Annotated in this window: 53 protein-coding genes; 28 read left to right on the top strand and 25 right to left on the bottom strand. The window is 65.0% G+C overall.

All coding sequences use genetic code 11. The features are described from left to right. Nucleotides 1–35: 35 nt before the first annotated feature. Nucleotides 36–1325 carry a nitrate regulatory protein gene (locus tag DOM56_RS07715; protein WP_110708245.1) on the top strand — a complete coding sequence of 430 codons (1290 nt, stop codon included), beginning with the start codon at nt 36–38 and terminating at the stop codon, nt 1323–1325. Nucleotides 1326–1502: 177 nt separating this feature from the next. Here the strand turns inward: DOM56_RS07715 and DOM56_RS07710 are convergent, their stop codons facing one another. From DOM56_RS07710 to cobA, 3 genes are all read right to left on the bottom strand, one after another. Next, complete coding sequence (locus tag DOM56_RS07710; RefSeq protein ID WP_110708244.1) at nt 1503–1973, bottom strand: GNAT family N-acetyltransferase; 471 nt, start codon at nt 1971–1973, stop codon at nt 1503–1505. 87 nt (nt 1974–2060) lie between these two features. Then, nucleotides 2061–2402 (bottom strand): zinc ribbon domain-containing protein YjdM, encoded by a 342-nt coding sequence (locus DOM56_RS07705; protein ID WP_110708243.1) that lies wholly within the window; start codon nt 2400–2402, stop codon nt 2061–2063. Nucleotides 2403–2463: 61 nt separating this feature from the next. Beyond that, complete coding sequence (cobA, locus tag DOM56_RS07700; RefSeq protein WP_232822245.1) at nt 2464–3258, bottom strand: uroporphyrinogen-III C-methyltransferase; 795 nt, start codon at nt 3256–3258, stop codon at nt 2464–2466. 915 nt (nt 3259–4173) lie between these two features. Between cobA and nirB the strand changes: the two genes are divergently transcribed. From nirB to cynS, 4 genes are all read left to right on the top strand, one after another. After that, the gene (gene nirB, locus DOM56_RS07695; protein WP_110708241.1) at nt 4174–6783 is read left to right on the top strand and encodes a nitrite reductase large subunit NirB; all 2610 of its coding nucleotides are present in this window, start codon (nt 4174–4176) and stop codon (nt 6781–6783) included. Continuing rightward, nucleotides 6780–7229, top strand: coding sequence for a nitrite reductase (NAD(P)H) small subunit family protein (locus tag DOM56_RS07690; protein ID WP_110708240.1), 450 nt, complete (start codon nt 6780–6782; stop codon nt 7227–7229). The genes nirB and DOM56_RS07690 overlap by 4 nt, the downstream gene beginning before the upstream one ends. 106 nt (nt 7230–7335) lie before the next feature. Then, nucleotides 7336–8148 carry a formate/nitrite transporter family protein gene (locus tag DOM56_RS07685; RefSeq protein ID WP_110708239.1) on the top strand — a complete coding sequence of 271 codons (813 nt, stop codon included), beginning with the start codon at nt 7336–7338 and terminating at the stop codon, nt 8146–8148. Between the two features lie 100 nt (nt 8149–8248). Further along, a complete protein-coding gene (cynS, locus tag DOM56_RS07680; RefSeq protein ID WP_110708238.1) occupies nt 8249–8689 on the top strand; it encodes a cyanase in 441 nt (146 codons plus the stop codon). 176 nt (nt 8690–8865) lie between these two features. On the opposite strand, the gene DOM56_RS07675 is transcribed toward cynS, so the two are convergent. Beyond that, entirely contained in the window at nt 8866–9663 is a 798-nt protein-coding gene (locus DOM56_RS07675) for a potassium channel family protein (protein WP_198655719.1), read from the bottom strand. A gap of 169 nt (nt 9664–9832) precedes the next feature. Further along, nucleotides 9833–10546, bottom strand: a complete 714-nt coding sequence (locus DOM56_RS07670; protein WP_110708236.1) for a DUF3581 family protein — start codon at nt 10544–10546, stop codon at nt 9833–9835. A gap of 148 nt (nt 10547–10694) precedes the next feature. Between DOM56_RS07670 and DOM56_RS07665 the strand changes: the two genes are divergently transcribed. Together DOM56_RS07665 and DOM56_RS07660 are read left to right on the top strand one after the other, a co-directional pair. Further along, a complete protein-coding gene (locus tag DOM56_RS07665; protein WP_110708235.1) occupies nt 10695–11210 on the top strand; it encodes a YchJ family protein in 516 nt (171 codons plus the stop codon). Nucleotides 11211–11367: 157 nt separating this feature from the next. Next, nucleotides 11368–12630 (top strand): mechanosensitive ion channel family protein, encoded by a 1263-nt coding sequence (locus DOM56_RS07660; protein WP_110708234.1) that lies wholly within the window; start codon nt 11368–11370, stop codon nt 12628–12630. 27 nt (nt 12631–12657) lie between these two features. Here DOM56_RS07660 and DOM56_RS07655 read toward each other — a convergent pair whose 3' ends face one another. Further along, nucleotides 12658–14109, bottom strand: coding sequence for a PLP-dependent aminotransferase family protein (locus DOM56_RS07655; protein WP_110708639.1), 1452 nt, complete (start codon nt 14107–14109; stop codon nt 12658–12660). A 142-nt stretch (nt 14110–14251) separates the two neighbouring features. Here DOM56_RS07655 and DOM56_RS07650 point away from each other — a divergent pair, with 142 nt between their 5' ends. The 7 genes from DOM56_RS07650 (at nt 14252) to DOM56_RS07620 (ending at nt 19078) form a co-directional block, all read left to right on the top strand. Beyond that, nucleotides 14252–14698, top strand: coding sequence for a GNAT family N-acetyltransferase (locus DOM56_RS07650; protein WP_110708233.1), 447 nt, complete (start codon nt 14252–14254; stop codon nt 14696–14698). A gap of 17 nt (nt 14699–14715) precedes the next feature. Then, nucleotides 14716–15165 carry a rhodanese-like domain-containing protein gene (locus tag DOM56_RS07645; RefSeq protein ID WP_110708232.1) on the top strand — a complete coding sequence of 150 codons (450 nt, stop codon included), beginning with the start codon at nt 14716–14718 and terminating at the stop codon, nt 15163–15165. Nucleotides 15166–15173: 8 nt separating this feature from the next. Further along, nucleotides 15174–15923 carry a GNAT family protein gene (locus DOM56_RS07640; RefSeq protein WP_110708231.1) on the top strand — a complete coding sequence of 250 codons (750 nt, stop codon included), beginning with the start codon at nt 15174–15176 and terminating at the stop codon, nt 15921–15923. Between the two features lie 3 nt (nt 15924–15926). Continuing rightward, a complete protein-coding gene (locus tag DOM56_RS07635; RefSeq protein WP_110708230.1) occupies nt 15927–16574 on the top strand; it encodes an FMN-binding negative transcriptional regulator in 648 nt (215 codons plus the stop codon). A gap of 13 nt (nt 16575–16587) precedes the next feature. Further along, nucleotides 16588–17070: an OsmC family protein gene (locus DOM56_RS07630; protein WP_110708229.1), complete on the top strand. Its 483-nt coding sequence runs from the start codon at nt 16588–16590 to the stop codon at nt 17068–17070. Next, a complete protein-coding gene (locus tag DOM56_RS07625; RefSeq protein WP_110708228.1) occupies nt 17067–17993 on the top strand; it encodes an ornithine cyclodeaminase in 927 nt (308 codons plus the stop codon). The genes DOM56_RS07630 and DOM56_RS07625 overlap by 4 nt, the downstream gene beginning before the upstream one ends. Before the next feature lie 137 nt (nt 17994–18130). Then, entirely contained in the window at nt 18131–19078 is a 948-nt protein-coding gene (locus tag DOM56_RS07620; RefSeq protein WP_110708227.1) for a rhodanese-related sulfurtransferase, read from the top strand. 76 nt (nt 19079–19154) lie between these two features. Here the strand turns inward: DOM56_RS07620 and DOM56_RS07615 are convergent, their stop codons facing one another. Beyond that, complete coding sequence (locus DOM56_RS07615) at nt 19155–19772, bottom strand: YrbL family protein (protein ID WP_157958182.1); 618 nt, start codon at nt 19770–19772, stop codon at nt 19155–19157. 69 nt (nt 19773–19841) lie between these two features. Beyond that, nucleotides 19842–22802, bottom strand: coding sequence for a bifunctional [glutamate--ammonia ligase]-adenylyl-L-tyrosine phosphorylase/[glutamate--ammonia-ligase] adenylyltransferase (glnE, locus tag DOM56_RS07610; protein WP_110708638.1), 2961 nt, complete (start codon nt 22800–22802; stop codon nt 19842–19844). 299 nt (nt 22803–23101) lie between these two features. On the opposite strand from glnE, the gene DOM56_RS07605 reads away from it, so the two are divergent. From DOM56_RS07605 to DOM56_RS07595, 3 genes are all read left to right on the top strand, one after another. Next, nucleotides 23102–24082: a tripartite tricarboxylate transporter substrate binding protein gene (locus tag DOM56_RS07605; RefSeq protein ID WP_110708225.1), complete on the top strand. Its 981-nt coding sequence runs from the start codon at nt 23102–23104 to the stop codon at nt 24080–24082. Nucleotides 24083–24157: 75 nt separating this feature from the next. After that, a complete protein-coding gene (locus DOM56_RS07600; RefSeq protein WP_157958181.1) occupies nt 24158–24718 on the top strand; it encodes a tripartite tricarboxylate transporter TctB family protein in 561 nt (186 codons plus the stop codon). 2 nt (nt 24719–24720) lie between these two features. Continuing rightward, nucleotides 24721–26247 (top strand): tripartite tricarboxylate transporter permease, encoded by a 1527-nt coding sequence (locus DOM56_RS07595; RefSeq protein ID WP_110708223.1) that lies wholly within the window; start codon nt 24721–24723, stop codon nt 26245–26247. Between the two features lie 141 nt (nt 26248–26388). On the opposite strand, the gene DOM56_RS07590 is transcribed toward DOM56_RS07595, so the two are convergent. After that, the gene (locus DOM56_RS07590) at nt 26389–27699 is read right to left on the bottom strand and encodes a carbohydrate porin (protein ID WP_110708222.1); all 1311 of its coding nucleotides are present in this window, start codon (nt 27697–27699) and stop codon (nt 26389–26391) included. Nucleotides 27700–27939: 240 nt separating this feature from the next. Between DOM56_RS07590 and DOM56_RS07585 the strand changes: the two genes are divergently transcribed. Together DOM56_RS07585 and DOM56_RS07580 are read left to right on the top strand one after the other, a co-directional pair. Further along, complete coding sequence (locus tag DOM56_RS07585) at nt 27940–28935, top strand: helix-turn-helix domain-containing protein (RefSeq protein ID WP_110708221.1); 996 nt, start codon at nt 27940–27942, stop codon at nt 28933–28935. Beyond that, nucleotides 28932–30131, top strand: coding sequence for an MFS transporter (locus DOM56_RS07580; RefSeq protein WP_232822222.1), 1200 nt, complete (start codon nt 28932–28934; stop codon nt 30129–30131). The genes DOM56_RS07585 and DOM56_RS07580 overlap by 4 nt, the downstream gene beginning before the upstream one ends. Nucleotides 30132–30320: 189 nt before the next feature. On the opposite strand, the gene DOM56_RS07575 is transcribed toward DOM56_RS07580, so the two are convergent. Together DOM56_RS07575 and DOM56_RS07570 are read right to left on the bottom strand one after the other, a co-directional pair. Beyond that, nucleotides 30321–31787, bottom strand: a complete 1467-nt coding sequence (locus DOM56_RS07575; RefSeq protein WP_110708220.1) for a sodium:solute symporter family protein — start codon at nt 31785–31787, stop codon at nt 30321–30323. Next, on the bottom strand, nt 31784–32023 hold the full coding sequence (locus DOM56_RS07570) for a hypothetical protein (RefSeq protein WP_110708219.1): 240 nt from the start codon (nt 32021–32023) through the stop codon (nt 31784–31786). Before DOM56_RS07570 ends, DOM56_RS07575 begins: the two co-directional genes overlap by 4 nt. A gap of 164 nt (nt 32024–32187) precedes the next feature. Between DOM56_RS07570 and nadC the strand changes: the two genes are divergently transcribed. The 4 genes from nadC to DOM56_RS07550 all read left to right on the top strand — a co-directional run bounded on the left by nadC (nt 32188) and on the right by DOM56_RS07550 (nt 36170). Then, entirely contained in the window at nt 32188–33117 is a 930-nt protein-coding gene (gene nadC, locus DOM56_RS07565) for a carboxylating nicotinate-nucleotide diphosphorylase (RefSeq protein ID WP_198655718.1), read from the top strand. 4 nt (nt 33118–33121) lie between these two features. Then, entirely contained in the window at nt 33122–34276 is a 1155-nt protein-coding gene (locus DOM56_RS07560) for an SIR2 family protein (protein WP_157958180.1), read from the top strand. A gap of 321 nt (nt 34277–34597) precedes the next feature. Next, entirely contained in the window at nt 34598–35569 is a 972-nt protein-coding gene (locus DOM56_RS07555; protein WP_110708217.1) for an XdhC family protein, read from the top strand. Further along, nucleotides 35559–36170, top strand: coding sequence for a nucleotidyltransferase family protein (locus DOM56_RS07550; RefSeq protein ID WP_110708216.1), 612 nt, complete (start codon nt 35559–35561; stop codon nt 36168–36170). The genes DOM56_RS07555 and DOM56_RS07550 overlap by 11 nt, the downstream gene beginning before the upstream one ends. Before the next feature lie 13 nt (nt 36171–36183). Here DOM56_RS07550 and DOM56_RS07545 read toward each other — a convergent pair whose 3' ends face one another. After that, nucleotides 36184–36555: a diacylglycerol kinase gene (locus DOM56_RS07545; RefSeq protein WP_110598641.1), complete on the bottom strand. Its 372-nt coding sequence runs from the start codon at nt 36553–36555 to the stop codon at nt 36184–36186. A 237-nt stretch (nt 36556–36792) separates the two neighbouring features. Between DOM56_RS07545 and pip the strand changes: the two genes are divergently transcribed. Continuing rightward, nucleotides 36793–37749: a prolyl aminopeptidase gene (gene pip, locus DOM56_RS07540; protein WP_110708215.1), complete on the top strand. Its 957-nt coding sequence runs from the start codon at nt 36793–36795 to the stop codon at nt 37747–37749. A 79-nt stretch (nt 37750–37828) separates the two neighbouring features. On the opposite strand, the gene DOM56_RS07535 is transcribed toward pip, so the two are convergent. From DOM56_RS07535 to DOM56_RS07500, 8 genes are all read right to left on the bottom strand, one after another. Continuing rightward, nucleotides 37829–38281 carry a hypothetical protein gene (locus tag DOM56_RS07535; protein WP_110598643.1) on the bottom strand — a complete coding sequence of 151 codons (453 nt, stop codon included), beginning with the start codon at nt 38279–38281 and terminating at the stop codon, nt 37829–37831. A 239-nt stretch (nt 38282–38520) separates the two neighbouring features. Then, nucleotides 38521–39717, bottom strand: coding sequence for a M20 family metallopeptidase (locus tag DOM56_RS07530; RefSeq protein WP_110708214.1), 1197 nt, complete (start codon nt 39715–39717; stop codon nt 38521–38523). Continuing rightward, nucleotides 39705–41123 (bottom strand): M20 family metallopeptidase, encoded by a 1419-nt coding sequence (locus DOM56_RS07525; RefSeq protein WP_110708213.1) that lies wholly within the window; start codon nt 41121–41123, stop codon nt 39705–39707. The genes DOM56_RS07530 and DOM56_RS07525 overlap by 13 nt, the downstream gene beginning before the upstream one ends. Before the next feature lie 60 nt (nt 41124–41183). Further along, on the bottom strand, nt 41184–42227 hold the full coding sequence (locus DOM56_RS07520; RefSeq protein ID WP_110708212.1) for an oligopeptide/dipeptide ABC transporter ATP-binding protein: 1044 nt from the start codon (nt 42225–42227) through the stop codon (nt 41184–41186). Beyond that, entirely contained in the window at nt 42224–43225 is a 1002-nt protein-coding gene (locus DOM56_RS07515) for an ABC transporter ATP-binding protein (RefSeq protein WP_198655717.1), read from the bottom strand. The genes DOM56_RS07520 and DOM56_RS07515 overlap by 4 nt, the downstream gene beginning before the upstream one ends. After that, the gene (locus DOM56_RS07510) at nt 43225–44160 is read right to left on the bottom strand and encodes an ABC transporter permease (RefSeq protein WP_110708210.1); all 936 of its coding nucleotides are present in this window, start codon (nt 44158–44160) and stop codon (nt 43225–43227) included. The genes DOM56_RS07515 and DOM56_RS07510 overlap by 1 nt, the downstream gene beginning before the upstream one ends. 10 nt (nt 44161–44170) lie before the next feature. Further along, entirely contained in the window at nt 44171–45088 is a 918-nt protein-coding gene (locus tag DOM56_RS07505; RefSeq protein WP_110708209.1) for an ABC transporter permease, read from the bottom strand. 76 nt (nt 45089–45164) lie between these two features. Next, the gene (locus DOM56_RS07500) at nt 45165–46685 is read right to left on the bottom strand and encodes an ABC transporter substrate-binding protein (RefSeq protein ID WP_110708208.1); all 1521 of its coding nucleotides are present in this window, start codon (nt 46683–46685) and stop codon (nt 45165–45167) included. 252 nt (nt 46686–46937) lie between these two features. Between DOM56_RS07500 and DOM56_RS07495 the strand changes: the two genes are divergently transcribed. Then, nucleotides 46938–47858 (top strand): LysR family transcriptional regulator, encoded by a 921-nt coding sequence (locus DOM56_RS07495; RefSeq protein WP_232822221.1) that lies wholly within the window; start codon nt 46938–46940, stop codon nt 47856–47858. A gap of 6 nt (nt 47859–47864) precedes the next feature. Here the strand turns inward: DOM56_RS07495 and DOM56_RS20035 are convergent, their stop codons facing one another. The 4 genes from DOM56_RS20035 to DOM56_RS07475 form a co-directional block, all read right to left on the bottom strand. Further along, a complete protein-coding gene (locus DOM56_RS20035; protein ID WP_110598652.1) occupies nt 47865–48071 on the bottom strand; it encodes an SEC-C metal-binding domain-containing protein in 207 nt (68 codons plus the stop codon). 89 nt (nt 48072–48160) lie between these two features. Beyond that, on the bottom strand, nt 48161–48451 hold the full coding sequence (locus tag DOM56_RS07485) for a cupin domain-containing protein (protein WP_110708207.1): 291 nt from the start codon (nt 48449–48451) through the stop codon (nt 48161–48163). Nucleotides 48452–48518: 67 nt separating this feature from the next. Continuing rightward, nucleotides 48519–49670, bottom strand: coding sequence for a glycerophosphodiester phosphodiesterase (locus DOM56_RS07480; RefSeq protein WP_198655716.1), 1152 nt, complete (start codon nt 49668–49670; stop codon nt 48519–48521). Nucleotides 49671–49881: 211 nt separating this feature from the next. Next, the gene (locus DOM56_RS07475) at nt 49882–50559 is read right to left on the bottom strand and encodes a FadR/GntR family transcriptional regulator (RefSeq protein ID WP_110708206.1); all 678 of its coding nucleotides are present in this window, start codon (nt 50557–50559) and stop codon (nt 49882–49884) included. A gap of 155 nt (nt 50560–50714) precedes the next feature. Between DOM56_RS07475 and DOM56_RS07470 the strand changes: the two genes are divergently transcribed. Together DOM56_RS07470 and nhaC are read left to right on the top strand one after the other, a co-directional pair. Then, nucleotides 50715–51878 (top strand): aminotransferase class I/II-fold pyridoxal phosphate-dependent enzyme, encoded by a 1164-nt coding sequence (locus tag DOM56_RS07470; RefSeq protein ID WP_110708205.1) that lies wholly within the window; start codon nt 50715–50717, stop codon nt 51876–51878. A 28-nt stretch (nt 51879–51906) separates the two neighbouring features. Then, the gene (gene nhaC / locus DOM56_RS07465) at nt 51907–53385 is read left to right on the top strand and encodes a Na+/H+ antiporter NhaC (protein ID WP_110708204.1); all 1479 of its coding nucleotides are present in this window, start codon (nt 51907–51909) and stop codon (nt 53383–53385) included. Nucleotides 53386–53430: 45 nt separating this feature from the next. Here the strand turns inward: nhaC and DOM56_RS07460 are convergent, their stop codons facing one another. Then, nucleotides 53431–53805, bottom strand: a complete 375-nt coding sequence (locus tag DOM56_RS07460; RefSeq protein WP_110708203.1) for a VOC family protein — start codon at nt 53803–53805, stop codon at nt 53431–53433. 375 nt (nt 53806–54180) lie between these two features. On the opposite strand from DOM56_RS07460, the gene DOM56_RS07455 reads away from it, so the two are divergent. After that, a complete protein-coding gene (locus DOM56_RS07455; protein WP_110708202.1) occupies nt 54181–55638 on the top strand; it encodes a DEAD/DEAH box helicase in 1458 nt (485 codons plus the stop codon). Nucleotides 55639–55683: the final 45 nt, after the last annotated feature.

Below are 55683 nucleotides of genomic sequence, written 5' to 3'. Positions count from 1 at the left end.
GATAACAATAATCCGATAGTAGGGCTCCGTGACCCATGAACGCGATCGACCGACTGTTGCGCGCGGCCAAGATTTCCGAGATCGAGCAGCTAACTGGCCTGGCGGAAACCGCCGCCGTCGTCGGCGATATCACTCGTTTCGTCCATGCCCTGCAACGTGAGCGAGGCGCCTCCAGCATCTATCTCGGTTCAGGTGGCCTGCGCTTCACCAGGCAGCGGCACCAGCGCATCGCCGACAGCCTTCAGGCCGAGACCACGCTGCGCCAGCGCCTGGAGGAGTGGGCGACACCGAACGAGGCAGACCGAATCTCGCACCGCCTCGCCGGTGCCCGCCTGCTGACTCGGGTCGCGGCGGTCTGGCAGGGACTCGACGCCCTCCCCGGCATCCGTCTCGATATCGACGCGCAACGCCTGACCGCGGACGACGCCGTGCGGCTGTTCAATCGGCTGATCAGCAATCTGCTGTCGGTCATCTTCGAAGCCGCGAACACGGCCAGTGACGCCGAAATCACCCGTGTGCTGGTCTGCCTGTTTCACTTCATTCAGGGCAAGGAGCTGGCCGGACAGGAGCGCGCCTGCGGCGCCTTCGGCTTCACCTCGGGCGCCTTCGACGAAGCTCACCGCCAAACGATGCGGCAACTGATCGATGCCCAGCACCGCTGCTTCGAGACCTTCGCCGAGTTTGCCAGCGCCGACCTGATCTCTTGCTGGCGCCATGAGCTGGACCAGCCGATCCATGCCGCCATCGTTCGGCTGCGTGAACTGGCGACACTGGATGCGCCACTCCCCGACGACCACGACGACCCGGGCGAGCAGTGGTATGCCATCGCCACTCAACGCATCGACGCCATGAAGCGGATCGAGGATCGGCTGGTGGAAGAGCTTCAGCATAGCTGCCGCGAGCGCATCGCCCAGACCGAGCGCGATCTCGAAAATGCCTCGGGTCTACAGGATGCGCTGAACGGTGAGCGGTGGGTAGCCCCGGTGAACCTGCTGATGTCAGCGCCGGAGGCGGATCAGGCATCGAGCCTCGGCGCACTGACCGCCAATGCGATGGATTCACGCTTCAGCCGCTCGCTGATCGAGCTGGTACAGCTGCAGAACGCCAGGCTCCAGCAGATCAGCGACGAGCTCGAAAGCACCCGCAGGACCCTGCGCGACCGCAAGCGGATCGATCGTGCCAAGGGCCTGCTGATGACCCATCAGCAGCTGTCCGAAGACGAGGCTTACCGGCTGTTGCGCAAGACCGCCATGGATCAGAGCAAGCCACTGATCGAGGTGGCGCAGAACGTGATCGACCTGGTCGAGATGCTCTCCTCGAAGTAGGTCTGACCCCAGGCGAGCCTGAACCAGGACTTCGAATCACCCGCCAGACGTTGTCGGTGCAGTGGGCGGGGGCGTTGCACCGGCCTGAGGCTCCGTCCGCTCGCGCTCCCCTCGTCGTGCATCATGGGATCGAGTTTATGTTGTTAAATCTCGTCGATAACGGCGATTCTGGTCTTTTCAGAGGTCCTGGTACATCAACGTGACGCGCTCGCCACGATAAATCACGGATTCGAAGGGCACCCAGCCCAGACGCGCGTAAAACGCCACCTGGTCGGGTGTGTAGAGATAAAGTCGCCGACAATCCGCTTCCCGGGCCTCGGTTTCCACCGTCGCCACCAATGCCGAGGCGATACCGCGGCCGCGCCAAGCCGGCAGGACGAAAACGGAGGCGAGCCAAGGCCCCATGAGGGACCGACTGCTCATGTCGCTGACGGTCAGGCTCGCGGTAGCTATCGGCTCGCCATCGTTCATGGCCACGAATACCGAAGGTACGCCTCTGGCACCGCAATCCTCGCGAGTGTCGTCCCGCCATTCGTCGAACATCGTGTGCGGGTGGAGTCCGCCCCAGGCGTCGAAGGTCCAACGCGAGACCGTTTCGATGCCAAGCGTGTCAACGCGGTCCAACCGAGAGATCTTCCAGTCCATCATGGCCCCACCCGTGATGCTGAATCCCAAGTCGATCGACGGCTAGAGAAGCCCGATAGGTCCAACGCCCGAGCTGGCGTCGATTCGATGTCAGGCCTTCTTGACGAACTCGGACTTGAGTTTCATGGCGCCAATCCCATCGATCTTGCAGTCGATATCGTGATCGCCATCGACCAGGCGAATGCTCTTGACCTTGGTGCCCACTTTCACGACCTGCGAAGATCCCTTGATCTTCAGGTCCTTGATCACGGTCACGCTGTCGCCGTCGGCAAGCGGGGAGCCGTGCGCGTCAGTGACTGTCCGCTCATCCTTCTCACCATCGGCAGTCGCAACGCTGGACCATTCATGGGCGCACTCGGGACAGATGAATAGCAGGTTGTCGGCATAGGTATATTCCGACCCGCACTGCGGGCAGGCTGGCAGTTGGCTCACGTGTAGCCCCTCGACATCTGGAAAGTGGCGAAGTCTACGCCGCCGACCCGAGGCTGCCCAGTCAAAGGTTCTCATCGATCGGGATCGACGCACCGGTGGTGGCCTGGGCCATGGCGACGATGCTGCCGACCACGACCAGGCAAGGCGAGGGCAACGGGTTGGCGGCGTGCCTCCGGGGCATGTCCGCCAGCGTACCGATGAGCGCCTGCTGCTCGGGTAGCGAAGCATTGGCGACCAGCATCACAGGCCACTCGGCCGGAAGGCCGGCACCGGTCAGGCCCTCGCAGATCATCTCGAGGCGGTCGAGCCCCATGTAGAAGACCAGTGTCTCATCTCGGTGGGCAAGCGTCGTCCAGTCGGGCATCGTCTCGTCGCTGCACTGTCGGGCGGTAATGAAACGCAAGCGCTGGGCGTGGGCACGATCGGTCAGCGGCAGCCCCAGGGCCGCCGCCGCGCCGGAAGCGGCGGTGATGCCGGGCACGATCTCGCTGTCGATACCGGCCTCGGCGAGCGCGGCAAGCTCTTCGCCCATGCGCCCGAAGATCCCCGGATCGCCGCCTTTGAGTCGCACCACACGTTTGCCCGCGGCGGCGAGCCTCACCATCAGATCGCCGATTTCCGCCTGCGGCACGCTGTGATCGCCCTTCGCCTTGCCGACGTAGTAGCGTTCGCACCCTTTCGGTAACAAGGCGAGGATCTCGGCGCCGACCAGGCGATCATAGACTACCGCTTGTGCTGACTCGATGCGCCGCAGCGCACGGACGGTCAGCAGATCAGCCGAGCCCGGGCCCGCCCCCACCAGCGAGACCCGGCAGGTACGCTGCCCAACTGCACCAATACGGCCCTTGGGGTCCATGGCGGCGAAGAGCCACTGCTGGGCCGTTTGCCGCATGCGTGCCATCCAACCGGTCGATCCAGGCGCCCATTCGCGCCTGGATCGATGAGTGGGATGATGAATCGGGATACGACTCGGATGACAGGCTGGCATCGGCAGACTCCTCTTCCAACGGCAATTTCCAATCGGGTTGACGCGAATCGTGTAACCGAGCGCGGCAGAGCGCTACGCCTGTCACCTGAAGAGAGGCCGCGCTCGAACGCAAAGAGGCCCGACTCACCGCCATGGGTGAGTCAGGCCTCTTTGCCTGCCGTCGGCCCAGAGAGGACCGACACTTCAACTGTCTCTTCCGCAGCCGATGACACGGTTCGTGCCTCGCTCCTGCACTCCGGCCCGACACCCTCTTTGGCATCCGACCACCGCCTTGTCGGCGTTTCGATTCATCCATCATTGGGCAATTTCAGGGCCAACAATCGTCTTTACCTTTCCAGACAGTCACCTGTCTCCCCCGTCCAGCCCCATTCCCCATCCGCGTCACCGCGGTGTGGCGTCGCGGCGGGAGTTCCTGGTGCAGAAGTCGCTCGACTTGCACCATCGATGTTCATCCGCGCGGGAGACCGGCGCGCATCGCAGCCGACAGCATTGACTCAACACCTTGAAATCCATCGCAGGAATCGCCGACTGGCATGCCATTCGCTTGACGGACTACAGGCAGTGACCAACGACGGTCATCGCCAGCCGCGCGCCGGATCGATGTTGCGCGACGGCCGCAGGTCCGGACGGGTGGGTTCCGGGTATGCCGTTAGACCGAATATAGAATTCAGGCAAAGGCGCCTGATGCCGCGAAGCCAACGCTTCGTGTCATCAGGCGCCTTTTTGCGTTGTATGGCTCGCCACCACCTTGCCATTCAAGCCCAACGAACGAGAGGAGGCTGGATGAACACTCCCGCTGTCTATGCCGACACCCCGACCGCGCCCCAAGCCAAGGCCCCCCTGCCCCGCCTGATCGTGATCGGCAACGGCATGGTCGGTCACCACTTGCTGGAACGGCTGATCGAGCAGGACGCCCATCGCCGGTTCGCGGTAACCGTTTTCGGCGAGGAGCGTCGCCGAGCCTATGATCGTGTACACCTTTCCGAGTACTTCGGTGGCCGCGACGCAGATTCGCTCTCGCTGAGCGAGGCCGACTATTGCGATCTCAACGGTATCGAGCTGCATCTCGACGAAGCCGTCACCGCGATCGACCGAAAGGCGAAGTGCGTCACCACCACCCGCGGCGAATATGCCTACGATCAGTTGGTGCTGGCCACCGGCTCCTTCCCCTTCGTGCCGCCGATTCCCACTCCGGAAGAGGCCGAGGAGAGCCATGCGGCGCTGGTCTATCGCACCCTCGACGATCTCGACCGCATTCGCGATGCCGCCGAATCGCTCTCGGCACGGGAAACTCGACGCGGCGTCGTCGTCGGCGGCGGTCTGCTTGGCCTGGAGGCGGCCAATGCGCTCAGATCACTGGGGCTCGAAACCCATATCGTCGAATTCGCGCCCCAACTGATGCCGGTACAACTGGATACCGAAGGCGGGGAAGCGTTGCGGCAGCAGATAGAAGCGCTGGGCGTGAACGTCCACCTGGAGCGCGCCACGACTGAAATCATCGCGGGCGAAGCCCACCGCTACCGCATGAATTTCGCCGACGGCGAGTGGCTCGAGACCGACATGATCGTCTTTTCCGCCGGCATTCGCCCCCAGGACCGGCTGGCACGGGAGTGCGGGCTCGAGATCGGCGAGCGCGGCGGCATCGCCATCGACGATACCTGCCATACCTCCGATCCGGATATCTTCGCCATCGGCGAGTGTGCACTCTGGAACGACCGGACCTTCGGCCTGGTCGCGCCGGGCTACACCATGGCACGCACCGTCGCCGGCTGCTTGACCGGCACCTGCGAACCGTTCAGCGGCGCCGACATGTCGACCAAGCTCAAGCTGCTCGGCGTCGACGTGGGCTCGATCGGCGATGCCCACGCCGCCACCGAAGACGCCGTGAGTTACCGCTTCATCGACGAGGCCCGCCATGGCTATCGCCGCCTGGTCGTCTCCGCCGACGGCAGGCGCGCAATCGGCGCCGTGCTGGTGGGCGACAACAGCCACTACGACACCCTGCTGCAGTACGTGCAGAACGGCATCGGGCTGTCCGCCGATCCCGCCAGCCTGATCCTGCCCCAGGGCGAAGGCGCCCCACTGCTGGGTGCCGACGCGCTGCCGGAGACCGCGACGATCTGCTCGTGCCACAACGTCTCCAAGAGCGCGATCTGCCAGACGGTCGAGGGCGGTTGCAGCGATCTCGGCACACTCAAGGCAGAGACCAAAGCGAGCACCGGCTGCGGCGGCTGCACCGCCCTGCTCAAGCAGGTCTTCGAGCATGAACTCGAGCGCCGCGGCATCGAGGTCGACCGCAGCCTGTGCGAGCACTTCGCCTATACCCGCCAGGAACTCTACGGGATCATTCGCGTCGAGGGCCTTCGCAGTTTCGAAGCACTGCTTGCCCGCCACGGCAAGGGCCAGCTCGGTTGCGATATCTGCAAGCCGGCGGTGGCCTCGATTCTCGCCTCGTGCTGGAACGAGTCGATCACCAGCCCCTCGCTGGTGCCGCTGCAGGACACCAACGACACCTTCATGGCCAATATGCAGAAGAACGGCACCTACTCCGTGGTGCCGCGCATTCCCGGTGGCGAGATCACCCCGGACAAGCTGATCGCCATCGGCGCCGTGGCCAAGAAGTACGACCTGTACACCAAGATCACCGGCGGCCAGCGCATCGATCTGTTCGGCGCTCAGTTGCATGAACTGCCGAAGATCTGGAGCGAGCTGATCGACGCCGGATTCGAGACCGGCCACGCCTACGGCAAGTCCACGCGGACGGTGAAATCCTGCGTCGGCAACACCTGGTGTCGCTATGGCGTCCAGGACAGCGTGGCCATGGCGCTGACCATCGAGAATCGCTACAAGGGGCTGCGCTCGCCGCACAAGCTCAAGTTCGCCGTCTCCGGCTGCACGCGAGAATGCGCGGAAGCCCAGAGCAAGGATGTCGGCGTGATCGCCACCGAGCACGGCTGGAATCTCTTCGTCTGCGGTAATGGCGGCATGCGCCCGCGCCATGCGGAGCTGTTCGCCACCGATCTCGACGACGATACGCTGCTGAAGACCATCGACCGCTTTCTGATGTTCTACATCCGCACCGCCGACCGCCTGCAGCGCACCTCGGTGTGGCGGGAAAACCTCGACGGTGGCCTCGACTACCTCAAGCAGGTGATTCTCAAGGACAGTCTTGGCCTGGGCGGCGAACTGGAGGCGCAGATGCAGCACGTGGTCGACCAGTACGAGTGCGAGTGGGCCAATGCGCTCAAGGATCCGGAGAAGCTCAAGCGCTTCCGCACCTTCGTCAACGACAAACGCAGCGACCCGGACATCATCGCCGTTTCCGAGCGGAACCAGCCGCGACCGGCGCGTCCTGAAGAGATCGCCAGACTGGCCGTGGAGGTGACGTCATGAGCGGCACCGCCATCGCACCTGGGATCGAAGCCGGGGTCCGCCTCTGCTCGCGGCAAGACCTTGTCGCCAACTCCGGCATCGTCGCCTGGCACCAGGGCCACCAGATAGCGATCTTCCTACTGGCTCACCCGCCCGGGAGCGCGGGGCAAGTGCCACCCGAGTCGCCCGAAGTCGCGGGAGCGCCTTTCGCCTCGCCGATCACTTCCGATGGGCTCTATGCGCTCGACAATCGGGATCCGTTCTCTGGCACCAACGTGATCGGCCGCGGCATCGTCGGCGACCTGGGGGGCGAGCTGGTGGTGGCCTCGCCGATCTACAAGCAGCATTTTCGGCTGCGAGATGGCCAGTGCCTGGAGGCCCCCGACCAGCGCCTGCGCTGCTGGCCGGTCGCCCTCGAGGGCGATGACGTGGTGCTGCTGCCAGAGGAGACCTTCGGCCGGACCTGACCCGGTCTGGCCGGAGAGGCCGCCGAACCACGACAACCCCGATCGATTCCTGTCCTGACAGACGAGCAATAACGCTTCATACACAATCACAATCGAGGAAAGCGTCATGTCCTATCTACTCCCTGCCGAATTCACCACCAAGATGGTCGATGCCGGTGAATCCAAGATATTCATGTCCACCCGTGACACGATAATTCGCGCCTACATGGCCGGGGCTATCCTGGCGCTGGCGGCGGCGTTTGCCATCACCATCACCGTGCAGACCGGCCAGCCACTGGTGGGCGCGATCCTGTTCCCGGTTGGGTTCGTGATGCTCTATCTGATGGGCTTCGACCTACTGACCGGCGTGTTCATGCTGACGCCACTGGCCCTGCTGGACCGACGTCAAGGCGTGACGCTCAATCGCGTGCTGCGCAACTGGGGCTGGGTGTTTCTTGGCAATCTGGGCGGGGCGCTGACCGTTGCCTTCATGATGGCGTTCATCTTCACCTACGGCTTCTCCATTGGCCCGGGCGTCGTGGGGGATAAGATCGCCGGGATCGGCGAATCGCGCACGCTGGGCTACGCCGAGTACGGCGTCGCCGGCTGGGCGACCATCTTCATCCGCGGCATGCTCTGCAACTGGATGGTCTCGATGGGCGTGGTCGGAGCGATGGTCTCGACCTCCGTCAGCGGCAAGGTGATCGCGATGTGGATGCCGATCATGCTGTTCTTCTACATGGGCTTCGAGCACTCGATCGTCAACATGTTCCTGTTCCCCTCCGCGATGATCATGGGCGGCGGCTTCTCGGTCATGGACTACCTGTGGTGGAACGAGATACCGACCGTGCTAGGCAATCTGGCCGGCGGGCTCGCCTTCACCGGACTCACGCTCTACGCCACCCACGTCAAGACTGGACCCAAACGGGACCTGGCCTGAGCACGGCTTGACGTCAGCCGCGACGCGAACGGGATCCGATCGATACATGCCAGGGCATCCGCGGGATGCCCTATCGACAACAAGATGGAGAGACTGACCCATGGACAAGCTGGAAATGCACCACACGCTGATGGCCGCCAAGGCGCGCAAGGGATTGAGCTGGGAGTCGCTGGGCGAGATGACCGGTCACTCGCCGGTCTGGATCGCTTCGGCCTGCTACGGCATGAACAGCGCCCCGCCAGAAACCGCGCGCGAGATCGCCGATGCGCTGGAACTCGGCGATGACGTGGCGAGAGCTCTGGAAGCCTTCCCCACCAAGACGTGGGACGGCGCCATTCCGCAGGACCCACTGATCTACCGGCTCTACGAAATCGTCGGCGTCTACGGTCCCACACTCAAGGATGTCATTCAGGAGAAGTTTGGCGACGGCATCATGAGTGCCATCGACTTCGAGATGGAAGTCGAACGGGAGGAGAACCCCAAGGGCGACCGGGTCGTGGTTACCATGAACGGCAAGTTCCTGCCTTACAAGAGCTGGTAATCGCGGGCTTTCGGTAGCGCCGGGACAAAAAAAACCCGCGCAAGAGGGGGGATGCGCGGGCGAGGCGGGGTGTTACTAGGAGACGCGACTCGAACGACTGCTGCAAAGCATCTGCATTCGATGAAAAGATATTAGCACCCTTATATTTTTCTGGCAATGGACTCTCCCAATCGAGCTCATCGATCCGCGCTATCGCCGCGCCCATGGCGCTCGGCCAGTTCCTGGCGATGATCGCGCAGTTCCTGTCGCAGCGAATCGATCTCCTCCCGAAGCTCGCTCACCTGCTCGATCATATGGCGCATCATCCGCCGGTTTGCCTGATGCTGGCGTGACTCGGATTCGCCCTGGTCCTCGACGAACAGCGAACTGACGTACGCGGCGAAACTGCCGAACAGGCCGACGCCGCAGACCATCAGCATCACGGCAACCACGCGTCCCATCGTCGTGACCGGGTAGTAATCGCCGTAGCCCACCGTGGTGACGGTCACCACCGCCCACCAAAGCGCCTCTTCGGCGGTATTGATCGGACTGTGGGGGTCCGGGGATTCCACCATCAGCACCGTCATCGCGCCGAAAATCACCAGCAGCACGGTGGCGGTCGCGGCCGAGGCCAGCACGCCCTGGGCGCGATTGCGGAATAGCAGTTGCCAGATCAGCTCCAGCGATCGCACCGCACGCAGCACGCGGATGACCTGAACGACTCGCACCAGGCGCGCCGCCTGGAGCCAGCCCGCGGGGATGCACGCCAGCAGATCCAGCCACCCCCACCGCATGTAGCGCCATTTGCTGGGCGCCCGGTAGAACCGCTGGCAGAAATCGACGAAGAAGAAGAAGCAGACAAGGTAATCCAGATAACCGAAGAGCCGGCTGACCTCGGGGGGCAAATCAAGGAATATGTCGGCCAGCATGGCGCCAAGGACATAGAAAGAGAGCGCCAGGATAAAAAACTGAAACGGCGTAACGTGTTCTTTCACGACGAGTCCCATTCACGTGAACGGCCCACGCCGACAGCCACCGGGCCGCGGCGGGATCAAAGTGAATGACATTATCGGCGGTTCGGCCGGTAAAACGCGAATCGCCCGGTTCGGTGTGACATCGATCGCCATCTGGAGGCGGCGTTGGCGCGCAGCTCGAATCCCGGTGTCAGGCCGAGCAGGGGTTGGCGGCTTTCAATTGAGCGAAGTTGGTCACGAAGGTGTCCATCTTTTCCGCGTCGTAATCCTGCAGACCGCTGATCACGAGCTTCTTGGAACCGATACCCACGTCGTGGCCATTGCAACTCATGCGAAACTCGAGATGCGCCTCTCCACGCTTGCCTTTCACATCCAGATTGGCACCGGCGAAGTCGAGATCCAGATCGCAGGGGTCGTGATTCTCGAGCGAGAACCCCATGCTGTCGTAGATCACCAGCGGCCGACGGGGATTGAACATCACGCCCTTCTCCTCGAGCAGCGGCTTGAGGTAGTGCGGGAAGTTGCGGCCCGAGAAGGCGACGTAGCGACGGGTGAAAGTCTCCACCGTGGAGGGGTCGCGGATCGTCCAGCCGCTGCGCTTGACGCTCAGATACCGCTTGCCGTTCTCATCCACGACACTGACGGTGCCCGATTCATCCTCGAGGAAGCTCAGTGCCACGCGATCTCCCACCATCCCGCAAAAGTAGAAGGTCATGTGCTGGGACAATCCGTAGCGGGACAGGACCAGCGCGAACAGCAGATCGCCGGGGACGCAGAAACGGCGCGCACAGGGGTCGTGAATCGGGTTGTAATCACCCGCGATCTGTCGCGCGAACCGACTGGCCTGCTCCGCCGTGATACAGATACGGTTCGCGTCGGTAGAATGGAACTCGTCGAGAAACATAGGTGGTCGACCCACATGTCGAGTGACTTGGCGTTGGTTCTGGCTTGACGATGGTTCTGACAATCGGCGCCGCTCTTGTACCACAACTTCGCCCAAAGCGCAGCGCACCATTAACATTCAGAGACAAATGATAGCGTAGTTTACCCAAATGAATGTTCCAACCACAGTCACCGAAGCACCAGACGCCCTACCCTGTCCCTGCGGCAGTGGCTGGTCATACGATCGCTGCTGCGGGATCTACCATCGCCTGGAGCAAGCCGCTCCGACGCCGGAGGCTCTCATGCGCTCCCGCTATACGGCTTTTGCGCTGGGCGGGCTGGGCGGTTATCTGATCAGAACCTGGGACCCCGGCGCGCTCGACCCGACCCTGACGAGCGCCTCGCTCGACCAGCGAGACCAGCAATGGCTGGGGCTCGAGATCGTCGCTGCCCGCAACGCCGGTGCGAGGGCCACCGTCGAATTCAAGGCCCGCTTCCGTCCCTGGCATGCCGTTTCCGTCGAATTAGACCAGACCCTTCACGAGCGCTCCCGCTTCCGCCGTCATCGCGGCAATTGGCTCTATGTCGATGGCATCATCGACCCACCGCCCGGCGACAGCCCGTCGCGCAACGCCCCCTGTCCGTGTGGTAGCGGCAAGAAAGCCAAACGCTGCTGCCTGCAGTGACACCGATCCCGTGGTCAACTCGGTACGCGAGTGGACCACACCCCGGCGCCCCGCTACGCTTTTCTCCATTCGATGCACCGCCCGCGACTTCCCGGCGTGCCCATCCATCCCTTCGCAGCGCCATGCCGCCGCGAGTTGCGAACAAGAAAGCAGGTGAATGGAAATTTCCGATAGCGCCACCCATCTCTTCAGTCAATCGCAGGAAGCGCTCGGCCAGTGGCTGCACATCCCTGGCTGGATCGTGCTGCCGGCGCTGATTCTTCTTGCCGCTGTCATCATCGATCTCGTGCTCTACTTCACGCTCAACCGGATGGAGCGTCGCCTGCGCGACTCGCCCCGCCGCTGGGACGATCCCATTCTCCACGGCCTGCGCCTGCCTCTGCGCTGGTGGGTCTGGATCACGGCCTTGATGGTCGGCCTGAGCATCGTCGGTGCGCACTTCCAGATCGAGCGACTGACGACCGTGTTCTCGCGTCTCGGCGCCTTGATCACGCTCCTGCTCGTCGGCTGGGGCGGCATTCGCCTGTTCCGGCGGCTGGAACAGCGGCTGGTGTTCCCTCCGGTCAACTGCCACGCCAAGCCCGTCGACCCGACCTCGGCATCGGCGCTGACAAAGATCGTCGGTGCCGTCCTGATCGTCACGCTGCTGCTGATCGGACTGCAGATCCTGGGCGTATCGATGTCGAGCATCCTCGCGATGGGCGGGTTCGGCGGTCTGGTCATCGGTTTCGCCGCACGGGATGTCATCGCCAATTTCTTCGGCGGCATGGTGGTCCACCTGGACAAGCCCTTCGTGGTCGGCGACTGGATCCGCTCGCCCGAGCGCCAGATCGAGGGCATCGTCGAGGATATCGGCTGGCGCCTTACCACCGTGCGGACCTTCGCCGGTCCGCCGCTTTATGTCCCCAATGCCTGGTTCAGCCAGATTTCGGTCGAGACCCCGACACGGATGGTCAGCCGCCGCCTGTGGGAGACCATCGGCATCCGCTATCAGGATATCGGCAAGATCGAGAACATCACCCACGATATTCGCGACCTGCTACAGCAGCACGAAGAGATCAATCAGGACGAGCTGATCACGGTCAATTTCGTCACCTACGGTCAGTACTCGCTGGACATCATGATCTACGCCTTCACCCGCGAGACGGATTGGCAGCGATTCCACGAGATCAAGCAGGGCATCCTGCTCAAGATTCGTGACATCATCGACCAGCACGACGCCTGCCTGGCCCTGCCGACATCTCGGCTCTATCTTCCCGAAGGCCTGGATCGCGAGGATGGTGAGCGAGGGGGAAACCAGATCGATCGTGAGCGAGAATCGGGTGACGACGACGGCGCTTCCCGCTCCTCCGGCGGTAGACATCGGCCATCCAGGGCCCCGGGGCCCGCCGACGACTCCGAAGGAGAGGGCGACGCCTGAGCCAGGGTCCGGCGAAGGTGTCGCGGGCTAGGACTCGTCAAGCGACGCCAGCGCGCACCAGGTATCGCTCAGCCAGCGGCCAGCCGAAGCGATCTCGATGTCGGTGGCGCCGGCATAACCCAGTACCAGGCCTGGCCGAGCGGGAGAGCGCAGGAAATAGCGTGATAGCGGCGACAGTAGAATTCCCGCCTGCTCCGCCCGGGCGACCAGTTCGGCCTCCAGCGCCGGGCTCTCCAGCTCGGCGACCAGATGCATGCCTGCCGTTCCCGCCGACAGCCTGAGGCCCTTCGCCACAGCCGGAGCCAATGCCTGGCGCAGGGCAGCTTGGCGTTGCCGATAGAGTTCCCGCATCCGCGAGACGTGGCGCGCGAAATGCCCTTCGGTAATGAATGCCGCCAGCGCGGCCTGGGCCACGTACTGACCCTCGCGGTGGAGTCGTGCATTGGCCCGTCGGAACGGCTCGACCAGCAGGTCCGGCAGCACCAGATAACCCAATCGCAGTCCGGGATACATCACCTTGCTGAAGGTGCCCACATAGATGACCGGCGCGTCGTCGACGAGCCCCTGTAGCGAGGCGATCGGCGCGCTGGCATAGCGGAACTCGCTATCGTAGTCGTCCTCGATGATCCAGGCGCCGTGACGCTGGGCTGCTTCGATCAGCGCCGTGCGTCGCTTGAGACTCATCGTCACGCCGCTGGGATACTGGTGCGAGGGCGTCACGTAGATCAGTCGAGGCGTCGCCACCGACGATGGCAGGGCCGCGATCGCCATGCCCTCTTCATCCACCGGGACCGACACGATATCGAGTCCGGCGGCGAGGAAGCAGGCGTGCGCACCGCCGTAGCCGGGCTCCTCCATCCAGACCGTCTCCCCCGTATCGGCAAGCAACCGGGCGATCAGCTCGAAGCCCTGCTGGGCACCCTGAGTCACCAGAATCTGATCGGGCCGACAGCGTACCGATCGCGACAGCCGCAGATAGTCGCAGAGCGCCTCGCGAAGTGCCGACACGCCTCCCCGATGCTGATAGTCGTGCCACTCCAGCGGCGCCCGCTGCTGGTGACGACGCAGCAGCCGCTGCCAGCGCTCACGCGGGAACCGGTCGAGTGCCGGCACCCCCGGTGCGAAGGCGGTGTGACGCTCGCTCAGCAGGCCGCTGATATCGAGAATGCGCTGGCCTCGGGCGGAGAGTGTCGCCGATACGGCCGTCCGCTCCGGCACCGGACGCCTCCCCGCCACCGCCGCCGCGCCCCACTCGGCGACGAAGACACCCGCACCGGGCCGAGTCTCGAGGAAGCCCTCGGCGGTCAATCGATCGACCGCCCCCAGCACGGTATTACGGCCCAGGCCGAGCTCGCGCGCCAGTTGCCGCGACGACGGCAGCGCGCTACCCGGCCTGAGCTCTCCCTGCTGGATCCAATCTCTCAGCGACTGGTACAGGCGCTGGGTCAGGGTCAACGAAGAGGGCGTGGCGAGGCGCATCGTCAACGCTTCGACGATCCACGGGCGATGCACATTGGGCTGTGTCACTGGTCCCCTCGCTATTGCAACAACTGGCTCTTATCGAAGGACCAGCATGACGCCAGACTACTGCCAAGTCACGCCAATCCTGCTGGAGCCCCCCATGACCGACATCCGCATCGCCACCCACGAAGAGATCGACACCATCGCGCCGCTGGTCGATGGCTACCGCCAGTTCTACCGGCAGCCCAGCGATCTCGAGGGCGCCCGGGCCTTTCTTGCCGAACGCGACCGGCGCGGAGACGCTCACCTGCTGGTGGCCTACGACGCCGGCGATACGGCCGTCGGCTTCGCCCAGCTGTTCCCGATACCTTCGACCACCACCCTCGGCTCGCGCTGGATTCTCAACGACCTCTTCGTCGTCCCCGAGGCTCGTTGCCGCGGCATCGGCAGCGCCCTGCTGCAGGCCGCCAGGGAGCTGGCATCCGAGCACGGCATTGCCCAGTTGATGCTGCGCACCCAGGTCGAGAACGCCGCCGCCCAGTCCCGCTACCGCGCGCTCGGCTGGCAACGCGACGATGCCTTCCACACATTTCTGTTGACTGTCTGAACCGCCGGGAGCTCTCAATGACCACGACCTCACTCGTACTCGATGTGCCGCCGGCTCGCCCCGAGCAGAGCGCTTCCGCCATGCGCGACAAGCTCAGGTTTCACACCGATGCCTGGGATCTGGCGATGGATCTCGCCAACGGCATCGAGGAGATCATCGTCATCGATACCCGGCGTCACGATCACTACCTTGCCGGTCATATCCCTGGCGCGATCAGCCTCCCCCATGTCGAGATGACGGCAGAGCGATTGGCATCGCTGGACCGTTCGCGCATCTACATCAGCTATTGCGACGGCATCGGTTGCAACGGCTCCACCTGGGGCGCCTTCAAACTCGCCAGCGCGGGGCTGAAGGTCAAGGAGCTACTCGGCGGGCTGGACTTCTGGAAGCGCGACGGTCATCCGGTTGCCACTGGCCCCAGTGCCGGCAGCCTGCGAGACCATACCCTCACCTCCTGCGGCTGCTGAGACAGATCATGAAACCGACCACCAATGCATACGGCCAGCCCGTGGGCAGCGATATCCCGGACTGGCGCGAGCCACCTTTTCCGGGCCCGACCGTCCTTGAAGGACGCTTCTGTCGTCTGGAGCCGCTCGATCCAGGTCGGCATGCGCCATCGCTATGGCAAGCGTGGCAGATGCCCGACCCCGACATCGCCAACGATCGCGAGGCCAAGGCACGCTGGACCTACCTGGGCGGCCGTGCCTTCGACGATCAGGCGGGGTGCGAGCGCTGGCTGGAGATGATGAGTCGCGACAGCGATCCGGTCTGCTACGCCATCATCGATCCGGCCGAGGATCGCGCCGTGGGCATGGCTACCTACCTGCGCATCGTCCCGGCCGACGGCGCGCTCGAGATCGGTCATCTCAACTTCTCGCCGCGCATGGCACGGACGCCAATCTCCAGCGAAGCGTTGATGTTGCTGATTCGACACGCCTTCGAGCTCGGCTACCGTCGCGTGGAGTGGAAATGCGACGCCCTCAATGCCCCTTCCCGTCGCGCGGCCGAGCGGCTGGGCTTCCGTCTCGAGGGCATCTTCCGCCAGCACCGGGTGGTCAATGGACGCAATCGCGACACCGCCTGGTTCTCGATCGTCGATGAGGAGTGGCCGGCCATCCGCGAGAGCCATCGCCGCTGGCTCTCGCCGGACAACTTCGATGCCGAGGGGCGCCAGCGCCAGTCGCTGGCCGAAGTGACGGCGACCCTATCTTCCGACGGAGGCTGAATCGTGTACCAGCCGAATTCGTTTCGCCTCGACGATACCGCAGCAATGGAGAGAGCCATCGACCAGGCCCCGTTCGCGACCCTGATCACGCCGGGGCGCGACGGCGACTTCGAGGCCGATCACCTGCCGCTGCTGCTCGAGGCGGCCGGCAGCGAGTCGACGCCTCGTCGACTGCGCGGCCATATCTCGCGTGCCAACCCGCTGGCCGACGCACCGGGCGCCAAGGTCTCCACCCTCCCCGCCCTGGCCATCTTCCATGGTCCGCAGGCCTACGTATCGCCAAGCTGGTATCCGGCCAAGCGCGAGCACGGCAGGGTCGTCCCGACCTGGAACTATCAGGTCGTGCACGTTCGCGGTCGCCTGCGCCTGATCGACGACCCATCCTGGCTACGTGAACTGACGGGCGTGCTGACCCGCCGCTTCGAACGTGGTCGACCCGTTCCCTGGTCGATCGACGATGCGCCGGATGACTACATTGCGGGGATGTGTCGTGCCATCATCGGTGTCGAGCTGACCGTCGAGCGCATGGAGGGCAAGCGCAAGGCGAGCCAGCACAAGCCGAGAGAGGAGCGCGAGGCGATCTTCCAGGGCCTTCGCGGCGAGTACGGGCACACTGTCGCCGACGCCACGATTCTCAGCGGGATCGACTAGAAAGGAGAGTGCCATGTCCCACTACACGGCCACCATACGCTGGCGCCGCCAGCCGACGGAGGGATTCACCGACGGTCGCTATAGCCGGGGGCACGAATGGCACTTCGACGGTGGTGTCACCGTTGCCGCCTCTGCTTCCCCCCACATCGTCCCGCTCCCCTACTCGGTCGAGGCCAACGTCGACCCCGAGGAAGCCTTCGTCGCGGCGCTCTCCAGCTGCCATATGCTGGTGTTTCTCGGTATCGTTGCCAAACGACGCTTCGTCGTCGAGCGCTACGAGGACAGTGCCGTCGGCGTGCTGGAGCAGAATGACGCCGGCCAGTTGGCGATGACGCGGGTCACGCTGCGCCCGGCGGTGACGTTCTCCGGCGAGCGCCGGCCGACGCCTGAACAGCTCGAGACGATGCACCACCAGGCCCATCGGGGCTGCTTCATCGCCAACTCGGTCAAGACCGCCGTCGTCACCGAGATCGTCGAACCCCGAGAGACCCCATGACCCGACTGATCACCTATACCGAAGCCCGCGACCAGCTCTCCTGGACCGGCGCCGTGGAAGCCCTGCGCCAGGGCCATCTCGCAGCCCGGTCGGAGATCGACGACACTTTCCTGGGGCCTGCCGACAAGACCTTGCTCAATCGCTCCTGTTTCATCCCCGGTATCGGCTATGGCGCCAAGGCGGTCACCGTCTTCGACGGCAATGCCGCCCGGGGCCTGGATACCGTCCAGGGCGCCATGCTCTATTTCGCCCCGGATGATGGCCGGTTGCAGGCGATCATCGAGAGCCGGCTGGTCACCGAGATCAAGACGGCCAGCGACTCCGTGCTGGGTGCGCTACTACTGGCCCGCCGGGATAGCCGCCATCTGCTCGTCTGCGGTGCCGGCAAGGTCGCGGCCAGCCTGATCGAGGCGTACACCGCTCTGTTCCCCGGCCTCGAGCGCATCAGCCTGTGGAACCGGACTCACGACAAGGCGCGAGCACTCGCCGGCGCCTGTGAAGCTCGCGGCCTGAACGTGACCGCGGTGAGCGACCTGGAAGCGGCGGCAAGGTCGGCGGATATCATCGCCAGCGCCACCATGGCGCGAACCCCGTTCCTCCGGGGCGAGTGGATCGCGCCGGGCACGCACGTCGACCTGATCGGCGCGTTCAAGGCTGACATGCGGGAAGCGGACGATACGCTGCTGCAGAAAGCGCGGCTGTTCGTGGACAGCCGTGAAACCACGCTCGGCCACATCGGCGAGCTGAAGATCCCCCTCGCCGCCGGTGTCATCGCCGAGGAGGACGTCCTTGGCGACTTCTACGATCTGCTCAGCGGACGTGGGGGCCGACAGAACGAGGCCGATATCACCCTGTTCAAGAATGGTGGCGGCGCCCACCTCGACCTGATGATCGCCCGCTGTATCGCCGACACCACCCGGTAGCCGCGCCCTCCTCTGCGACGGTCGGTCACTGGACGCCAACGCTCAGCGGCGTAAAATGCGCGGCGATCATCGGCGCCACCGTGGCGCCACCCCAACCCGGTCCGCCCTTTGCGAGGGCGACTACCAGGAGTCGAAGCATGTCATCAAACGATCCCGCGATCGTGGTCGCGGCGTTGTATCAGTTCGTCACTCTCGACGACTTCGAAGCCCTGCGCGAGCCGCTGCTCGCCGAAATGCAGCATCTCGATGTCAAGGGCACGCTGCTGCTTGCCAACGAGGGCATCAACGGTACCGTTTCCGGCACCCGCGATAGCATCGACGCGCTGCTCGGCTGGCTCAAGCGCGACGCGCGTTTTGCCGAGCTGGGCCACAAGGAATCCTACTGCGACGCCCACCCGTTCTATCGCACCAAGGTCAAGCTCAAGCGCGAGATCGTGACCATGGGCGTACCGGACGTCGACCCGAACCGCCGCGTCGGGACCTATGTCGAGCCGGAAGACTGGAACGCGCTGATCGACGACCCCGAGGTGCTGGTCATCGATACCCGCAACGACTACGAAGTGGCCATCGGCAGCTTCGAGGGCGCGGTCGACCCCAGGACCAAGTCCTTTCGAGAATTCCCGGCATACGTGAAACAGCACTACGATCCCAGCCGCCACAAGAAGGTGGCGATGTTCTGCACCGGCGGTATCCGCTGCGAGAAGGCGTCGAGCTTCATGCTCAACGAGGGCTTCGAGGAAGTCTTCCACCTCAAGGGGGGCATCCTGAGCTATCTGGAGCGGGTGCCGGAGACACAGAGTCGCTGGCGCGGCGACTGTTTCGTGTTCGATAACCGGGTCACCGTCCGCCACGACCTGAGCGAGGGCGAGTTCGAGCAGTGTCATGCCTGTCGCATGCCGATCTCCACCGCGGATCAGTCATCGGACAAGTACACGCCGGGGATCAGTTGCCCCCACTGCTGGGATTCGCTGCCGGAAAAGACGCGCGCCAGCGCCCGCGAGCGGCAGAAGCAGATCGAACTGGCCCGAGCCCGCAACCAGCCGCATCCGATCGGCCGCAACCCGCGCGAAACGTCGAACGCTTGACGCTGGATGCAAAACGGCCTCCCGATCGATTCGGGAGGCCGTCATTCGAACCCCGATGGTATCGCCGGGGCCCGGCTCAATGCGCGCTGCGCACCAGCTCCTTCCTGTCCGGTTCGGGCAGCAGGCCGTAGCCACTCAACTTGGCAAAGAAACGTCGCATGCGCCGATCGACTTTCTGACGCGCGAACCAGGGCCAGACGTTGGCCAGCGGCATGAAGTCCGGATTGGAGACGCCGTCGATCAGCCACAGCCGCCGAGAACCGTCGGCTAGGCGCTGGCAGACGATGTTGCGGTCGTTGATGTCGGACGGCACGATCCAGTTGTCGCGAAGATAGTGATACAGCCCCTGCAGTTCGTCGGCGAACGCATGGGTGGCGAACCAGGCCGTATCGCCCCGATCGCGGCACTGTCGAATGGTGGAGGAGATCTGGCCATCGGCATCGGTCACCAGCTCAAACACCAGCCCGGGACCCTGATCCGTCTCCACCGATCCGAAATATTCCGGGACATGGCGCCAGTCGTCGAGGCCTCGCGCCTTCAGAATGTCGAAATAGGTCCGCTCACGCTCGTTCTGGTGACTTCCGCGCTCGGGGAACCGAGGCACCTTGATACAGCGCTCGGGCCGTTCCGGATGCCGATAGATCGCCCGGTCGTTGCCGTGGGCAATTTCGTTGAGATGGGAAAGTCGGTGCAAGGTGGGGCCACTCCGAGCCGTAACACAGGCGTCATGACCCGTTAATATTACATTAATCAAACGGCGTTTTCATTGATCTTTCGTCTCATCGTCGGACTCCGGGCGCATCCAGCGATCCCACAGCCGGGAGACAGTAGCGCGATGATCGGCAAAGGCCTCCCCCGCCACCAGGCTTCGCTTCTTGGCCAGTGCCGCCCGATGACTGGCGTCGCGGTAGGCCAGGTAGGCCGCCTGCAGATCGCGGGCATCCTGTTCGGGTAACCTGCCGCTCTGGGCCAGCGCATCCATCAGCCGCATGTTGTCGGTCACGTCGAGCAGGGCCGGCGTCGTTGCCGACAGGGCCAGAACGGCATATTGGTTCATGAACTCGATGTCCACCAGGCCACCGGCATCCTGCTTGAGGTGGAACTGCCCCGCCTCTCTCGCCTGGGCGCCGCTACCCAGATGCTCGCGCATCTTGTGCCGCATCCCGACCACTTCACGCCGCAACTCTGCGCAGTCGCGCTCTCGCCCCAGCACTTCCCGCCGGACGGCCTCGAAACGCTCGCCCAGGGCCTCGTCACCGGCCACCGCTCGCGCGCGGACCAGCGCCTGATGCTCCCAGATCCAGGCCTCCTTGCGCTGATATTCGGCGAACGCGTCCAGCGACGAGACCAGCAACCCGGCGTTGCCCGAGGGACGCAGGCGCATGTCGACCTCGTAGAGCGTGCCGCTGGGCGTGGTGACGGTTAGCAGATGGATGATCCGCTGGCCCAGGCGGGTGAAGAAGACCAGGTTGTCGATCGACTTGGCGCCGTCGGTAACGCCCCGCGGCGCGGCGTCGTAGAGGAACACCAGATCGAGGTCGGAGCCATATCCCAACTCGATGCCACCCAGCTTGCCGTAACCGACGATCAGGAAGCTCGCCTGACTCGACGACTCCCTGGCGCTGGGTTGGCCGTAGCGTGCCGCCAGCGAGCGCCACGCCATTCGCAATACGCTATCCAGCACCACCTCGGCGATCGCGGTCAGGTAATCGCTGACCTTCATCAACACGCGCCCCCCGGCGATATCGGAGGCGGCGACCCGCAGCACCTGGGTCTGCTTGAGGACCCGCATCGCCTCCAGCCAGCTCTCCTCGTCGTCTTCGGGAATCCTTGCCAGCGTCTGGCGCAGCTCATCCGCCAGCCGCTGCTTGTCGGCCGGCGAATAGAGCGTCGCGGGGGTCAGCAGCTCATCGAGCAGGATGGGATGGCGGGCCAGCTGTTCGGCGATCCAGGGGCTGGCCGAGCAGAGCCGGACCAGCGAGGGCAACACCTGCGGATTCTCGCGCAGCAGCGACAGATAGGCGGTACGCCGGAGTACCGCCTCGATCAGCGGTAGCACGCGCTCGAGGGCCACGCTCGGCATATCGCTCTCCGCCGCCGCTTCCAGCAGCAGTGGCATGACGGCGTCGAGCCGCTCGTAGCCGATACGCTGCATCGACTTGACGCCGCGGGAGTCTCGAAAGGCGCTAAGACGCCGCAGTGAATCGGGCAGCTCGAAGCCTGCTTCCGCCAGCGTTCGCTCCGCCTCGGCGTCGTCCATCTCCCCCTGCCAAAGCTGCCGCCAGGCGACATCATGCCGGCCCGTCTCCTCCGCCTGGGACGGCGATTCGTCATCGGGGTCGGCGATCACCGCGTCGAAATGACGTCGTACCCGCTCCCGGCAGGCCGCAAGCGCCTCTCTCAACGCATCCCAGTCCGGCATCCGCATGGCCATTGCCAACCTCGCCTGGTTCTCCGGGTCGCCCGGCAGCGTCTGCGTCTGCCGGTCCTGCTGCGCCTGCAGCGCATGTTCCAGATCCCGCAGGAAGACGTAGTCCTCCCGCAGCTCGTCGACCACCGCCTGCGGCAGCAACTCCAGCGTGACCAGTTGCGACATGGCGTCTCGCAGCGAGGTGACCTGGAGTTCGGTATCCCGACCGCCACGGATCAGCTGGAACGCCTGGACCACGAACTCGACCTCACGAATCCCGCCTCGTCCCAGCTTGATGTTATCGTCTCTTCCCAGCCGCTTGACCTCACGATGGATCATCGCCTTCATGTCGCGCAGCGACTCGATCGCGCCGAAGTCGAGATACTTGCGGTAGATGAAGGGCTTGAGCTCGCCGAGCAGCCGGTAACCGGCATCGATGTCGCCGGCGACGGGCCGCGCCTTGAGCATGGCGTAGCGCTCCCACTCGCGCCCCTGATCCTGGTAGTAGCTGGTGAAGGTGTTGAAGCTGCCGACCAGCGGCCCGCCATCGCCCAGCGGACGCAGTCGCATATCGACCCGGAACACGAAGCCGTCGGCGCTGATCGCGTCCAGCGCGGCGATCAGCTTCTGCCCCAGCTTGGTGAAATACTGCTGATGCTCGTACTCGCGTTCGCCCCCGTGGGTGGTGCCCTTTTCGGGAAACGCGAAGATCAGATCGATATCCGAGGAGAGATTGAGCTCGCCGGCGCCGAGCTTGCCCATTCCCAGCACGATCAGGCGCTGGGGCGCGCCGTCGGCGCTTGGGGCGGGCGTCCCCCAGCGGGCCGCGAAATGTCCCTCGAGCCACCCCAGCGCTCCCTCGAGGCAGATTTCCGCCAGCTCGGAGACGGCGCGGGCGGTCTGCCACATGTCGGCACCGTTGAGGTCGCGCCAGACGATGCCGAGCATGCGCGCCTGACGGAAACGGCGCAGGACGCGGTGGAGCGCCTCCTCGCTCTCCGCCTTCGCCAGCGCTTCACCCAGTACCTCCTCGAGCCGTGCCCGGTCCGGAGCGGCTTCCAGCTCGCCCATCTCCAGCGCGGCGGGCAGCAGCGCCGGGCGTGTGGCCAGGGCATCCAGCGCGAAATCCGACAGCAGCACCACGCGGGCGAGTTCGCCCCCCCGGGTCTCGTCCAGCGACCGCCACGCCTCGACGACCGCCGGCTCCACGCTGGCGCCTAACGCCTCCTCCAACCGCTGCCTGGCTTCGCGCCTGGCACTTTCCAGCGCCGCGGGAACATCCATATCGGCAAACCAGCACTCGGGTAACGGCATCAGGGGCTCCAGGCAGGCGATGGGCGGGTCAACGCGGATAGGCCCGACCAGCATAACGAAAGCCTCTAGCGAGACCCAAGCGACGAAGGTCGTTGCCTACGTGCCGATGCCCCGACCGATTGGCGCAGTCGCTCGGCCAGATGCACGGTGTCAAACCAAGGTTGTATTACATCGTACGAATAAACCGACTACAAAGGCACAAGCCAATCAGCCGGGTCCAGGTGCACTCCTCCAACCACAAGCGCTCCTCGATCTACCGACCCCGCTCTCGAAGTCCACCCACTGCCAAGGATTACCTCATGACGTTCAAGAAAACCCTGCTGGGAATCGCCTGCCTGGCATCACTGACGGTAGGCACCGCCCAAGCCGACTTCCCGAATCGGGATATCCGCGTCATCGTGCCGGCAGCCGCCGGCGGCGGTACCGACGCCATCGTTCGCAAGGCCTCCAACATCGCCGAAGAGTCGCTGCCCGTCTCGATGTATGTCGAGAACGTGGAAGGCGGCATGACGGCAACCGGCCTGCTCCAGTTGATGAAAGCGCGCCCGGACGGGCAGACCATCGCCGCGATCACCTACGACAGCATCATCACGATCCCGTGGAAGAACATGCTGCCCGGCTTCGACATGGACAAGATGCGCATGATCGCGCGCATCACCAGCGAAGCCGATGCGATCACCGTGCCGGAAAACTCTCCTTACAAGACGCTGGATGACCTGATTGCCGCGGCCAAGGAAAAGCCCAACAGTATCCGCGTCGGCATCCAGAACATGGGGGCCAGAACCCATCTGACGCTGCTGCAGCTCCAGGAACAGACCGGCGCCAAGTTCAAGATCGTCTCCTACGACAACAGCGCAGCGTCGCAAAAGGAAGCCCTGCTCAACGGCGAAGTCGATGCCGTCGTCACCAGTCTCGGCGATCTGGCACCGCTGATCGAGTCTGGCCAGGCGCGCGGTCTGGTCGAATTTTCCGATACCCAGAATGAAGGCTTCCCCAATGTACCGCCGGTCACCGAGACCGATACCGGCCTCGATCTGCAGATGGGCAGCTTCATCATCATGGTGGCCCCGGCGCGTACGCCGAACGACGTGATCGAAAAGCTGGAAACGACCTATCACAAGGCTTACGAGAGCGACGAGTTCCAGCAGTGGCTGAAAAAGATCGGTGTGACGCCCGCCTGGCTGGGAGCCGACGAGGTGACCCAGTGGGCGACCGATACCCAGCAGCAGCTCTTCAACACCATGGACGATCTGGTCGACCAGGGCGTGCTGGAGAAATAGGCCACCCTCATTCGATTCCACTCACTCTGCGCCATGCTTTACGCATGGCGCAGCGTCGTCAATCCAGGGGTCTCCATGTCTTCTGAACGCTCACTCAAACCTTCGTCTCACCCGTCGTCCCGCCGCCCTACCCTGGGCGGTGAATTCTTCGTGCCGGCGGTGCTTGCGCTCATCACCCTGGTCTATCTGATCTCGGCGATCCAGCTCGGTCCGCCGATGAAGGCCGGCAACATGACCGCCTCGTTCTTTCCCATCGCGACCGCCATTCTGATGCTGGTCGCGCTGATCTGCGCCATGGTTCATGCGCTGCGCGGCAAGGCCAGGGCATCCGCCGAATCATCGTCCGTCGACACGGAAAGCCACGATGAGATTCCCAGCGGTCGCCAGTACGCCGGGCTCTCCCTCGGCGCGATCGGCGTCATCGTGCTGACGGCAGGCTATCTGCTGGCGTTCGATCTGATCGGCTACTTCGTCGCGACGTTCGTCTACGTATTGCTGCTCTGCTGCCTGTTCGGCGGCGGCTTCCGCGATAAATGGCTGACCAAGCTGGTCGCCGCCGTCGCCATCACCCTGGCGGGCTACCTGCTGTTCGAGGTCGTCTTCCAGGTCCGCCTGCCCACTCTCTGGAGTCAATGATCATGGACGCGATCTCCGGGCTGCTGGGTGGCTTCGCCGCCCTCGCCAATCCCGAAACCCTGCTCTACATGATCGGGGGATTCCTGATCGGCACCTTCTTCGGCGCGGTGCCGGGGCTGACATCGGTACTGGCCATTGCCCTGCTGCTGCCGCTGACCTACAGCCTCGACGTGACCACGGCGCTGGTCGCCTGCGCCAGCATCTTCATGGCCGGAATGTGCAGCGGCAGCATCACCGCCACCACCATCAACATTCCCGGGGCGCCCTCGTCGATGATGACCGCGCTGGAAGGTTACCCGATGCAGCAGCGCGGCGAGGGTGCCAAGGCGCTCGGCCATGCCGCACTGGGTTCGATGATCGGCGGTTCGCTGGGCGCCCTGCTGCTGATGGTGATGGCACCGCTGGCGGCGGACGTGGCCCTGCTGATCCGCACACCGGGCAAGTTCTCGCTGATCGCCTTTGCGCTGATCGTGATCATCATTTCCCAGCGCGGGTCGATCACCAAGGGCATGATCGCGACCCTGTTCGGCGTCATGATCGCCACCATCGGCATCGACGTGGTCCAGCCGCTGGCCCGCTTCACCTTCGGCACCGGCGTGCTGGTTCAGGGTATCGACATGATGCCGCTGATCATCGGCACCTTCGCCATCAGCGAGCTACTGGTCCAAGCCGACAGCCGCAACACCCGCACCGTCGACCCGAGCATGATCAAGGCGGCCAAGGTGAGACGTCGCGATTTCATCCCGCCGCTCTCCGAGGTCCGCGAGATCGGCGCGCTGCGCTACCTGAAAAGCGCGGTCATCGGCTATGCGGTCGGCATTCTCCCCGGTGCCGGCGGCTCGATGGCGGCTTTCGTCTCCTACGCCGAATCGATGCGCTCCTCCAAGCACCCGGAGCGTTACGGCAAGGGCAACCCGGAAGGTATCGCGGCGGCAGAGTGCGCCAACAACTCGATGTGCGGCGGCGCGTTCGTGCCGATGCTGACGTTCGGCATCCCCGGCGATCCAACCACCGCCATCGTGCTCGGCGTGCTGGTGATCAACGGCCTCCAGCCCGGCCCGCAGTTCATGACCCAGCAGCTCGACCTGATCGCGCCGATGTTCGCCTCGCTGTTCGTCAGCGCCCTGATCCTGATTCCGCTGACGCTCTACCTGCTCGGCCCCTACTTTCTCAAGATCGTGTCGATCCGCCGTGACGTGCTCTACTCGAGCATTGCCATCGTCGCACTGGTGGGCAGCTACGTAGCCACCTACTCCACGTTCCAGATGGCGCTGGCATTGGTGTTCGGCGTGCTGGCCTACTACCTGCGCAAGCAGAAGTATCCTACCGTCTGCCTGCTGCTGGGGTTCGTGCTCGGTCCGAGCCTGGAGGAGTACTGCCGTCGAGCGCTTTCCATCAACGACGGTAACCCGCTGATCTTCTTCACCAGCCCGGACAGCCTCTTCTTCATCGCGCTGACCGCGGTGTTCTTCTACTTCATGGTGATTCGCAAGCCCAAGGATAACGGGCTGGGAACACGGCCCGCATAGGAGGGGCCTGTCGCTGCCATGCGCGATTCGAAGCCAACGCTTGGCGCGGACTGTATCGAACCATCATCACGGAAACGGCTGCCCAAGGGCAGCCGTTCTTGCGTGGAGCCGATCGCACGTGAGGCTGCAAACCGGCCCTGATCAGAAACTCGCCGTGATCATGGTGCCCGCCACCCAGGCGTTGTCGACCGAATCCACCGCCGACGGGTTGGCGACGTACTGCAGGTTCGGGCGCAGGGTGAGCGAGGGGGTCAGGTTGAAGCTGTAGTAGATCTCCGCGTCGTACTCGTGCCCCTGGCGCGGCAACGGCGCAAGCGAGCCGGCCGGCGTGGCGTTGTAGTAGCCGACATAGTCGTTGACGTCGTCGTTGACGTGGAGATACGCCAGGCCGATTCCCGCGTCGTCCTGCGGGCGGGCATCGAACGGGCCCGCGTAGGTCGCGCCGACCGAGACGTAGCGGTCGATACCGGCGGTGTCGCCGTGGTTGGCGTTGCCCATGCTGAACAGGGTCAGGCCGCGATCTGCGTTGCCGCCACGCTTGGTCACCTGCTGCTGGACCACGTAGTAGAGCCCGGTGTTGGTGTCGCTGGTGCGAGTGTCCGGACCATCGCCGTAGGCGCGATTCTCCACGTTCTGGGTGTAGAAACCGAGTTTGTAGGCGCCGGTCATGCCATCCAGCTTCGGCGTGTAGCCCACTTCGACCGGGAACAGGGTGCCCTCGGTGCCGCTGGTGCGCAGGTCGAAGCCGTTGTCGTTCTCCAGGTTGCTGTCGTTGATATTGAAAGCGCCGACCTGGGCGTACCACTCGGGGGTGAAGTTGGCACGGATCACCGCCGCCCACTGGGCAATCGGCCAGTTGTAGATGTTGTTGCCCCAGTTGCCGGGCTGGGCGCTGCCAAAGGCGAGGTTCTGGAAATTGCTGTCGATGGTGGCGAAGTCGTCGCCGAACGGGATTCGCCCGAGCTTGACGGCGAGCGCATCATTGAAGAACCGTTGGCGATACCAGAACTGGGTCAGTCGTGTGACCGGCCCGCGCCCCTGGACTTCCTGCACCGACGAGCCACCGACGGTGGCGCCGGGATCGCTCATCCGGTCATTGACGCTGTGGCCGTTGCGATTGGTGACGGTAACCTGAAAGTCAGCAGCGGGAATGCCGGCGAGCTTGTCGAGGTCGAAATTGGCACCGACCGCGAACTGATCCGCGTATTTCGCCACATGGCTGTCGTGGTAGCCGCCATCGAGGATCGTGGCCGCCTCGCCCACGTAATCGAAGTCGAAGGAGATCCCGTCATTCTCCAGCGCCGTGCGCTCGCCCCCCCAATCCCCCAGCAGATAGGGCGAATCCGGAGAAAACGCCGAGTAGGCCTGCGCCGAGCCGATGATTCCGAAACCGCCCAACAGTAACGCCGACGCCCCACCGATTCTGATGACCCGCAACGTGACATGCATCATGACCTGAACTCCCAAAAATAATTAGCACGTTACTAATGCGCAGGAAATGATAGTCCCGGCGGCCCGGCTCCGGTAGTCGAACGACCCGCTCCAGGTGACAAAGACGACTAAAGGATGAAGCGCCGTGACCGGGGAGTACCGCGGCGACAGGGTCGAATGTCGTTTCCGGTGGCCATGGTGTCATTGCCGACATCCCCCCACCCGGCGCAGACTGCCTGTCGAACTCCACCGGACGATGCCATGACCCACACCGTCGACCTGTTCGTCTATCCGGACTGCCAGTTGCTGGACGCCAGCGGCCCCTGGCAGGTCTTCGCCAGCGCCAACACGCTGCTGGGCCGGCCGCATTACGAGCTCCGCCTCACTGCCATCGAGCCCGGCGAGGTCCGGACCAATGGCGGCATGACGCTGGTCGCGACCCATGCCCTGGAAACGACGACCCCGGGCGGCACGCTGCTGGTGGCCGGTGGCCATGGCGTGCATGAGCTGGACGACACGGTCATCCGCAAGCTCGCCGAACGCGCTGCCTCGGCGTCACGGGTCGGCTCGATCTGCAGCGGGGCCTTCGCGCTGGCCAGAACCGGACTGCTCGACGGCTGCTGCGTCACCACGCACTGGCGCCAGGCCGAACGCCTGGCGCGGGAGTTTCCCGAGATCGATGTCGCAGCCGATGCGCTTTACCGGAACAGCGGCAACCTCTACACCAGTGCCGGGGTCACCGCTGGCATGGACCTGGCGCTCGCCCTGGTCGCGACGGACCACGATCATCGCCTGGCCGGCGAGGTCGCCCGCGAGCTGGTGATGTTCCTGCATCGGCCCGGAGACCAGGCGCAATTCAGTGAAGGGTTGCGCTGCCAGCTCGCCAGTCATGGCCGGCTACGCGCGTTGATCGATCGCGTGCTGAACGATCCGCTGGCCGCCTGGAACAGCGAGGATCTGGCCGCCGCGATGGCAGTGACGCCACGTCACTTTCAACGCTTGTTCCGCCAGCAACTCTCGATGACCCCGATGGAGTTCCTGACCCGGCTGCGGCTGGAGTCGGCGCGGCGGCTACTGGCCGAGAGCGACGCCCCGCTGGCACGGATTGCCGAACACTGCCGCATCGGTGGCGCCGAGCAGCTGCGCCGCCAGTTCCAGCGCCGCTACGGACTCGCGCCCAGCGCCTATCGCGCTCGTTTCGGCCGAACCCTGTCCTCCCGGGCCCCGTCCCCCACCAGCAACCGAGAAGCCTCATGACGACCTCCGCGCCTTCCCGCCTGCCACTCACCGTCTGGGGCCTGGCGCTGTGCCAGGCACTGCTGGTAAGCGGCAATATCCTGCTCATCGCCGTCTCGCCACTGGTCGGCGCCCAGCTCTCCGGCAATGCCGACTGGAGCACGCTGCCCGTCGCCACCCAGTTGCTGGGATTGACCGCGGCGACACTCCCCTCCGGCTGGTTGACCGCACGCCTGGGGCGCAAGCGCACCTTCCTGATCGGCAACACCGCCGGGCTCATCGGCATCGCCATCTGCCTGCTGGCGTTGAAGAGTGCCGCCTTCCCGCTGTTCACTCTCGGCACCTTCGCCATCGGCATGAGTATCGGCGCCGGCATGCTCTATCGCTTCGCCGCCATCGATGCGGCGAGCCAGTCGCAGCGCGACCGCGCCCTCAGCCTGGTGATGGCGGGCGGTGTCATCGCCGCCTTCGCCGGGCCCTGGCTGGCGCGCTACACCCAACACGCCTTCGCGACACCGTTCCTGGGCTGTTTCGTCGGCCTGGCGGGACTCTACGCCCTGGCGCTGCTGCTGCTCTCGCGACTCGAACTGCCATCGCCCAGGGGCGCGGTCGACGGCGAATCGCCACGCCGCCCCGGCCAGCTACTGCGAGAGCCCCAGTTGCTGGCTGCGGTGATCATCGCCACCTTGAGCTACGCCATCATGAACCTGGCCATGACCGCGACGCCGCTGGCCATGACACATGCCGGCCACGGCTTCGGCGACGTCACCAACGTGATTCAGTGGCACATCCTGGCGATGTTCGCCCCCTCGTTCGTCACCGGCGACTTGACCCGGCGCTTCGGCTACCGGCCAATGATCACCGTGGGGTCGCTGGCGCTGCTGTCCAGCCTGCTCTGCGCCCTGCTCCCGACCACGTTCTGGACCTTCGCGATCGGGCTGTTCCTGCTGGGACTGGGCTGGAACTTCACCTTCCTGCCCGCCAGCGCCTGGCTGACCACCACCTACCGGCCCGGCGAGGCGCCTCGCGTCCAGGCCATCAACGACTGCGCGGTCTTCTCGCTGACTACCCTCTCCGCGCTGCTGGCCGGTCCGCTCAACGCCTGGCTCGGCTGGCAGACGCTCAACCTCCTGCTGCTGCCGCTGGTCGTGGTGCTGATGGCGGTGGGTCTCGGCATGTCCCGCCTGCAACGACCACTCATTGCCAGCGGTGATTGATCGGTCATTGCCTGACGGTGATCCGTGACCGGGCGTGCATGGCGATCGCCGCCGCGCGGCGGGAGCGTTTTGCCATCGCCTTCGCCAGGGCATCCGGCTGGCGTCGATCCCGGCCTCTCAGACGCCGTACAGGACGAGCCCGGCACACCGCCGGGCTCGTCCTATCGTCACGCCTGCCGCTGACTCATCTCAGCGCCGCCTGGCGATCTCCATGAACTCATCGGCCCGCTCGCGATTGGCCCGGGTCACCAGGCTGACCGCCACGAACAGGGCCACCGCGACCGGCAGCACCCAGATCCCCGCCGGCAGCCCCAGCGGTTTGACACCGCTCAGGTAGAGATAGATGACGACCAGGCCGCCGCCGACGATGCTCGCAAGCGCCCCGGCCGCCGTGCCGCGTTGCCAGTAGAAGGCCCCGATGATCGCCGGCACGATCACTACCAGGCCCGTCGAGGCCGCCACGGAGAGCACCGCAATCAGGTTGAGTTGCAGCTCCGCGAACAGGAAGGCGAGGATCGCGATGATCGGCAACACCCACTTGCCCACCTTGAGCTGCCTGGACTCGCTGGCATCGGCGACGACATTGGCATAGACGTCCCGCGACAGCATCGAGGAGAGCGTCAGCATGATCGAGTCGATGGTCGAGACCGCAGCGGCCAGAATCCCCACCATGACGATCACGCCGAGCACGGGCGGCACATGTTCGGAAGCCAGCAGCGTCGGCGTTGCCAGATCCGACTTGGCCAGATCGGGGAATGCCACCAGCGCCGAGAAGCCCCACAGCACCGAGACCACGGTGTAGATGAAGCCGAAGATCAGAAAGCCGATCAGCATCTGGCGCATCGACTTGAGCGATGACGGCATGAACAGACGCTGGCTGACCTGGGGGTTGGAGAGGCTGAAGAAGAACCAGGGGATGGTTAGCCCCAGGAAAGTGGTGAAACTGAACAGGCCGGGGCCGGGTACGCTGAGAGAAGCCGGGTGCTCACTGGCCAGCGTATCGAACAGTTCCGAAAAGCCGCCGAGCGAATGGACCACGAGAAGCGCCACCAACGTCGAGGCGACGATCATGAACAACGCCTGCAGCGAATCGGTCCACATCACCGAACGGATCCCGGCAATGTAGGAGAACAGGATCGCCAGCAGCGTCGACACGATCACACCGGTGGTGAACGAGATCGCCCCGCCGCTCATGCCCGCCAGCAGATAGCCGACGCCTGCCAGTTGCACCGCGGCGTAAGGGATCAGAAACACGCAACTGGCGACGGCGGTCGCCACCGCGACTTTCCCGTTGCCATAACGATGGCCCAGCATCTCGCTCGGCGTGACGAAGCCGAAGCGCTTGCCCACCGCCCAGAACCGGGGCCCGAAGATCGCCACCAGCGAAACGCCGGCGAAGTAGACGATCTCGAACCCGAACGCCCCGACGCCGCCAGCGTAGGTGAGCCCCGCCAGCCCCACCATCATGAACGCACTGTAGGTCGTGGCGCTGTAGCTGAGCGCCGAGACAAAGCCATTCATCTGGCGATTGCCGAGAAAGTAGCCGGACATGTCGACGCCGGGGCCGTTGGTCACCCTGGCGCGGGAGACAAAGGCGACCCCTAGCCCTACGATCAGGTAGATCCCGACCGCGCTCCAGATCAGCTCGACCGTCATCGCGACACCTCATCGTCAGGCGCCAGCTCATCCCCCTGCGACGTTCCGGATTGCTGAGTCGTGGACGGGAAGGAGCGAGTGATCATGATATTGGCCACGATGACCAGCACGCCGACGACGCACCAGAACAGAAAGCTGCCGTACCAGGCATGAACCTGACCGAGCAGGCCGTACGGCACGACGTAACACGAAAGGACCAGAATCCAGACGCCCCATATCCAACGCCGAGCACTCATTGGCGATTCCCCTGCTATGTTTTTAGACGGAATGTTGCTGGAAAGTGCTTTCCTGGGATGCGGGCGCGGATTCCCGACATTTCGCCATCGCCCCGCGCGATCCGCTGCAGCGATCATGATAACGCGATAGTCTCGGGGACGATGAAAACGCGATGGATTTTTCGATGACGACAACGCATGTTCCCGCCAGCATGGCCCCCCTCTGGCAGATGGACCCCATGGCACTCGACGCACGACTGCGTGATTTCCTGAGCGAGGATATCGGCCATGTGGACCTGACCGCGACGCTGATGATCGACGAAGACTCGATCGGCCGGTTCGAAATGCGGGCGCGGGAGCCGATGACCCTTGCCGGACTCTCGGTCGCGGCCCGGGTATTCTTGCTCTACGACCCGACCGTCGACATCGAAATGTCGGCGACGGACGGCCAGACGGTGGCCGAGGGCACCACCCTGATGCGACTGCAGGGCCCGGCGCGCAGCCTGCTGACCGTAGAGCGGACAGCGCTGAACCTGATTCAGCACCTGTCGGGGATCGCCACTCTCACTGCGCAGTATGCCGAGCGGATCGCCGGCACCGGGGCGCAACTGGTCGATACTCGCAAGACCACGCCCGGCCTGAGAGCGCTGGAGAAACACGCCGTGGCCTGCGGCGGCGGCCGCAACCATCGGCTCGGCCTGGACAGCGGCGTGATGCTCAAGGATAACCACATCGCAGTCTGCGGGAGCATCACCGCCGCCGTGGCTCGAGCGAGATCGCGCGTGCCGGTGCTGACCCGCATCGAAGTCGAGTGCGACCGACTCGACCAGGTCGAAGAGGCGCTGGCCGCCGGTGCCGATATCATCATGCTCGACAACATGTCGACGGCGACGATGAAGAGCGCCGTCGAACTGGTGGCCGGCCGCGTGCCGCTGGAAGCCTCCGGCGGCGTGCGCCTGGAGACCATACGCGACATTGCCGAGACCGGCGTCGACTTCATCTCGGTCGGACGCCTCACCCAGTCGGCACCGGCAGTCGACATCGGCCTGGACGATGCACCGGACGACCTTGCCCGAACGCCACCCTCTTCGCCCATGTCGCCGCCGGGCAGTTGATCCGATGTCCTCCACCGACATCAACAACAAGGCCACCGTGGCCGCCTTCGAGTCGCTCATGGCGGAGTTGCTGGACCAGGATTTCGGGCTGCGCAAGCCGCCCGTCATCACCTTCTGGTGCGGCGCGGGATTCTCCAAGGCCTGGGATCCCCGCTCGCCCACGGATGGCGAGCTGTTCGCCATCGATCTCGACGATATCCAGGATTTTCCCAATCTCCGACACGTGATGCATGTGATCGGCTGGGAGGACTACCGTCACCTGGATTTCGAGCGTTTCAAGAACCTGCGCTACGTGCTCGACATGCAGGTGCGCTATCCCGATATCCGCAACCGCTATTTCGACGACCAGAACCTGCGACTGAGCATCCACGAGCTGCGCACCCTGGTGATGCGTCGCTTCACGGCGGCCTGCGACATCCACAACGTCGATGACCGGACGCTGCGCTTCACCTCGCCGTACGACAGCGATGGCCAGCGGGCGATCACGCGGTTCTTCGCCGCGCTGGAAGATCGCGCCGGCCAGGCCGGCCTCGGCGAGAACTGGCCGCTCTATCACTTCCTGACCACCAACTACGACTTCACCATCGAAACCATCCTGGAGCACGTATACCGGCAGCAGGCGCCGGTATTCGGCAGGCTCTACCGGGGCATCACCCCGCAGCGCATCTGCGGCGGCTCGATCTGGGAGCACTTGCCACGCACCGTCGACCGCAACGTGATCAAGATCAACGGCGGTTTCGAGATCCTGCCGACGGCACAGGGGTTCGATTTCGAGTATCGTCGCCGCAGCGACACCCAGATTCGGCAGGCCCCCCCGCTGCTGATCCTGCCTTCCCAGGTCCAGGACTACGACGAACCCTACTTCCACCAGGTCTTCCCCAAGGCCGTTCGCCTGCTGCGGGAGACCGACGTGCTGGTGATCGTGGGTTACAGCATGCCCCAGGAGGATTCGCTGGTACGCTTCATCCTGCGCCAGTTGGCGGAGAGCCCCAATGACGCCAAGGGCAAGCACGTGTTCGTCATCGATACCAAGAATCATGCGACCATCAAGTCACGGCTCGAGGAGATGTTCTTCTACCTGCCGCGCACCGGCTGGCCCCGCGAGCACTACTACAGCGGCCGCTTCGAGGATTTTTGCGACAAGGTAACGAGCGCATGAACCCAAAAGTCCGGGACTGATGCCGTATCCTCCGAAACGGCTGCAACGACCCGCCATCGCTCGACGATCCGATACCCATATCGACTACGCTAGGCTTGTACGAAGAGCCGGCGAGCGAAAGCAGGACAAGACAAAAATCGGCGAAGACGCGGATTTTACGCAGTGTCGATGAGCATTTTGACGGGGGCGCCGAGCTTGGGCTGGCGCTCCAGCCGCTTTTTGACACCGTATTGCCGAGTGCAGGCAGTTTCCGTACTCAAGCCTAGGTGGCTTCTTCAACCGTGCCTGAGGCCATCCCCATGATTCGAACGGACCCCACCCATGCAACATCTTGATCTCCAGGTACTCGACGCGGCGCTCGAATGGGCCAACGACGGCGAGACGATCTGGTTATGCAGCGTACTGGCGACGTTCGGCTCGTCGCCGCGCGAGCCGGGCTCGATGCTGGTCGCGAAAGCGGACGGCAGTCATGTCGGCTCGCTCTCCGGCGGCTGCATCGAGGAGGATTTCCTCGGCAGGATCGCCGAAGGGCATTTCGGCGATGCGCTATCGGTGGTCCGCTACGGCGAAGGGGCCGACGAATCGCCCCAGGTCTCGCTGCCCTGTGGCGGGATTCTGGATGTGCTCGTCGAGCGCCTGGCGCCGGATGCCGAGACCCTGACACATCTGGAGGTGCTCCACGCGACCCTGCTCGGCCAGCGCTCGCTGGTGCGCCGAATCGACCTGGCGAGCGGGCGCAAGCGCTTCATCGAAGCCGGCGAGAACGGCCCTCGGGTCGAGCGCGACGGCCAGGTCATCCACCTTCGCGTGGGGCCGGCGCTGCGCCTGATCATCGCCGGGATCTCTCCGGTTTCCCGTTTCTGCGCCGAATTCGCCCGTGCGCTGGGTTTCGAGGTGATCGTCTGCGATCCCAGGGAAGAGGCCCGACGCGATTTCCCGATCGAGGGGATCGAGCTGCAGTCGGTGCTGCCGTCGCTGTTCATCGGCTCCGGCGCCGCGCATGCCGCCACTGCCATCGTCGCGCTGACCCATGACCCCCGGATCGACGATCTGGCCATGATCGAAGCCGTGCGCACGCCGGCGTTCTACATCGGGGTGATGGGATCGAAGCGGACGTCCGAAAAGCGGGCCGAACGCCTCAAGCGCTCCGGCGGGCTGGATGAAGACGCCATCGCGCGCATACAGATGCCGATCGGGCTGCACCTCGACAGCAAGACGCCGGCCGAGATCGCCCTCGCCGTCGTCGCCGATGTGCTCCGCGTGCGGCGCGGCAAGTCACGCCATGAGCTCTGACCCTCGGCCCGAGTCGCCAGCCGTCGTGGCACTGGTGATGGCGGCCGGTGTCTCCCGGCGCTTCGGCGGCGACAAGCGCCGTGCCACGCTGCCGGATGGTCGTACCCTGCTGGCGACCACGCTGAACACGGTGGCCCGGGCCTACCCCCGCTGGTGGCTGGTCACGCGCCCGGAGGACGACCTGTATCTGGGTGAGGCGTTCGACCCCGCCCGGCATCGGCGGCTGGTCGCCGACCAGGCAAGGCACGGCCTGGGGGGGAGCCTGGGCGATGCATTTCGCCACCTGATCGCCGAAGGCGACACGGCGACCGCCGCCGCCGTGGTACTGGCCGACATGCCGTGGCTCAGCGCCACCACCTGTACCCGACTTCAGCGGCATGCCGATGCCGAGCGCATCGTCATCCCCAGTCATCGTGGCAGGCGCGGCCATCCGGTGCTGTTCGGGCGGCGTTTCTGGCCGACCCTGGCCGCACTGGAGGCGGGAGACGGCGCCAGGGCCGTGGTGCAGGCCAACCGGGCGGCGGTATCCGTCGTCGATGTCGACGACGACGGCATCTGGCGGGATATCGATACGCCCCAGGACTTGCCCGAGCCGCCATGAGCGGCGAGCCGGGTCAACCGAAGAACTTGTCCCAGGCCAGCAGGCCCCAGGTCACCGCCGCCATGCCCAGCGCCAGCATCACTGCCGCCGAGCCGATATCCTTGGCCCGCCCGGAGAGTTCATGGTGTTCCGGGCCAATCCGGTCGACCACCGTCTCCACCGCGCTGTTGAGCAGCTCGACGATCAGCACGAAGATGCAACTGCCGACCAGTACCAGCCACTCGACGGGATTCTTGCCGATCCACCAGGCAAAAGGCACCAGCACGATGCAGAGCGCCACTTCCTGACGAAAGGCGGTCTCGTTGCGGAATGCCGCCACCAGCCCCTTCAGTGAGTATCCGGTGGAGTAGATCAGGTGGCGAAAACCGGTATCGCGAGATTTCATGGATGTCCGTTGCAGTCGGGTTGGCGACTGCCCTCTAACGTGACCGAGTATCGGCGCACTGCCGTGTATAGGCGACGATGGTAGCAGAGCCGCATGCCGACATCATCGCCGTTACGCGATGCGTTCGACGCCTGGAGTCCGGGACGGCACGGCAGGTGGCTGGCCCACGGGCCGCCCGGCCTCTATGCTGACACGACACCATTGCGATGCCGCATCACGTTGCCAACAGGGTCAATCATGTCCGAATCCAACCCGCTCTATCCTGCTCTCGAACCTCACGCCAGCGGTCATCTGGAGACCGGTGACGGCCACCAGGTCTACTGGGAGCGCAGCGGCAATCCGAACGGCAAGCCGGTGGTCTTCCTGCATGGTGGCCCGGGTGGCGGCTGCAAGCCGATCCATCGCCAGCTGTTCGACCCCGCGCGCTACGACATCCTGCTGTTCGACCAGCGCGGCTGTGGCCGTTCCACACCCCACGCCAGCCTCGCCAACAACACCACCTGGCACCTGATCGAGGACATGGAGCGCCTGCGGGAGATGATGGGTGCCGAGCGGTGGCAGGTGTTCGGGGGCTCATGGGGATCGACGCTGGCGCTGGCCTACGCCGAGCGGCATCCGGATCGCGTCAGTGAACTGGTGCTGCGCGGCATCTTCACCATGCGCCAGCAGGAGCTCGACTGGTTCTACAAGCATGGGGCTCGCAACATGTTCCCCGAGAAGTGGGAAAGGCTGGTGGAGATTCTGCCCGAGACGCAGCGCGACGATATCATTCCCGCCTTCCACGAGCGGCTCATGGGCGACGATACCGAGCGCCAGCTCGAGGCCGCTCGACGCTGGAGCGTGTGGGAGGGCGAGACCTCGAAGCTGATCCCCGTCGATGCCAGCGATTCCCACGCCGCCGATCACTTCGCCCTGGCCTTCGCCCGGATCGAGAACCACTACTTCATCAACAAGGGCTTCTTCGAACGCGACGATCAACTACTGGCCCAGGCCGATCGGCTGGCGGGCATTCCCGGCGTGATCATTCACGGCCGCTACGACATGGTCTGTCCGCTCCAGAACGCCTGGGATCTGGCCAAGGTGTGGCCGGACGCCAAGCTGGAGATCATCGAGGCGGCGGGACACGCGTTCAGCGAACCGCAGATCATGGCCGCGCTGGTCCGGGCAACCGATCGATTCGCCGACCGCCCCTGAAGCGAGGCCGGGGCGCGCGACCGTGAAACGCGAACCGCGGGAAGCCGACGGCTTTCCGCGGTTCGCGAGCCGTGGCGACTCAGTTCTGGGGACGTTGCTTGGTGGCGTCGAGCCCGGTCTTCTTCTCGGTGGTCAGCTTGGTGATCTCGGCGGAGCTCTTGATGGCGCGGTCGAAGACGTCCTTCAGGTCGGCCATCGTTCCGGTGCTGCCCAGTGCACCATTGGCGGCATCCTGGAAGTTCCAGTGACCGGACAGGCCGTCCGCGTTCGGATTGTCGAGGGTCTCGATGGCGGTATAGACGTCGGGATGGCTCAGCATGTAGCTGGCGGCCGCGGACACCTCGGGCGGCGTATTGCCGCTGGTATCGCTGGCCAGCGCTTCGAGGTCGCTTTTCCACACTGCACCACCATGATCCTTGACGTAGTCCGCGAGGATCTTGCTGGACCGGGCGACGGTGAGTTGATCTTCGAAGGAAGAGAAGGAGGACGGCTGGTTGGCGGGACTGTTGCCCGTCGGCGTCACGGTAGACATCGGCTTTTTCCCTGGCAGAAGGTTCGTTTTGATGATTGTGGCGCGGCTCGATGACATCGGCATGAACCTGGCGCGTTCTGCGAGCTCCCGTACGCCGGGAACCAACCCGATTATGAGACGCCGCGAGCGCCACGAGGGGGCCGAAACGTGTCATTGATCGACACAATGAAAACGAACCGTCATCGCGGGTAACCCAGGGATACGTTGCGCCGCCTGGCGAACCGGCGGCGCACCGTCGTTCAGGCCGCCCCCCTCTCCTCGCCGGCGAGATCGATGATCGTCGCCGCAACGGCCTGGGCCCTCGGCACCAGCGTCTCGAGACGGCAGTACTCCTCTTCGGTATGCATCTTGGCGCCAACCGGGCCGGTGCCGCACAGCGTGGGGATGCCGAGGCTGGCGGTGGTCCCGGCGTCCGAGCAGCCACCGGTGAACTCGCCCTCGACATGGAACCCGAGCCGTTCGGCCTGGGCCCGGTAGCGCGCGAACAGTGCCTCACTCATGGCGGGCTCCATGGGCAGGAACCCCGAGGTCTGGCGGATCGTCGCCCGTGTTCCGGGAATCTCCTCCTCGGCGATGATCGTCTCGATCGCCGCCAGCAGATCGAGCCGCTGCTGATTGGTGACGAAGCGCGTGTCCAGTTGCGCCGTCGCCGCAGGGGCCACGGTATTGCGCGAGATACCGCCCTCGATCAAGCCGACATTGGTGGTCACGCCGCTATCGTAGTCGGTCAGCGCATGGAGCTTGACGATCTTGCGGGCCAGCGCCTCGACGGCACTGGCACCGTCGGCGTGGCTGACACCGGAGTGGGCCGCCTTGCCGGTCACTTCGATCAGGAAAGCCGCCCCGCCCTTTCGGCCGGTGACGACGTTACCACTGATCCTGCCGGGTTCGGCGTTGAGCACGGCCCGTGCACCGCTGGCCGCTTCGCGAATGAAGGCCGTGCCGTCGCGGGAACCGATCTCCTCGTCCGCCGTGAACAGCGCCCGCAACGGGAACGGCAACGGCGCCACCCGCTTGAGCGCCCGCAGCACGAAGATGTTGAGCACCAGTCCCGATTTCATGTCGGCGACGCCGGGGCCGAAAGCAGTATCGCCGTCGCGGGTGAAGCCGCGCTCGGCAACCGTTCCCGTCGGGAAGACCGTATCGCGATGCCCCATCATCAGCACGTGGCCGGCGCTCGCATCACTGCCATCGCCCTCCAGACGGGCCTCGAGAATATCGCCGGCGTCCGGGCGCGGCGTGCGCGTCACCTCGATCCCGTCGGCCTCCAGCCACTCGACGATGACATCCGCCACCGCATCGGTACCGGCCTTGTCATAGCTGTTGGAATCGATATCCACCAGTCTCTGCAGGCACTCGATCATCTCCGCCTGCTGCCCGGCCAGCCACTCGCAGGCCGTGGCCGTGATTCTTCCCGCGTCGCTCAGCGGTGCCATCGTTCACGCTCCTTCTTGATGTCTCGACCCTGCTCGGCCAGATCCCACCATAACCCGGCCATGATACCCAGACCTTCCCGCAGAATGCTCGCCAGGGCGTGCTCGTCGGGGGCGTGCTGGGAGCAGGCCGGGTAGGAGTGCGGCACCCATAGCGTCGGCAGCCCGAGCGTCTCGGCAAAGACATCGTTGGGCAGCGAGCCGCCCAGGTTGGGCAGCAGCGTCGGCGACTTGCCGCTGGACTCGCGCATCGATGCCAGCGCCCAGCCCACCCACGGATCCGTCGGGTCGAGTCGGGTGGCGTTCATCTGCGACATCCGCGCACTGCTGACCTCGATGTCCTCGAAGCCATGGGCATCCAGATGATGGCGCAGATGCTCGAGGAAGCGCTCGCGATCGCTGCCGACGACGAAGCGCAGCTGGCAGTGCGCGTAGGCCTCCCCGGGGATGGCGTTGGCCGGCGCCTCCGGATTGCCGGCCTTGATCGCCAGCAGCTCCAGGGTGTTCCAGCCGAACAGCCTTTCCGCCGGCAGCAGGCCCGGCTCCCCCCAACTCGCATCGATCGCCGGATCCCCCGGTGTCGCCCCGACTTCGAGCGAGGCAACGGCGTCACGAACCGGTGCAGGGATCGCCGGCGGGCGCAGGCCCTCGATCAGGATCCTGCCGTGGGCATCGACCAGCGTCGCCCAGGCGTTGGCCAGCCGGGTGGCCGGGTTGGAGAGCACCCCGCCCCAGTTGCCGGAGTGATGGGAGCCGTCGCGGGCACGCAGGCGCAGGTCGAAGTTGAACGAGCCGCGGGAACCGAGAAACAGCGTCGGCGAATCCGCTGCCAGGCGCGGGCCATCGGAGGCGATGAACAGATCCGCCGCCAGGCGCTCGCGGTGGGCTTCGCAGACCGCCTTCAAGCCCGGAGATCCGGTCTCCTCGCCCATCTCCAGGATCAGCTTGACGTTGTAGCCCAGCCGGCCATCGCGCGCCTCGATGACGCTCTTAAGCGCCGCGAAATTGAGCGTGTGCTGGCCCTTGTTGTCGGCGGTGCCTCGGCCATACCAGCGCTCGCCTTCGACCACGATCTGCCACGGCGAAAGCCCCTCCCGCCACTGCGCATCGTAGCCGCGCACCACATCGCCGTGGCCATAGGTGAGCAGCGTCAAGGCCGCGTCGACCTCGATCCGCTCGGCCAGCAGGAAGGGCCCGAAGCCACCGACCGGGTTGTCGACGATCTCCCAGGTGAAGCCCAGCTTTTCGATCTCGGGGATCACGAAGTCGGTCAGGTAACGGCGCAGTTCGCCGTCGCGTCCCGCCTCCTGGCTTTCGCTACGCACGGCGATGCGGGCGTCGAGTCGATGCAGGAAGTCGCCGCTGTCGAAGGCTTGCCAGGCGTGTTGCAGCGCTGTTGCTCGCGCCATGAATCTCTCCTCGTTGAATACGAACAGGGGGTAACGGGCCGCCGCTTGCGACGGCCGGGCTCAAGCGAGATGACAGGCCACAAGAGTGCTGTCGTCACCAGACGCCTCCAGGCGCGGCCGTTGCTGCTGGCAGATCGCCTCCGCCTTGGGGCACCGCGGGTGGAAGGCACAACCGGCGGGCGGATCGCTCGGGTCGGGCATGGTGTCGCCCAGCCCGATATCCGGCACGCCCAGCCCCGGCTCGGGGGTCAGGGCGGAGGCCAGCAGTGCCTGGGTGTAGGGATGACGCGGGGCGGTGAAGATCCGCTCCCGCGTGCCCTCCTCGACGATTCGCCCCAGGTACATCACCGCGACCCGATCCACCAGATGCTCGACCACCGCCAGATCGTGGCTGATGAACAGATAGGTCAGCCCGAACTCGGCCTTGAGATCCAGCAGCAGGTTGAGGATCTGGGCCTGCACCGAGACATCCAGCGCCGAGGTCGGCTCGTCGCAGATCACGATGTCCGGCCGCATGATCAGCGCGCGGGCGATGGCCACACGCTGGCGCTGGCCGCCGGAGAGCTGGCCCGGGAACTGATCGGCGGCGCGTCGGGGCAGCCCGACCACATCCAGGGTCTCGGCGACGCGTGCCGCCTGCTCGCGGGCGGTGCCGATGCCGTGCACCCGCAACGGCAACCCGACGATCTGAGCGATTCGCTTGCGCGGATTGAGCGAGGAGTACGGGTCCTGGAAGATCGGCTGGATGCGTCGCGCCAGCGCTTTCTGGCTGGCACCCCGTAGCGGCCTGCCATCCACCAGCACGTCGCCCTCGCTCGGCGTGGTCAGCCCCAGCAGCATCTTGGCCAGGGTGCTCTTGCCACAGCCCGACTCCCCCACCAGCCCCATGACCTGGCCGCGGGGAATCCGCAGCGAGACATCGCTGACGGCGCCCAGCGCGCGTCCCCGCTTGAACAGCCCGCCGCCCAGGGTGAAGGTTTTCGATAGTCCGCAAAGCTCCAGGGCCGGGGTCGGCGCTTGCAAGGCCGGGGGCGACATGGACGCAGCGGGCATGGCTTGTGAGAGACGTGAATCGGCGACCTCGGTGGTCGAATGTGCGTTCATGACATCGTCTCCGGTTGACGCGGGGCCGGTACCGGCCGGTCGGCGAAGTGACAGCGGGCCCGGTGATCGTCCGGCAATGCCATCAACGGCGGCGTGCGCTCGCAGGTCGGTTGGGCCTGCGGACAGCGATTGCGGAAGGCGCACCCCTCGACGTCACCAACGAGACTGGGCACGACGCCGGGAATCGCCTGCAGCCGGCTACCGGGTAGTGTCCTTCCCGGCGTGGGGATGCAGCTCAACAGCCCGCGCGTATAGGGGTGCCCGGGGGCGGCATAGAGTGCCGGCGTCGGCGCGGATTCGATCACCTCGCCGGCGTACATCACCGCGACCCGGTCGGCGATGCGCGCCACGACGCCGAGATCGTGGGTGATGAAGATCACCGCGGTACCGAACTCCTGCTGCAGCTCTCGCAGCAGGCGCAGGATCTGCGCCTGGATCGTCACGTCGAGGGCAGTGGTCGGCTCGTCGGCGATAATCAGGTCGGGCTCGCACATCAGCGCCATGGCAATCATCACCCGTTGGCGCAGCCCGCCGGAGAGCTGGTGGGGATACTGGTCGAGGCGCTCTTTCGCGGCGCTGATACCGACTCTTCCCAGCAGATAGATCGCCCGCTCGCGCGCCTCTCGCCGGCTGACGCCGCGGTGCCGGATCAACCCTTCGCAGAGCTGGTTGCCCAGGGTGTAGGCCGGATTCAGTGCGGTCATCGGCTCTTGGAAGATCATCGCCAGGCGCGCCCCGCGCAGATCGCTGCGACGGCGTTCGGAGAGCGTCGCCAGATCGATCCCGTCGAACTCGAGACGGTCGGCACTGAGCCTGGCCTTGCGCGGCAGCAGCCCCATCAGGGCCAGCGAGGTCATCGACTTGCCGCAGCCGGACTCCCCCACCAGGCAGAGCATCTCGCCGCGCTCGACATAGAAGTCGATCCCGCGCACGGCGTGCAGCATGCCCGCCTCCACCGGCAGGTCGACATGCAGGTTTTTCACGTTCAGAAGTGGCATCAGTTGCGTCCTCCCGGTGCGTTGAGATCCCGCAGTCCGTCACCCAGCAGGTTGATCGCCAGCACCAGCACGAACAGTGCGATACCGGGAATCGCGATGACCCAGGGCTGGAAGAACATGTAGGCCTTGCCCTCGGCGACCATCAGCCCCCATGACGGCAACGGCGGCTGCACCCCCATGCCGAGGAACGACAGCGTCGCCTCGAGCAGGATCGCGTGGGCCATCTCCAGGGTCATCACCACGATCAGCGAGCCGGCGATGTTAGGCAGCACTTCGCGCAGCAGGATATGGGGCAGCGAGCAGCCCAGCGTGCGCGCCGCGTAGACGTACTCGGCATCGCGCATCTGCTGGGTGACCGAACGCGACACCACCGCGAAGCGATCCCACAGCAGCAGGCCCAGCAGCACGATCACCGTGGTCAGGGAGCCGCCGGTCAGCGAGGCCAGCGCCAGCGCCACCAGCACCACCGGCATCGCCAGGCGGGTAGTGATGATGTAGCTGATGACCGCATCCACGCGGCCGCCGAAGTAGCCCGCCAGGACGCCCAGAGTGGTGCCGATGACACCGGAGATCAGTGCGGCCACCAGCCCGATGGTCAGCGAGATGCGAGTCCCGAACAGCAGCCGGCTCAAGGTGTCGCGGCCCAGCTTGTCGGTGCCCAGTACATGCGTCCACGAGCCCTTGTCGTGCCACACCGGCGGCACCATCCGGTTGGCGATGTCCTGGTGATAGGGGTCATGCGGGGCCAGCAGCGGCGCGAAGATGGCGATCAACACCGCCAGCGCGACCAACACCAGCCCGATCGCCAACCCGCGATGGCCGAAGACCCGGCGCGTGATCCGCGACCAGGCCGGCGCCGGCAGCGGAATCTCGCCGCCGGAGATAGCCGAGGTCGCAGCTGGAGAAACGCGAGGCGAAGCATGGGAAGTCGTCATGTCGTTCTCCTCAATGGGTGCGGATACGGGGGTCGAGCGCGGCGTTGGCGACATCCGCCAGCAGCGTCAACACGATGTAGAACAGTGCGATGATCAGCACCACGGCCTGCACCACGGGATAGTCGTTGCGCGAGATCGCATCCCAGGCCAGTTGTCCCAGGCCGTTGAGCGAGAAGACCGATTCGATGACCACCGACCCGCCCAGCATGAAGCCGAGCTCCACTGCCGCCAGTGCCACCACCGGGATCACCGCGTTGCGCAGCGCATGCTTGAAGATCACCGAACCGCCGCGCAGCCCCTTGGCCCGCGCCGTGCGGATATAGTCGGACTCGAGCACCTCGAGCATGCCGGTCCGGGTCAGGCGCATCATCGCAGGCGTGGCGTAATAGCCCAGGGCGATCGCCGGCAGCACGAAATGCTGCCAGCCGTCGCTACCGGCGGCCGGCAGCCACTGCAGCGTCACCGCGAAGATCACGATCAGCGTCAGGCCGAACCAGAAACTCGGCATCGCCTGCCCGACCACGGCGAACAGCAGCGCCAGCCGATCGATCCAGGTATCGCGCTTGAGCGCCGCCAGGACGCCGAGCGGAATCGAGATACCGACCGCCAGCGCCAGCGCGAGACCGCCCAGCGTCAAGGTGATCGGCATGCGATCGACGATCAGGTCGACCACCGTGCTCTGGTAGTAGTAGGAACGGCCGAAGTCGAAGGTCAACGCGCCCCCCAGCCAGTCCAGGTACTGACTGACGATGGGCCGATCGAGCCCGTAATCGACGCGAATCCGCTCGACCTGCTCGGCGGTGGCCTCCGGCCCGGCGATCGATGTGGCCAGATCGCCGGAGAGATGCAGCAGCATGAAGCTGACGACCGAGATGGTGAGCGCCACGCTGATCGCGACCAGAACCCGGCGGATGATGAAAGTGCCCATGGTACCTCCTCACGCTGCGCGGCCTCGTCTTGCCAGGCACGGGGCCACGCAGGCGGTTAGCGGATATCGGAAAGCGTCACTTCCAGCTGGCCTCGGCGAAGCGCGGCAGCTCATCCGGATAGGGCGTGAAATTCAGGTCGGCGGTATAGGCGTAGTAGGTGGAGTAGGAGAACAGCGGCGCCCAGTAGGCCTGCTCGGAAATCCGCTGCAGCGCCTTGCGGTAATTGTCCTTGCGGACGTCGGGGTCGACCGAGGTGTCGGCGGTATGCAGCCACTGCTGGACCTGCTCGTCCTGCCATTGGTCGTCGGCACCGCCACCGAAGTAGACGCTGGTGAACGCGGAAACGTCATTGACCGAGTAGGAGCCCCAGGTCTTGAACGACATGTCGGTGTTGCCACCGCGCTGCTGCTCCAGCAGCGCCGGCGAGGTCATGAAGCGCAGATTGGCGCGAATGCCGACATTGCGCAGATCGCCGATCATCGCCTCGGCATAGTCCCGCTCGCGATAGGCGTAGAGGCTCAGCTCGAAGCCATCGCCGTAGCCGGCGTCCGCCAGTAGCTGGCGCGCCTTGTCGGGGTCGTAGTCGTACTCGACGACATTCTGGGTCTCGCAGCCGAACTGGGCCGGAAAGCAGGGGGCATAGAGCGGACGACTGCCGCCCCGCACCAGGTTGTCGGCCATGCCCTGGCGATTGATCGCGTGATTGATCGCCTGGCGAACCTCGAGATGGCTCAGCGGCGAGCTCTCGCGCCTGGCGGCATCGAAGGAGAGATAGCCGACCCGCATGGTCTCGCCGCTGTCCACGGTCAGGTTGGGCATGGCCTCCATCTGCTCGGCCTGGTCCGCCGGGACGCGCCAGATCCAGTCGACCTGTCCGGTCATCAGCTGCGCCACGCGGGAGTCCTGATCGGGAATCACCTTGAACTCGAGCTTGCCGATCTGGGGCTGGCCGACCGGGCTATCGGCGAAGTAGTTGTCGTTGCGGACCATCTTGACGCCTTCCCCCGGTCTCACTTCGGTAATCCGGTAGGGGCCGGTGCCGATCGGCTGCCTGCTGAACCCCTCGAGGCCCATCTGCTGGAAGTACTGATCCGGGAACACCGGAAGCGGCCCGGAAAGATACTCCAGCGCCGCCGGGAAGGGTCCGTTGAGATGGAAGCGGACATGGGTGTCGTCGATCTTCTCGACACTCTCGATCCAATCGGTGTTCTGGCGCGTGACCACCTTCGAGTCAGGCGACACCACGTAGTTGAACGTGAAGACCACATCATCGGCATTGAACGGCTCGCCGTTCTGGAACTCGACGCCCTGACGCAGCGTCATCTCCAGGGTGGTGTCATCGACCCAGTGCCATTCGGTGGCGAGCATCGGCTCGTAGTCGTTGGTCTCCGGGTTGCGGTAGATCAGCGTATCCCAGGCCAGGTGCGAGATGATCACTCCCTCCCGCAGGTTGTTGTGATACGGGCTGATGTTCTCGGGTTCGCTGTCGGAAGCGTAGACCAGCGTGTCGTTGGCCTTGTTGGCCAGTGCCGGTAGCGACAGGCAGCACAGCGCCGTGCCGGCCACGATGTGGCGGAGCGTCAGGTTGGAGCGCATTTCGACCTCATTGTTGTGTTGTTGGCTGAGAGCGTGTTGCTGGAGCAGCCGCCATACCGCTGGCGGTGTCGTGTCGGCGACCAGGTCTTGTGTCGTGTAATCACCCTTGGGCCGACGCCGTTTTCCTCGAAGCTATCGAACGCCCACCCATGCCACAAGTACAATGTTTAGAACTAACCATTGCCATTTCGGCAAAGGCTAATAAAAACAACATCAACCGCGATGTCGTGGAAAAGATCGAGGGAGAGAACAATGGCAATGAACAGTCGCGCCCTTCAGGAAACCGCGCTGCGATACTTCCTGGCGGTGGTGAAAAACGGCTCGATCAGCGAGGCGTCGCTCAAGCTCAACGTCGCGGCCTCGGCGATCAGCCGTCAGATCGCCCGGCTGGAGACCGAGCTCGATACCCAGCTGTTCGAGCGCCGCGCCAGGGGGATGGTGCCCAGTGCCGCCGGGGAACTGCTCGCCGCCCATGCCAGACGCATGCAACTGGAAACCGACCGGATTGCCAGCGAGATCCAGGCCCTGCAGGGGCTCGAGCGCGGCACGGTGCGCCTGGCCAGCTCGGAAGGGTTCGCGGTGGATTTCATTCCCCTGGCGATCGCCCGGTTCCGGCGCCGCTACCAGGGTATCCAGTTTCGGCTCAGCGTCAGTTCGCCGGCCGAGGTGACGCGCCGGGTACGCGAGGGAGAGGTGGACATCGGGCTCACGTTCAGCCTGGCGCCGGAGCGCGACATCCAGGTGGAATCGCGTCAGCGATCGCGGATTCAGGCCCTGATGGCCCACGATCACCCGCTGGCCAGCCGACGCGACGTGAAGCTGTCACAGTTGCAGCCCCACCCTATCGCCCTGCCACCCCCGGAAACCACGCTGCGCCAGCTGTTCGACATCTGCTGCAGTCAGCAGAACCTGATCTTCGAGTCCGTCTTCACCAGCAACTACACCGAGGCGCTGGTCAACTTTGCCATGCTGGGTGGCGGGATCGCCCTGGCCGGCGAGATCTCGATTCGCCACCGGCTTCTCCAGGATCGGCTGGTCGCGGTGCCGATCCGCGATACCGGCATGGACGCACGCCACGTGGAGTTGCAGACGCTCGCCAATCGCACCCTGCCGGCGGCGACCGGGGCGTTCGTCGAGCATCTCAAGGGGATGATGGAAGCCGGCGGGCCGTAACGGTTCTCAGCCGGCGTGGCACTTCTTGAACTTCTTGCCGCTGCCGCAGGGGCAAGGGTCGTTACGTCCGATATCCTTCATGGCGTTACGTACCGGCGCCTGCGCTTCGTGGTGGTGATGCTGACAGTGCGGGCCATGGACGTGGCCCGGGCTGTCGTGGCTGTGGTCGTGATCGTGCTGGCAGTCGGGGCCGTGGACGTGTGGCTGGGTCATGGGGCGATACCGTGTCGAAGGGAAGATAACCGAGGCGCGATTATCCCCCACCCCTCGCAGCGACGCTATTGTCTCACCGGCCGATCACGCTACTTGAGCTCGATCTCGATGAACACGAATTCGAAATCGTTGGCGTTGACCACATTGTGTTCGACGCCCTTGTCCCGGTAGTAGGAGACACCGGTTTCCAGGGTCGAGAAGGTGTGGCCATCCAGCGTCTCGAGCTCGAGCTTGCCGGTGGCCTGCGGCACCACGACATAGTCGCGATCATGGGCGTGCCAACCCGTCTCGGCGCCAGGCGGAAAGCGCCACTCGGTCACCACGACGCGGTCGTTGTCGATCTGTACGGTTGGCTGGGCCTGGGGGCGCGAAGCGCTCATGCAGCAACTCCTCTGTCGAAATCGGGGAACGGGCATCGGCGCGATCTCGCCAATGCCAGAGGGGGCGTCAGTAGCCGTGGCGCTCGAGGATCGCTTCTTGGTCCTGCGCCGGGTGGCCGTAGAATGTCAGCAGCTGTTCTGCGCGGTTGGTGAAGAAGCCGTCGACGCCACGCTGCTGGTAGCGCTCGAAATCGGCCGGCTCGTCGACCGTGTAGAGATGCACCAGCATGCCGTCGTCGTGGGCCATGCCGATCATCCATGGCTCGGCCAGTTCCATGTAGCTGAACTGGCTACTGAAAGGTCCATCATGCTCGGTCTGGACCGCCGACGGGCCGATCCCGATCGCGCCATGATCCTTGGCGAAGTCGAGCCAGGACCGGAAGGCTTCCGGCGAGGCCACCTGCTGGCGCGCGTAGTAGTCGGCGTTGCTCTCGTCCTCACCCTGCGGCTCGCTCGGCGCGGCCTCGATGCCGCCCTCGCCCAGCCACAGCAGCAACACCCGCGGCACCTCCGGCATGGTCTGCTCCAGCGCTTCGAGACTGGCCTTGGAGAAGGTCTGCATGACCAGGCGTCCAGGGCCATCGCCCACCCTTACCGCCCCGCCCTCCGCGGCCGGCCGAGTCTTGGCGGCGTCGCCCAGCCAGCCACGCGCCTCGAGCTTGTCGCGCAGGTCCTGCTCGATCCCCGGGAACTGTTCGGGCACCTTGGTCTCGATATAGAGCCCCGGATGGTTGTCGCCGTTTTCGGCGATGTCGATCACCTCGTCCAGGGTCAGGATCTCGAGCCCCGAGTAACTGTCGCGGGCACGCTCTGGATAGCTGGCATTGAACCAGCTGCCGGCGTCGAGCTGCTTGAGTTCGTCCAACGTGAAACTCGACACCGGCGCGTCGGCCCGGTCGGGGAACACCTCGGCCACGTCGGTATTGCGGCCCAGGGTATTGTCATGGACGGCCACCAGCACGCCATCCTTGGTACGCTGCAGGTCCAGCTCCAAATAGTCGACCCCGAGATCCCGCGCCAGGAGATAGGCGGGCCGCGTCGATTCCGGCGCCTGGTAGGATGCGCCACGATGCGCGATCACCGCATCGCAGGGGATCGGGATCTTGGTGCAAAGCGTCGAACCTTGGGGGGTCGCCCCGTCGTCGGCCTGGGCGGCCGCAAACGGCAGCATCAGGCTCAAGCCGCAGATCCGCAGCCAGTGTCGCTTCGCCTTGATCATCGTCGTCTCCTCGGAATTGTCGGGTTACTGCGGGGTACGCGCCAGCGCCGGCCAGGGAACCACTGCATGAATGCCTACGCGGGCGAATGACTGCGTTGCGCGGTACTGGGACGCCAGTCCTATCGAAACTCGCCTCCCCCTGTCATGTCTCGATCTCTGCGTGCCGTGCGCCTTGCCCTTCATCTCGTTCGGCGATCAGTTCAGCGTTTGCCTAACGCATGATCTCCACGTTATGCCGCGTGGCGGCCATCAACTCGCCGAAAGCGGTCACGGCCGCTTCGACATCGCGCCGGCGCATCGCCGCCAACAGCGTCAAGTGGTGCGGAAAACTGGCATCGAAGACCTGGTTTCGGTCCTGGGGCGTCTGCCACGAGACGTAGAGCTCGGAGTGAATCGAGCGTATCAGTTCGACCAGCACCTGGTTGTGACTGGCGCGATAGATGGCGAGATGGAACGCCGAGTCCGCCTCGTGGACACGCAGAAAATCGTCGGCGGCGCGGGCGACCTGGTAATCCGACAGGTACTGCGCCATCTCGTCGAACTGGGCCTCGCTGGCATGCAGGGTGGCCAGCGCGATGGCCTTCTCCTCCAGCACCAGTCGCACGTCCAGCATCTCCAGCAGGTGGCGCCGCGCATCCGTCACTTGCAGTCGCGAGAACAGACGGAAGGTCTGCTGATCGCTGACATAGATCCCCTTGCCGTTGACGACCTGGATCACGCCCTCGGCCTCGAGCCGCTTCAGCCCCTCGCGCAGCGTGGAGCGCCCCACCCGCAGGCGCTGCATCCATTCGGCCACCGATGGCAGTCGATCCCCGGCCGACAGCCGTTGCTCGGCGATATAGCTGCCGATCTCGCCGGCCACCGTGTCGGATAAGTAGAGTCTTTTCATCACTGTCCCGCTGATGCCGCTGGGCGGCCGTAGGCAAAAACGGTAACCACAAACCCGCTTAGGTTCAATTGAAGCGCCAGTCACCCTGTGATAATCCTACCTATCAGACAGGCTGACACCATGACACTTTCCGCTCACCCACCCTGGCGATTTTGATGGCATTCGACGACAACACCTCCGACGCCGCTCGGGATTCCGAGATCTGCACCCACGCCTTCGAGGAACACCAGCGCTACGAGGGGGCGATCGCGCCCCCCATCTATCAGACCAGCCTGTTCACGTTCCCGACCCTGGAGCGCTTCACCGAGGTGATGCGCGACGAGCGCAGTCATTTCGTCTACAGCCGCGGGCTCAACCCGACCGTGAAGCTGCTCGAGGACAAGCTCGCCGCGCTGGAGCGGGGGGAGATGGCCAAGGCCTTCGCCTCGGGCATGGGCGCGATCAGCGCGACGATGATGACGCTGCTCGACCAGGGCGACCATGTGCTGCTGGTCAACCAGGCCTACGGCCCGACGCGCCAGCTGCTGGAGCAGATGGCACGATTCGGCGTGAGCTTCAGCGAAACCGGCGGCAGTCGCGGCGAGGTCGAGGCAGCCGTGCGGGACAATACCCGGTTGATCTACATCGAGAGCCCCTCGTCGATGCGCATGGCGCTGGCCGATCTCGACGGCATCGCCGAGCTGGCCCGAAGCCGGGACATCCTCACCGCCATCGACAATACCTGGGCGACCCCGCTGTACCAGAAGCCGCTGACGCACGGTATCGACCTGACCCTCCACACGCTCTCCAAGTATATCGGTGGCCACAGCGATCTGGTCGGCGGGGTCGTCGTCGGCCGGCGGGAACTGGTGGCGCCGATCTTCGAGCACGGCCACCAGTTGCTGGGGGCGGCACTCTCTCCCCACAGCGCCTTCCTGGCCCTGCGCGGCCTGCGCACGCTGCCGATCAGGATGCGCCAGCACCAGGCCAATGTCCTGGAGGTCATCCGCTACCTGGCGACCCAGCCCTCGGTGACGGGGCTCCACCACCCCTGTCTCGCCACCGGCGAGGCGGCAGCATGGGCCGAAAGACAACTGAGCGGCCACGCCGGATTGCTCAGTTTCGAGATCGTCGATCCGTCCTATGTTCGCATCGCCGGTTTCATCGATACCCTGCGCGTCTTCCGCATCGGCGTGAGCTGGGGCGGCTACGAGTCGCTGGCCATCTCCCAGCGCCAGCCCGACGACACCGGCTCTGCCCTGATTCGCCTGGCGATCGGACTGGAGGACGTCCAATCCCTGCTCGACGATCTGGAGCGCGCCTTCCGCACGCTGCAATAATCCCGTCACGTCAACCGGAGACGCCACGATGGTCACCACCCGACAACAACAACCCGGGTTTCTCGCCTCGCTCGGACTACTGCTCGTCATTGCCGCCACCATCATCTACGGCATCGTCATCGCAGCGTACGAAACGGAGATGGTCCTGATCACCGTCGGCGTCCTGGCGACGCTGTTCGCCGTCGCCCACGGCCGCCGCTGGGACGACATCATGACCATCCTCGCGGACAAGATCCGTACCGCGACCATCGCCATCCTGGTGCTCTACAGCATCGGGCTGATCATCGGGACCTGGCTGGTGGCCGGCGCCATCCCCTACTTCATCTACTATGGGCTGGAACTGATCGACCCCGGCTATCTCTACGTCATGGCGTTCGTCGCCACCGCCATCGTCTCGACCTGCACCGGGACCTCATGGGGATCGGCGGGCACCATCGGCGTGGCGATCATGGGGATCGCCGGAGCCATGGAGATCAACCTGGCGATCACCGCCGGCGCTGTCATCTCGGGGGCCTATTTCGGCGACAAGCTGTCACCGCTGTCCGATACCACGATCATGGCGTCGATGGTGGTCAAGGTGGACCTCTACCGCCATATTCGCTATCTGATGTTCACCTCGGTGCCATCCTGCCTGGTCGCGGCGCTCGCCTACTGGATACTGGGCACCAGCCTCCACGGCGATGCCCAGTCGCCGGCCATCGCCGCCACCACCACCCAGATCGAGGAGCTTTTCACCCTCAATCCGATCCTGCTGCTCCCGGCGGTCATCATCCTGACCGGATCGATACTCAAGAAACCCACGCTGGTGGTGCTGTTCGCTTCGACGCTGTGCGCCATGCTGCTGGCGCTGTGGGTACAGGGCCTGCCGCTGTCGGTGGTGGTGGAGGCCGCCGTCTCCGGCTTCAGCGTCGACATGCTGCCCTCCGCACAGGCCGGACAGATCAACGACACGCTGCGAACGCTGCTGGAACGGGGCGGCCTCTACAGCATGCACGGCACCGTGCTGTTCGTGTTCTGCGCGTTCTTCTTCGCCTCGGCGCTGGAGGCCTCGGGAGCGCTCCATGTGGTTCTCCACCGGACGCTGGAGCACGTACGTTCCGCCAGCGGTACCATCCTCGCCTCGCTGCTCGCCGGTCTCTGCATCATCTTCTCCACCGGCAACAGCTACGTGACCTTCTTCCTGACCCGCGAGATCTTCGCCGACCAGTACGCCAGCAAAGGGCTTCATCCGCTCAATCTCTCGCGCAGCCTGGAAGACGGCGGCATGATCCCCGAGCCGCTGGCGCCATGGACGGTCTCGGCGGTCTACATGGCGGCGACGCTCGGCGTATCCACGCTCGACTACGCCCCTTGGGCGCTGTTCAACTATCTCGGGATCGTGTTCTCGGCGCTGCTGGCGATCGCCGCGCCCTGGACCGGCAGTTTCGGCGTACGCCGACTGGCGCCGGAGGGGAATCCGCCTCGCGCTCGGGTCAATGGAGTTACGGCGGCGAGCGATCCCCGCTGAGCCTTGCGGACACCCATCGTCGGGCCGGCAATGGGTGTCCCTCGATCACGCCCAGGCATTGACGTTGTCGGCATCCTCGAAATCCGGCCGCTGGGGATGGACGACACAGAACCGATGGCCGGTCGGCGCTTCCATGACGGTCCAGCGCTCCAGGCGCTCGACCACCTTGGCCCCCAACCCTTCCAGCCGGGTTACTTCCGCCTCGATATCGTCGGTCTCGATATCCAGGTGCACCCGGCTGGGGTGATCCACCTGCTGAATCAGCACATCGGGCTGATCCGCCGGCGTAGCCAGCTTGCCGTATTTCTCGTCGGTCTCGTGACAGGGCCAGCCCAGTGCCCGGGACCAGAAATCGATGGCGGAAGACTTCTCTCCGCCCTGGCTATCGATGACGAGCGCTGCCAGACGGCTTCTGTGCATCGTCGTTCTCCTCTCCGTCATGTGAATCCGGAAGTCGTATCCTCATCCAGCATAGCCAGCACCAGGCATGACGACCTCCCCGACCGGCTGCCACCGCCCCAGTCAGTCCTCACTTCGCCGCGAGACCGGTTCGCTCCTGCCCCGGCCCGGCTTCGAATCGATTCACACCAGGCGTCACAACGGGATGGCGGCGGCGGCGCACATGCGTTAAGCTGCGGGCCCATTGCCGTTACCTGTCTGACCGTCGTCACGCGAAGCTGAAAGAGTCGACGACCCTCCATTTTGCCGCCTCCAGGCGCATCAGCCAGCACTGGCATTCCCCGGTAGAGCGTAGCCGCTTCGCTTCGCCATTCGCCGCGACCTAGAGAATACCGAATGAGTTTTGCCTCACTGGGCCTTAGCGCCCCGTTGCTGAAAGCCGTTGCCGAGCAAGGCTATGACACCCCCTCCCCGATCCAGTCACAGGCGATTCCCGCCGTTCTCGAGGGAAGAGACGTCATGGCCGCCGCGCAGACCGGCACCGGCAAGACGGCGGGTTTCACCCTGCCGATCCTTCACCGTCTGTCCCAGGGCGATCGTCCCCGGGCCGGTTCACAGATTCCTGTGCGCGCGCTGATCCTGACCCCGACCCGCGAGCTCGCCGCTCAGGTCGGCGAGAGTGTGGCGACCTACGGCAAGCACCTGCCGTTGAAAAGCGCCGTGGTCTTCGGCGGTGTCAAGATCAACCCGCAGATCGCCACCCTGCGCCAGGGTGTCGACATTCTCGTCGCCACCCCTGGTCGCCTACTCGATCTCTACCAGCAGAAAGTGGTTCGCTTCGACAAGCTCGAAGTGCTGGTACTGGACGAAGCCGACCGCATGCTCGACATGGGCTTCATCCATGACATCCGCAAGATTCTGGCCGTGCTGCCCAAGCAGCGCCAGAACCTGCTGTTCTCGGCGACCTTCTCCAACGACATCCGCAACCTCGCCAAGGGCCTGGTCAACGATCCGGTCGAACTCTCGGTGACCCCGCGCAACGCCGCCGCGGCGACGGTGAAGCAGTGGGTCCATCCGGTGGACAAGAGCCGCAAGCCGGCGCTGCTGTCGCACCTGATCCAGACTCACCAGTGGCAACAGGTGCTGGTCTTCACCCGCACCAAGCACGGCGCCAACCGCCTGACCAAGTACCTCGAGGGCCAGGGCATCGAGGCCGCGGCGATTCATGGCAACAAGAGCCAGAATGCCCGTACCAAGGCGCTGGCCGACTTCAAGAGCGGTGGAGTCCGCGCCCTGATCGCGACCGATATCGCCGCACGCGGGCTGGATATCGACCAGTTGCCGCAGGTGGTTAACTTCGAACTGCCCAACGTGGCGGAGGACTACGTCCACCGTATCGGCCGTACCGGCCGGGCCGGCGCCAGCGGCCAGGCCGTCTCGCTGGTGAGCCTGGACGAGAAGAAAGAACTGGCCGGCATCGAGCGCCTGATCAGCCAGCGCCTGACCAGCGAGGCGGTGGCTGGCTTCGAACCCACGCCCGGCGGTGGCCCCAAGGTCGACGAGAACGAAGGACGCCAGCCCCGCGGCGGCCAACGGCGTGGTGATGGCGGCCAGCGCCGCGGCAACGGTGGTGGTCGCGGCAACAGTGCCGGCGGGCGCGGTGGCGATTCACGCCGAAGCGAAGGCCGTGGCGCTTCCTCGGGCCAGGGCGGCTCTCAAGACGACAACCGTGGCAACCGCATCGACAGCGGCAACCGTGGCAACCGCAGCGGCGATGCCCCGGCCCAGCGCCGGCAGCGCTCGCGCGGTGGCCAGCGCCGCAGCGGCGGCGGCACGCCCAACGGTAACGTCTGACACCCGCCTCTCGGCCAGCCCCAAACGACAACGCCACCGNNCGGT

This window comes from Salinicola sp. CR57 (genome assembly GCF_003206585.1).
GTDB classification, from domain to species: Bacteria; Pseudomonadota; Gammaproteobacteria; order Pseudomonadales; family Halomonadaceae; genus Salinicola; species Salinicola lusitanus.
Note: the sequence above shows the minus strand (reverse complement) of the source record. Positions and strands in the feature narration are given on the sequence as shown.

Bases quoted from the DNA above. Each gene is read 5' to 3' on its own strand.
- DOM56_RS07550 (WP_110708216.1), top strand. From the start codon at position 35,559: ATGAGCTCTGACCCTCGGCCCGAGTCGCCAGCCGTCGTGGCACTGGTG.
- DOM56_RS07600 (WP_157958181.1), top strand. From the start codon at position 24,158: ATGTCTTCTGAACGCTCACTCAAACCTTCGTCTCACCCGTCGTCCCGC.
- nhaC (WP_110708204.1), top strand. From the start codon at position 51,907: ATGGTCACCACCCGACAACAACAACCCGGGTTTCTCGCCTCGCTCGGA.
- DOM56_RS07560 (WP_157958180.1), top strand. From the start codon at position 33,122: ATGTCCTCCACCGACATCAACAACAAGGCCACCGTGGCCGCCTTCGAG.
- DOM56_RS07575 (WP_110708220.1), bottom strand. From the start codon at position 31,787: ATGACGGTCGAGCTGATCTGGAGCGCGGTCGGGATCTACCTGATCGTA.
- DOM56_RS07670 (WP_110708236.1), bottom strand. From the start codon at position 10,546: ATGTTTCTCGACGAGTTCCATTCTACCGACGCGAACCGTATCTGTATC.
- DOM56_RS07640 (WP_110708231.1), top strand. From the start codon at position 15,174: ATGAAACCGACCACCAATGCATACGGCCAGCCCGTGGGCAGCGATATC.
- DOM56_RS07590 (WP_110708222.1), bottom strand. From the start codon at position 27,699: ATGATGCATGTCACGTTGCGGGTCATCAGAATCGGTGGGGCGTCGGCG.
- DOM56_RS07685 (WP_110708239.1), top strand. From the start codon at position 7,336: ATGTCCTATCTACTCCCTGCCGAATTCACCACCAAGATGGTCGATGCC.
- DOM56_RS07595 (WP_110708223.1), top strand. From the start codon at position 24,721: ATGGACGCGATCTCCGGGCTGCTGGGTGGCTTCGCCGCCCTCGCCAAT.
- DOM56_RS07495 (WP_232822221.1), top strand. From the start codon at position 46,938: ATGGCAATGAACAGTCGCGCCCTTCAGGAAACCGCGCTGCGATACTTC.
- DOM56_RS07625 (WP_110708228.1), top strand. From the start codon at position 17,067: ATGACCCGACTGATCACCTATACCGAAGCCCGCGACCAGCTCTCCTGG.
- DOM56_RS20035 (WP_110598652.1), bottom strand. From the start codon at position 48,071: ATGACCCAGCCACACGTCCACGGCCCCGACTGCCAGCACGATCACGAC.
- DOM56_RS07535 (WP_110598643.1), bottom strand. From the start codon at position 38,281: ATGTCTACCGTGACGCCGACGGGCAACAGTCCCGCCAACCAGCCGTCC.
- nadC (WP_198655718.1), top strand. From the start codon at position 32,188: ATGACGACAACGCATGTTCCCGCCAGCATGGCCCCCCTCTGGCAGATG.
- DOM56_RS07715 (WP_110708245.1), top strand. From the start codon at position 36: ATGAACGCGATCGACCGACTGTTGCGCGCGGCCAAGATTTCCGAGATC.
- DOM56_RS07650 (WP_110708233.1), top strand. From the start codon at position 14,252: ATGACCGACATCCGCATCGCCACCCACGAAGAGATCGACACCATCGCG.
- DOM56_RS07710 (WP_110708244.1), bottom strand. From the start codon at position 1,973: ATGATGGACTGGAAGATCTCTCGGTTGGACCGCGTTGACACGCTTGGC.
- DOM56_RS07460 (WP_110708203.1), bottom strand. From the start codon at position 53,805: ATGCACAGAAGCCGTCTGGCAGCGCTCGTCATCGATAGCCAGGGCGGA.
- DOM56_RS07605 (WP_110708225.1), top strand. From the start codon at position 23,102: ATGACGTTCAAGAAAACCCTGCTGGGAATCGCCTGCCTGGCATCACTG.
- DOM56_RS07455 (WP_110708202.1), top strand. From the start codon at position 54,181: ATGAGTTTTGCCTCACTGGGCCTTAGCGCCCCGTTGCTGAAAGCCGTT.
- DOM56_RS07665 (WP_110708235.1), top strand. From the start codon at position 10,695: ATGAATGTTCCAACCACAGTCACCGAAGCACCAGACGCCCTACCCTGT.
- DOM56_RS07480 (WP_198655716.1), bottom strand. From the start codon at position 49,670: ATGATCAAGGCGAAGCGACACTGGCTGCGGATCTGCGGCTTGAGCCTG.
- cynS (WP_110708238.1), top strand. From the start codon at position 8,249: ATGGACAAGCTGGAAATGCACCACACGCTGATGGCCGCCAAGGCGCGC.
- DOM56_RS07585 (WP_110708221.1), top strand. From the start codon at position 27,940: ATGACCCACACCGTCGACCTGTTCGTCTATCCGGACTGCCAGTTGCTG.
- DOM56_RS07520 (WP_110708212.1), bottom strand. From the start codon at position 42,227: ATGAACGCACATTCGACCACCGAGGTCGCCGATTCACGTCTCTCACAA.
- DOM56_RS07655 (WP_110708639.1), bottom strand. From the start codon at position 14,109: ATGCGCCTCGCCACGCCCTCTTCGTTGACCCTGACCCAGCGCCTGTAC.
- pip (WP_110708215.1), top strand. From the start codon at position 36,793: ATGTCCGAATCCAACCCGCTCTATCCTGCTCTCGAACCTCACGCCAGC.
- DOM56_RS07515 (WP_198655717.1), bottom strand. From the start codon at position 43,225: ATGCCACTTCTGAACGTGAAAAACCTGCATGTCGACCTGCCGGTGGAG.
- glnE (WP_110708638.1), bottom strand. From the start codon at position 22,802: ATGCCGTTACCCGAGTGCTGGTTTGCCGATATGGATGTTCCCGCGGCG.
- DOM56_RS07620 (WP_110708227.1), top strand. From the start codon at position 18,131: ATGTCATCAAACGATCCCGCGATCGTGGTCGCGGCGTTGTATCAGTTC.
- nirB (WP_110708241.1), top strand. From the start codon at position 4,174: ATGAACACTCCCGCTGTCTATGCCGACACCCCGACCGCGCCCCAAGCC.
- DOM56_RS07555 (WP_110708217.1), top strand. From the start codon at position 34,598: ATGCAACATCTTGATCTCCAGGTACTCGACGCGGCGCTCGAATGGGCC.
- DOM56_RS07545 (WP_110598641.1), bottom strand. From the start codon at position 36,555: ATGAAATCTCGCGATACCGGTTTTCGCCACCTGATCTACTCCACCGGA.
- cobA (WP_232822245.1), bottom strand. From the start codon at position 3,258: ATGGACCCCAAGGGCCGTATTGGTGCAGTTGGGCAGCGTACCTGCCGG.
- DOM56_RS07500 (WP_110708208.1), bottom strand. From the start codon at position 46,685: ATGCGCTCCAACCTGACGCTCCGCCACATCGTGGCCGGCACGGCGCTG.
- DOM56_RS07645 (WP_110708232.1), top strand. From the start codon at position 14,716: ATGACCACGACCTCACTCGTACTCGATGTGCCGCCGGCTCGCCCCGAG.
- DOM56_RS07470 (WP_110708205.1), top strand. From the start codon at position 50,715: ATGGCATTCGACGACAACACCTCCGACGCCGCTCGGGATTCCGAGATC.
- DOM56_RS07690 (WP_110708240.1), top strand. From the start codon at position 6,780: ATGAGCGGCACCGCCATCGCACCTGGGATCGAAGCCGGGGTCCGCCTC.
- DOM56_RS07485 (WP_110708207.1), bottom strand. From the start codon at position 48,451: ATGAGCGCTTCGCGCCCCCAGGCCCAGCCAACCGTACAGATCGACAAC.
- DOM56_RS07630 (WP_110708229.1), top strand. From the start codon at position 16,588: ATGTCCCACTACACGGCCACCATACGCTGGCGCCGCCAGCCGACGGAG.
- DOM56_RS07580 (WP_232822222.1), top strand. From the start codon at position 28,932: ATGACGACCTCCGCGCCTTCCCGCCTGCCACTCACCGTCTGGGGCCTG.
- DOM56_RS07505 (WP_110708209.1), bottom strand. From the start codon at position 45,088: ATGGGCACTTTCATCATCCGCCGGGTTCTGGTCGCGATCAGCGTGGCG.
- DOM56_RS07525 (WP_110708213.1), bottom strand. From the start codon at position 41,123: ATGGCGCGAGCAACAGCGCTGCAACACGCCTGGCAAGCCTTCGACAGC.
- DOM56_RS07510 (WP_110708210.1), bottom strand. From the start codon at position 44,160: ATGACGACTTCCCATGCTTCGCCTCGCGTTTCTCCAGCTGCGACCTCG.
- DOM56_RS07475 (WP_110708206.1), bottom strand. From the start codon at position 50,559: ATGAAAAGACTCTACTTATCCGACACGGTGGCCGGCGAGATCGGCAGC.
- DOM56_RS07660 (WP_110708234.1), top strand. From the start codon at position 11,368: ATGGAAATTTCCGATAGCGCCACCCATCTCTTCAGTCAATCGCAGGAA.
- DOM56_RS07570 (WP_110708219.1), bottom strand. From the start codon at position 32,023: ATGAGTGCTCGGCGTTGGATATGGGGCGTCTGGATTCTGGTCCTTTCG.
- DOM56_RS07530 (WP_110708214.1), bottom strand. From the start codon at position 39,717: ATGGCACCGCTGAGCGACGCGGGAAGAATCACGGCCACGGCCTGCGAG.